At 64.9% G+C, this 53,452-nt stretch carries 48 protein-coding genes and 2 tRNA genes (1 of these 50 cut by a window edge); 23 read left to right on the top strand and 27 right to left on the bottom strand.

What is annotated here, in order from left to right; all coding sequences use genetic code 11:
• Nucleotides 1-256: 256 nt before the first annotated feature.
• Nucleotides 257-1,456: a tyrosine--tRNA ligase gene (tyrS, locus tag LU493_RS04930; RefSeq protein WP_275286674.1), complete on the bottom strand. Its 1,200-nt coding sequence runs from the start codon at nucleotides 1,454-1,456 to the stop codon at nucleotides 257-259.
• 111 nt (nucleotides 1,457-1,567) lie between these two features.
• Here tyrS and LU493_RS04925 point away from each other — a divergent pair, with 111 nt between their 5' ends.
• Nucleotides 1,568-2,698, top strand: coding sequence for an anhydro-N-acetylmuramic acid kinase (locus tag LU493_RS04925; protein WP_275286673.1), 1,131 nt, complete (start codon nucleotides 1,568-1,570; stop codon nucleotides 2,696-2,698).
• A gap of 8 nt (nucleotides 2,699-2,706) precedes the next feature.
• Here LU493_RS04925 and LU493_RS04920 read toward each other — a convergent pair whose 3' ends face one another.
• A complete protein-coding gene (locus tag LU493_RS04920; protein ID WP_275286672.1) occupies nucleotides 2,707-3,744 on the bottom strand; it encodes a type IV pilus twitching motility protein PilT in 1,038 nt (345 codons plus the stop codon).
• A gap of 54 nt (nucleotides 3,745-3,798) precedes the next feature.
• Here LU493_RS04920 and LU493_RS04915 point away from each other — a divergent pair, with 54 nt between their 5' ends.
• Genes LU493_RS04915 through LU493_RS04890 form a run of 6 tightly spaced genes read left to right on the top strand, consistent with a single transcriptional unit; the run spans nucleotide 3,799 to nucleotide 9,154 of the window.
• Nucleotides 3,799-4,503, top strand: a complete 705-nt coding sequence (locus LU493_RS04915; protein WP_275286671.1) for a YggS family pyridoxal phosphate-dependent enzyme — start codon at nucleotides 3,799-3,801, stop codon at nucleotides 4,501-4,503.
• 60 nt (nucleotides 4,504-4,563) lie between these two features.
• On the top strand, nucleotides 4,564-5,388 hold the full coding sequence (proC, locus tag LU493_RS04910; protein ID WP_275286670.1) for a pyrroline-5-carboxylate reductase: 825 nt from the start codon (nucleotides 4,564-4,566) through the stop codon (nucleotides 5,386-5,388).
• Between the two features lie 27 nt (nucleotides 5,389-5,415).
• A complete protein-coding gene (locus LU493_RS04905) occupies nucleotides 5,416-6,009 on the top strand; it encodes a YggT family protein (RefSeq protein ID WP_275286669.1) in 594 nt (197 codons plus the stop codon).
• Nucleotides 6,010-6,052: 43 nt separating this feature from the next.
• Nucleotides 6,053-7,210: a homoserine O-succinyltransferase MetX gene (metX, locus tag LU493_RS04900; RefSeq protein ID WP_275286668.1), complete on the top strand. Its 1,158-nt coding sequence runs from the start codon at nucleotides 6,053-6,055 to the stop codon at nucleotides 7,208-7,210.
• A 2-nt stretch (nucleotides 7,211-7,212) separates the two neighbouring features.
• Nucleotides 7,213-7,824, top strand: coding sequence for a methionine biosynthesis protein MetW (gene metW, locus LU493_RS04895; protein ID WP_275286681.1), 612 nt, complete (start codon nucleotides 7,213-7,215; stop codon nucleotides 7,822-7,824).
• A complete protein-coding gene (locus LU493_RS04890) occupies nucleotides 7,811-9,154 on the top strand; it encodes a hypothetical protein (RefSeq protein WP_275286667.1) in 1,344 nt (447 codons plus the stop codon). Before metW ends, LU493_RS04890 begins: the two co-directional genes overlap by 14 nt.
• Before the next feature lie 10 nt (nucleotides 9,155-9,164).
• On the opposite strand, the gene sfsA is transcribed toward LU493_RS04890, so the two are convergent.
• Both sfsA and LU493_RS04880 read right to left on the bottom strand, forming a co-directional pair.
• Nucleotides 9,165-9,896 carry a DNA/RNA nuclease SfsA gene (gene sfsA / locus LU493_RS04885; RefSeq protein WP_275286666.1) on the bottom strand — a complete coding sequence of 244 codons (732 nt, stop codon included), beginning with the start codon at nucleotides 9,894-9,896 and terminating at the stop codon, nucleotides 9,165-9,167.
• On the bottom strand, nucleotides 9,896-11,068 hold the full coding sequence (locus tag LU493_RS04880) for a pyridoxal phosphate-dependent aminotransferase (RefSeq protein ID WP_275286665.1): 1,173 nt from the start codon (nucleotides 11,066-11,068) through the stop codon (nucleotides 9,896-9,898). The genes sfsA and LU493_RS04880 overlap by 1 nt, the downstream gene beginning before the upstream one ends.
• A 265-nt stretch (nucleotides 11,069-11,333) precedes the next feature.
• Between LU493_RS04880 and dksA the strand changes: the two genes are divergently transcribed.
• From dksA to LU493_RS04825, 11 genes are all read left to right on the top strand, one after another.
• Nucleotides 11,334-11,771, top strand: a complete 438-nt coding sequence (gene dksA, locus LU493_RS04875) for an RNA polymerase-binding protein DksA (RefSeq protein ID WP_064700528.1) — start codon at nucleotides 11,334-11,336, stop codon at nucleotides 11,769-11,771.
• Between the two features lie 124 nt (nucleotides 11,772-11,895).
• Entirely contained in the window at nucleotides 11,896-12,792 is an 897-nt protein-coding gene (gene gluQRS / locus LU493_RS04870) for a tRNA glutamyl-Q(34) synthetase GluQRS (RefSeq protein ID WP_275286664.1), read from the top strand.
• Between the two features lie 152 nt (nucleotides 12,793-12,944).
• On the top strand, nucleotides 12,945-13,124 hold the full coding sequence (locus LU493_RS04865; protein WP_275286663.1) for a hypothetical protein: 180 nt from the start codon (nucleotides 12,945-12,947) through the stop codon (nucleotides 13,122-13,124).
• Between the two features lie 9 nt (nucleotides 13,125-13,133).
• Entirely contained in the window at nucleotides 13,134-16,094 is a 2,961-nt protein-coding gene (locus LU493_RS04860) for an ATP-binding protein (RefSeq protein ID WP_275286662.1), read from the top strand.
• Nucleotides 16,072-17,457, top strand: coding sequence for a sigma-54-dependent transcriptional regulator (locus tag LU493_RS04855; protein WP_275286661.1), 1,386 nt, complete (start codon nucleotides 16,072-16,074; stop codon nucleotides 17,455-17,457). The genes LU493_RS04860 and LU493_RS04855 overlap by 23 nt, the downstream gene beginning before the upstream one ends.
• Before the next feature lie 877 nt (nucleotides 17,458-18,334).
• Nucleotides 18,335-19,738, top strand: a complete 1,404-nt coding sequence (pcnB, locus tag LU493_RS04850; RefSeq protein ID WP_275286660.1) for a polynucleotide adenylyltransferase PcnB — start codon at nucleotides 18,335-18,337, stop codon at nucleotides 19,736-19,738.
• Nucleotides 19,735-20,238: a 2-amino-4-hydroxy-6-hydroxymethyldihydropteridine diphosphokinase gene (gene folK, locus LU493_RS04845; protein ID WP_275286659.1), complete on the top strand. Its 504-nt coding sequence runs from the start codon at nucleotides 19,735-19,737 to the stop codon at nucleotides 20,236-20,238. Before pcnB ends, folK begins: the two co-directional genes overlap by 4 nt.
• A gap of 114 nt (nucleotides 20,239-20,352) precedes the next feature.
• Nucleotides 20,353-21,144, top strand: coding sequence for a 3-methyl-2-oxobutanoate hydroxymethyltransferase (gene panB / locus LU493_RS04840; protein ID WP_275286658.1), 792 nt, complete (start codon nucleotides 20,353-20,355; stop codon nucleotides 21,142-21,144).
• A complete protein-coding gene (gene panC / locus LU493_RS04835) occupies nucleotides 21,144-21,992 on the top strand; it encodes a pantoate--beta-alanine ligase (protein ID WP_275286657.1) in 849 nt (282 codons plus the stop codon). The genes panB and panC overlap by 1 nt, the downstream gene beginning before the upstream one ends.
• Before the next feature lie 29 nt (nucleotides 21,993-22,021).
• A complete protein-coding gene (gene panD, locus LU493_RS04830) occupies nucleotides 22,022-22,402 on the top strand; it encodes an aspartate 1-decarboxylase (protein WP_275286656.1) in 381 nt (126 codons plus the stop codon).
• Nucleotides 22,403-22,544: 142 nt separating this feature from the next.
• Nucleotides 22,545-23,720, top strand: coding sequence for an acetyl-CoA C-acetyltransferase (locus LU493_RS04825; RefSeq protein ID WP_275286655.1), 1,176 nt, complete (start codon nucleotides 22,545-22,547; stop codon nucleotides 23,718-23,720).
• A 59-nt stretch (nucleotides 23,721-23,779) separates the two neighbouring features.
• Here LU493_RS04825 and LU493_RS04820 read toward each other — a convergent pair whose 3' ends face one another.
• From LU493_RS04820 to rlmE, 16 genes are all read right to left on the bottom strand, one after another.
• Nucleotides 23,780-24,973 carry an MFS transporter gene (locus LU493_RS04820; protein ID WP_275286654.1) on the bottom strand — a complete coding sequence of 398 codons (1,194 nt, stop codon included), beginning with the start codon at nucleotides 24,971-24,973 and terminating at the stop codon, nucleotides 23,780-23,782.
• Nucleotides 24,974-25,060: 87 nt separating this feature from the next.
• Nucleotides 25,061-27,193 carry a polyribonucleotide nucleotidyltransferase gene (gene pnp, locus LU493_RS04815; RefSeq protein ID WP_275286653.1) on the bottom strand — a complete coding sequence of 711 codons (2,133 nt, stop codon included), beginning with the start codon at nucleotides 27,191-27,193 and terminating at the stop codon, nucleotides 25,061-25,063.
• A gap of 243 nt (nucleotides 27,194-27,436) precedes the next feature.
• The gene (gene rpsO / locus LU493_RS04810; RefSeq protein ID WP_275286652.1) at nucleotides 27,437-27,706 is read right to left on the bottom strand and encodes a 30S ribosomal protein S15; all 270 of its coding nucleotides are present in this window, start codon (nucleotides 27,704-27,706) and stop codon (nucleotides 27,437-27,439) included.
• A 90-nt stretch (nucleotides 27,707-27,796) separates the two neighbouring features.
• The gene (gene truB, locus LU493_RS04805) at nucleotides 27,797-28,723 is read right to left on the bottom strand and encodes a tRNA pseudouridine(55) synthase TruB (RefSeq protein ID WP_275286651.1); all 927 of its coding nucleotides are present in this window, start codon (nucleotides 28,721-28,723) and stop codon (nucleotides 27,797-27,799) included.
• Nucleotides 28,723-29,109 (bottom strand): 30S ribosome-binding factor RbfA, encoded by a 387-nt coding sequence (gene rbfA / locus LU493_RS04800; protein ID WP_275286650.1) that lies wholly within the window; start codon nucleotides 29,107-29,109, stop codon nucleotides 28,723-28,725. The genes truB and rbfA overlap by 1 nt, the downstream gene beginning before the upstream one ends.
• A gap of 18 nt (nucleotides 29,110-29,127) precedes the next feature.
• Nucleotides 29,128-31,662 carry a translation initiation factor IF-2 gene (gene infB / locus LU493_RS04795; protein WP_275286649.1) on the bottom strand — a complete coding sequence of 845 codons (2,535 nt, stop codon included), beginning with the start codon at nucleotides 31,660-31,662 and terminating at the stop codon, nucleotides 29,128-29,130.
• Between the two features lie 28 nt (nucleotides 31,663-31,690).
• Nucleotides 31,691-33,184 carry a transcription termination factor NusA gene (gene nusA / locus LU493_RS04790; protein WP_275286648.1) on the bottom strand — a complete coding sequence of 498 codons (1,494 nt, stop codon included), beginning with the start codon at nucleotides 33,182-33,184 and terminating at the stop codon, nucleotides 31,691-31,693.
• A 40-nt stretch (nucleotides 33,185-33,224) separates the two neighbouring features.
• Complete coding sequence (gene rimP, locus LU493_RS04785; protein WP_275286647.1) at nucleotides 33,225-33,686, bottom strand: ribosome maturation factor RimP; 462 nt, start codon at nucleotides 33,684-33,686, stop codon at nucleotides 33,225-33,227.
• A gap of 221 nt (nucleotides 33,687-33,907) precedes the next feature.
• Nucleotides 33,908-33,984: transfer RNA gene (locus tag LU493_RS04780), tRNA-Met, on the bottom strand.
• Nucleotides 33,985-34,107: 123 nt separating this feature from the next.
• Nucleotides 34,108-34,194: transfer RNA gene (locus LU493_RS04775), tRNA-Leu, on the bottom strand.
• Nucleotides 34,195-34,224: 30 nt separating this feature from the next.
• Nucleotides 34,225-34,590 carry a preprotein translocase subunit SecG gene (secG, locus tag LU493_RS04770; RefSeq protein ID WP_275286646.1) on the bottom strand — a complete coding sequence of 122 codons (366 nt, stop codon included), beginning with the start codon at nucleotides 34,588-34,590 and terminating at the stop codon, nucleotides 34,225-34,227.
• Nucleotides 34,591-34,594: 4 nt separating this feature from the next.
• Nucleotides 34,595-35,344: a triose-phosphate isomerase gene (gene tpiA / locus LU493_RS04765; RefSeq protein WP_275286645.1), complete on the bottom strand. Its 750-nt coding sequence runs from the start codon at nucleotides 35,342-35,344 to the stop codon at nucleotides 34,595-34,597.
• A gap of 48 nt (nucleotides 35,345-35,392) precedes the next feature.
• Entirely contained in the window at nucleotides 35,393-36,742 is a 1,350-nt protein-coding gene (gene glmM, locus LU493_RS04760; RefSeq protein ID WP_275286644.1) for a phosphoglucosamine mutase, read from the bottom strand.
• Nucleotides 36,735-37,529: a dihydropteroate synthase gene (folP, locus tag LU493_RS04755; protein ID WP_428994522.1), complete on the bottom strand. Its 795-nt coding sequence runs from the start codon at nucleotides 37,527-37,529 to the stop codon at nucleotides 36,735-36,737. The genes glmM and folP overlap by 8 nt, the downstream gene beginning before the upstream one ends.
• 166 nt (nucleotides 37,530-37,695) lie before the next feature.
• A complete protein-coding gene (ftsH, locus tag LU493_RS04750; protein ID WP_275286643.1) occupies nucleotides 37,696-39,672 on the bottom strand; it encodes an ATP-dependent zinc metalloprotease FtsH in 1,977 nt (658 codons plus the stop codon).
• A gap of 218 nt (nucleotides 39,673-39,890) precedes the next feature.
• On the bottom strand, nucleotides 39,891-40,553 hold the full coding sequence (gene rlmE, locus LU493_RS04745) for a 23S rRNA (uridine(2552)-2'-O)-methyltransferase RlmE (RefSeq protein WP_275286642.1): 663 nt from the start codon (nucleotides 40,551-40,553) through the stop codon (nucleotides 39,891-39,893).
• Nucleotides 40,554-40,733: 180 nt separating this feature from the next.
• On the opposite strand from rlmE, the gene yhbY reads away from it, so the two are divergent.
• Complete coding sequence (yhbY, locus tag LU493_RS04740; protein ID WP_275286641.1) at nucleotides 40,734-41,060, top strand: ribosome assembly RNA-binding protein YhbY; 327 nt, start codon at nucleotides 40,734-40,736, stop codon at nucleotides 41,058-41,060.
• A 117-nt stretch (nucleotides 41,061-41,177) separates the two neighbouring features.
• Here yhbY and greA read toward each other — a convergent pair whose 3' ends face one another.
• From greA to dapB, 4 genes are all read right to left on the bottom strand, one after another.
• Complete coding sequence (greA, locus tag LU493_RS04735) at nucleotides 41,178-41,654, bottom strand: transcription elongation factor GreA (RefSeq protein WP_275286640.1); 477 nt, start codon at nucleotides 41,652-41,654, stop codon at nucleotides 41,178-41,180.
• Complete coding sequence (gene carB / locus LU493_RS04730; protein WP_275286639.1) at nucleotides 41,651-44,881, bottom strand: carbamoyl-phosphate synthase large subunit; 3,231 nt, start codon at nucleotides 44,879-44,881, stop codon at nucleotides 41,651-41,653. Before carB ends, greA begins: the two co-directional genes overlap by 4 nt.
• 48 nt (nucleotides 44,882-44,929) lie before the next feature.
• Nucleotides 44,930-46,075, bottom strand: coding sequence for a glutamine-hydrolyzing carbamoyl-phosphate synthase small subunit (carA, locus tag LU493_RS04725; RefSeq protein WP_275286638.1), 1,146 nt, complete (start codon nucleotides 46,073-46,075; stop codon nucleotides 44,930-44,932).
• A gap of 322 nt (nucleotides 46,076-46,397) precedes the next feature.
• Nucleotides 46,398-47,204, bottom strand: coding sequence for a 4-hydroxy-tetrahydrodipicolinate reductase (gene dapB / locus LU493_RS04720; RefSeq protein WP_275286637.1), 807 nt, complete (start codon nucleotides 47,202-47,204; stop codon nucleotides 46,398-46,400).
• Between the two features lie 128 nt (nucleotides 47,205-47,332).
• On the opposite strand from dapB, the gene LU493_RS04715 reads away from it, so the two are divergent.
• Entirely contained in the window at nucleotides 47,333-48,328 is a 996-nt protein-coding gene (locus LU493_RS04715) for an esterase-like activity of phytase family protein (RefSeq protein WP_275286636.1), read from the top strand.
• Here the strand turns inward: LU493_RS04715 and LU493_RS04710 are convergent.
• On the bottom strand, nucleotides 48,305-49,237 hold the full coding sequence (locus LU493_RS04710) for a DMT family transporter (protein ID WP_275286635.1): 933 nt from the start codon (nucleotides 49,235-49,237) through the stop codon (nucleotides 48,305-48,307). The two genes, LU493_RS04715 and LU493_RS04710, sit on opposite strands and share 24 nt — an antisense overlap.
• A 3-nt stretch (nucleotides 49,238-49,240) precedes the next feature.
• On the bottom strand, nucleotides 49,241-49,522 hold the full coding sequence (locus tag LU493_RS04705; protein WP_275286634.1) for a DUF2218 domain-containing protein: 282 nt from the start codon (nucleotides 49,520-49,522) through the stop codon (nucleotides 49,241-49,243).
• Between the two features lie 248 nt (nucleotides 49,523-49,770).
• On the opposite strand from LU493_RS04705, the gene LU493_RS04700 reads away from it, so the two are divergent.
• Genes LU493_RS04700 through LU493_RS04690 form a run of 3 tightly spaced genes read left to right on the top strand, consistent with a single transcriptional unit; the run spans nucleotide 49,771 to nucleotide 52,728 of the window.
• Entirely contained in the window at nucleotides 49,771-50,898 is a 1,128-nt protein-coding gene (locus LU493_RS04700; RefSeq protein ID WP_275286633.1) for an ABC transporter substrate-binding protein, read from the top strand.
• A gap of 13 nt (nucleotides 50,899-50,911) precedes the next feature.
• Nucleotides 50,912-51,985 carry a FecCD family ABC transporter permease gene (locus LU493_RS04695; RefSeq protein ID WP_275286632.1) on the top strand — a complete coding sequence of 358 codons (1,074 nt, stop codon included), beginning with the start codon at nucleotides 50,912-50,914 and terminating at the stop codon, nucleotides 51,983-51,985.
• Complete coding sequence (locus LU493_RS04690) at nucleotides 51,979-52,728, top strand: ABC transporter ATP-binding protein (protein ID WP_275286631.1); 750 nt, start codon at nucleotides 51,979-51,981, stop codon at nucleotides 52,726-52,728. Before LU493_RS04695 ends, LU493_RS04690 begins: the two co-directional genes overlap by 7 nt.
• Here LU493_RS04690 and LU493_RS04685 read toward each other — a convergent pair.
• Nucleotides 52,706-53,452, bottom strand: partial view of a DMT family transporter gene (locus LU493_RS04685; protein ID WP_275286630.1) — the 3' portion only. The gene runs 153 nt beyond the window's last position; only the last 747 of its 900 coding nucleotides appear in the window; the start codon falls outside the window, past its right edge — the gene reads right to left on this strand; its stop codon occupies nucleotides 52,706-52,708. The genes LU493_RS04690 and LU493_RS04685 overlap by 23 nt on opposite strands.

The raw sequence follows: 53,452 nt of genomic DNA, 5'->3' as shown, positions 1-53,452 counted from the left end.
CAAAACAGGGGCTTCTACCACCCTTCACCGCTTGCGACGTTGACCCGTCGCCGGCAGCGGATGCGTACTTTACGGATCACGAGCCGGCTGTGCAAGCCCTTTGTGAAGAAAAGATCTCAAGGCGATGACAATTCATCCACATCCCCTGGCGACACATGGCGACTGTGTATAACGCGACCAGCGGCGACCGACGAAAACGCCCGCTCGCGGCGGGCGTTCATACCATCTGGCTCGGTGGCGTCGAACTGACGCGTAGTCAGGTAATCGTCACTCGCGCGTAGCGCTTCTTGCCCGCCTGGATCACGTAGCTGCGCCCGGCGGCCAATACATGATCCCGCGCCACCGCGTCTCCATCCACTTTGACACGTCCATTGCCCAGCATGTCCTTGGCCTGGGCACTGTTCTGCACCAGGCCGGCGCGATTGAGCACCGCGGCGATGGGCACCTCCGCACTGCCTTCGAAGTCGACATCCACTTCGGGCAGGTCCTCGGGCAATTCGCCATCGGCCAGTTGGTTACCGGCACTGCGGTGTGCATTGGCCGCGGCCTCCTCGCCGTGATAGCGGCCGATCAGCTCACGCGCCAGCGCCATCTTGACATCCCGGGGGTTCGCGCCCTGGTCGACGGATCGCTTGAGCGCATCGATTTCCTCGTTGCTCTTCAGGGACAGCAGATCGAAATAACGCCACATCAAGCTGTCGGGCATGGAGACCAGCTTGTTGAACATGGCACCCGGCGCTTCGTCGACCCCGACATAGTTGCCCAGCGACTTGGACATCTTCTGGACGCCATCCAGGCCCTCGAGCAACGGCATGGTAATGACGACCTGCGACTCCTGTTCGAAGTGCTTCTGTACCTCCCTGCCCATCAGCAGGTTGAATTTCTGGTCGGTACCGCCAAGCTCGATATCGGCTTCCAGCGCCACTGAGTCATAGCCTTGCACGAGCGGATAGAGAAACTCATGGATGGAAATCGACTGGCCGGCGCGATAACGCTTCTCGAAATCGTCTCGTTCGAGCATGCGCGCCACGGTACTCTGCGCCGCCAGCTCGATCATGTCGGCAGCGCTCATGCCGGAGAACCATTCGGCATTGAAACGCACTTCGGTCTTGGCAGGGTCGAGCACCTTGAAGACCTGCTCCTTGTAGGTCTCGGCGTTGGCCCGAACCTCTTCCTCGGTGAGCGGCTTGCGGGTGACGTTCTTGCCGGTGGGATCACCGATACGGCCGGTGAAATCACCGATCAGGAAAATGACGTCATGACCGAGATCCTGAAACTGGCGCATCTTGGTCAGCAACACACTATGCCCCAGATGCAGGTCCGGCGCGGTGGGGTCGAACCCCGCCTTGATACGCAGTGTACGGCCGGAGAGCAGCTTCTTCTCCAGCTCCTCCTCCAGCAGGATCTCGTGGGTACCGCGCTTGAGCAACGCTAGCGCGTCAGCTACATCGGTCATGCTCTCCTCTCCACTCGGCAAGGCGGTCCACTCGGGACCTTGATCGGCGACTGTATTTCGCCAATGCTATCATGCTCCGCAACGACGGTTGAGCCTAACCCGGGAGTCCTCATGAGCTTATTCATCGGCCTGATGTCCGGCACCAGCCTCGATGGCATCGACGCCGTCCTGGTCGACATCACCCCCGATACACCACCGCGGCTCCTGGCGACCCATGGCGAGCCGTTGCCCCCTCACCACCGTGATCTCCTGTGGCGACTCTGCCACACCGAACGCGTCGGCTTTGCCGAGCTGGCCCGTGCCGAGGCCGATTTCTCTCGACTGCAAGCCAGGGCAATCGATGCCTTGCTCGAGCAACAGGACATCCCGGCTTCGCGCATCACCGCCATCGGCAGCCACGGGCAGACCGTGGAGCACGCACCGGCGGGGCACGATGGCGGTCCCGCCTATACTCTGCAACTGGACAACCCCAGCCTGCTCGCCGAATTGACCGGCTGTCGCGTGGTCGCCGACTTCCGACGTCGCGATCTGGCCGCGGGCGGCCAGGCCGCTCCTCTGGCACCAGCCTTTCATCAGGCCGTCTTTCGGGCTCCCGGCGAATGGCGCGTCATCCTCAATCTCGGTGGCTTCGCCAATCTCACCCTACTGCCGCCCGAGGGGGACCCCCGATCGCCACTGGGCTTCGACACCGGCCCCGCCAATGCACTGCTGGATGCCTGGCACACTCGGCATCGTGGCGGGCATTTCGACGAGAACGGCGCCTGGGCGGCCTCGGGACACGTGGACGACGTCCTCCTCGAGCGTCTCCTGGAAGAGCCCTTCTTTCATCAACCGCCACCGCGCAGCACGGGACGAGAACTGTTCAACCTCGACTGGCTGGAGGCACGGCTGTCGGGATACGAGCGCCCACAGGACGTACAGGCGACGCTGGCAGAACTCACGGCCACCAGCATCGCACTGGGCATCGAGATGGCCCGCCAACGCCTCGACGCCCCGCCGATCGATCGACTGATTCCCTGCGGGGGCGGCGCCCACAACCCCGATCTGCTGGCGAGGCTGGCCAGACGATTACCCGACACGCCCCTGGAAGATAGCGCCAGCCTCGGTTGGCCCGCCGATTGGCTGGAGGCGGGGGCCTTCGCCTGGCTGGCCTGGCGCCGAATCGAACAGTTGCCAGGCAACCTGCCCTCGGTCACCGGCGCCGCTGGACCACGCATCCTGGGGGGGGTCTACGCGCCTTGACGCTGCCTCTACAGGCCCGGCAAGGGGGACCGTGCACAGGACTGCGCCTCGTCACGTTCCACCACACCATCGGCAACCAGCCGGGCCAACGCCGCATCCAGTGTCTGCATGCCCTGAGCGGCGCCGGTCTGCAACACCGAGTAGAGTTGTGCCACCTTGTCCTCGCGAATCAGGTTGCGGACCGCCGGCGTGGCGACCATGAGCTCATGAGCCGCCACACGCCCGCCGCCTCGGCGCTTCAACAACACTTGCGATACCACCGCTTGCAGGGACTCCGACAGCATCGACCGCACCATGTCCTGTTCCGCGCCGGGGAAGGCATCGATGATGCGATCGATGGTCTTGGTCGCGGAGAGCGTATGCAGGGTCCCCAGCACCAGATGACCGGTCTCGGCGGCGGTCAGCGCCAATCGCATGGTATCCAGGTCACGCATCTCGCCGACCAGGATGACATCGGGATCCTCGCGCAGGGCACCGCGCAGGGCGGCGGCGAAACTACGGGTATCCCGCGAGACCTCACGCTGGCTGACCAGGCACCGTTTGCCGTGATGCACGAACTCCACCGGATCCTCGATGGTCAGGATGTGCTCATGTCGCGCCTCGTTGATGGCATCGACGATCGCCGCCAGGGTCGTGCTCTTGCCCGACCCGGTGGGTCCCGTCACCAGAACCAGGCCTCGACGCAACTCGGCCAGATGCCCCAGGGACTCCGCCATGCCGAGCTCGGCCAGCCCCCTCACATCGACGGGAATGGTGCGAAATACCGCTCCGATGCCACGATCGTGCTGGAAGACATTGCCGCGGAAACGTGCCACCCCCGGGAGCTCCAGGGCAACATCGGCCTCCAGCTCGGCCTCGAACGCGGCCCAGCGTTGCTCGCCGAGCAATGCCCGAAGATCCCGGCGCAACGCCTGGTCATCGGCGACCGGCACTCCGAGTGTTTCCAGTTCACCGTCGACGCGTATCATCGGCACCATGCCCGCCGAAAGATGCAGATCGGAAGCACCCCGCTTTGCCGAGGATGCCAGCAGTTCGGTAATATCCATGCGATTCCCTCGCTCCCTGCATAGGGGTTCCTGTTGCATGACGGACCACACGACATGACGGATCCGGCGCTCTCCGAGTCCTTGACCGACGCTCGCGAACGCCTCGCGGCGGCACTGCGAACCGCGAGTCGTCCCGACGACGACGCGCGCCTGCTGGCGGTCAGCAAGACAAAACCCGCGGCCATGATCCGCGAGGCCTGGCAGCTCGGGCAGCGCGAGTTCGGCGAAAACTATGTCCAGGAAGCCCTGGACAAGCAGGCCGAGCTGGCGGACCTGAGCGATATCGTCTGGCATTTCATCGGCCCCTTGCAGTCCAACAAGAGCCGCACCGTCGCCGAACACTTCGCCTGGATACATAGCGTAGACCGGGAAAGGCTCGCACGACGCCTCGATGCGCAACGTCCAGCATCGCTGCCCCCCTTGAACGTCTGTCTGCAGGTCAACATCAGCGACGAGACCAGCAAGTCAGGCGTCACGCTCGCCGAGCTGCCGGCCCTGGCCGATGCCGTGCACGCCTTGCCGAATCTTCGGCTGCGTGGCCTGATGGCGATTCCGGCACCCGGCGTCGACCCGAGGGAGCAACGTCGTCCCTTCGCCCGACTGCGCGAGGCCCTCGAGTCACTGCGAACACGACACCCCGAGGCGCCGCTGGATACGCTCTCGATGGGCATGAGCGACGACATGGAGGCAGCCGTGATGGAAGGCGCCACCCTGGTGCGACTGGGCACCGCCATCTTCGGCGCACGCCAGCGCCCCTGAAGTTTCACGCCCGCCGGCGCGCCGTCGGGCCACTATCGTCACCGACACAGGACAGACCGCATGGCAAGCCAAGTCACCTTCATCGGCGCCGGCAACATGGCCGGCGCGATCATCGGCGGGATGATCGACAGCGGTTACGCCCGCGACGCCATTACCGCCACCTCACCCGATGACAGCGTGCTCGCGCCGCTGCGCGAACGCCTGGGCATCCACACCGAGACCGACAACGCCAGCGCCGTGGCCCGGGCCGACGTGGTGGTCCTGGCGGTCAAGCCACAGATCATGCAGAACGTCTGTACCGACATGCGCGATGCCATTCAGGCGCGCAAACCGCTGATCCTCTCGGTGGCAGCCGGCCTGCCTGCCGACACCCTGGAGCACTGGCTCGGTGGGGAGCTGCCGGTGGTACGCTGCATGCCCAACACCCCGTCACTGGTCGGTGCCGGCGCCGCCGGTCTCTATGCCAACGCCCGGGTAACGGACGATCAGCGGCGCATCGCCGGTGAGCTGCTCGAGGCCGTGGGGTTGGCCGAATGGGTCGATGACGAGGCACTGCTCGACGCCGTGACGGCCGTCTCCGGTAGCGCCCCGGCCTACTTTTTCCTGATGTTCGAAGCCATGGAACAGGCCGGCGCCGACCTCGGCCTGCCCGCCGAGACGGCACGCCGACTCGCCATGCAGACCGCCTACGGCGCCGCCCGCATGGCCATGGACAGCGACAAGACACCAGGCGAGCTCAAGCGCAACGTGATGTCGCCCGGCGGCACCACCGAGCGTGCCATCGAACATATGGAGAGCGCGGGCCTGCGCGACATCATGCAAGGCGCGATGCGTGCCTGCGCCGAACGCGCGGGCGAAATGGCCGACGAACTCGGCAAGCGCTGAAACCACCACGGACACGGAGGAGCCCTGATGGGCAGTCAACTGGGAAGCGCCGGCCTGCTGCTGGTCAACACCCTCGTCAATATCTACCTGTTCCTGCTGATGCTGCGCTTTCTGCTGCAGGCATCACGGGCCGACTACTACAACCCCATCAGCCAGTCGGTGGTCAAGATCACCCAGCCGGCGGTGCGTCCCTTCCAGAGCTTTCTGGGGCCGGTAATGGGACGCTTCGACCTGGCCACCCTCGCCAGCGGCCTGGTCCTCAAGCTCATCGCCATCATCGCCATCCTGCAGATCGCGGGCTATGGCATGGCGCCACTGGACAGCCTGGCCATCGGCGCGGTCGCCGCGCTGGCCAACGCCATCCTCAAGATCTACTTCTTCGCGCTGATCGCGATGATCATCCTCAGTTGGGTGGCTCCCCGGGCCAGTCATCCCGGGGCACTCTTGATCATGCAACTGGTGGAACCGATCATGGCACCGGTGCGCCGCGTCATCCCGCCGCTGGGCATGCTCGACCTGTCACCCATCGTGGTGTTCATCGCCATCAATCTGATCGATGGTATCGTGGTCGGCTCGCTGATCCGTGCCGCCGGCGTCGTCGGTGTACTGGTCGGCCTCTAGGACTTCATACATAACACCATAACCACGGGACACGACACGCCTGATGACCGAGATGCCTCGCGAGTCGGTCGGCCTGGTGACGCCAATCACGGCACACTTCGACGACCCCCTGGAGCTGGCCTGCGGCAAGACGCTGCCGGCCTATGACCTGGTCTACGAGACCTACGGCACACTGAACGCCGAACGCAGCAATGCCGTGCTGATCTGTCACGCTCTGTCCGGCCATCATCACGCCGCCGGTTTCCATTCAGCGGAGGATCGCAAGCCCGGCTGGTGGGATGCTCACATCGGGCCGGGCAAGTCCATCGATACCGAGCGTTTCTTCGTGGTGTCGTTGAACAATCTCGGCGGCTGCCACGGCAGCACCGGGCCGACCAGCCTCAACCCGGAAACCGGAGCCCCCTGGGGCCCCGACTTCCCGATGATGACGGTGCTCGACTGGGTGCACAGCCAGGCACGGCTGGCCGATCGTCTCGGCATCCAGCGCTTCGCCGCCATCATCGGCGGTAGCCTTGGCGGCATGCAGGTGCTTCAGTGGGCCCTCTCCTACCCCGACCGCATCGCCCATGCCGGGGTGATCGCGGCGACCCCCAAGCTGTCGGCACAGAACATCGCCTTCAACGAGGTCGCCCGCCAGGCCATCCGCTCGGATCCCGACTTCTTCGACGGCCGCTATGCCGACCATGACACCCTGCCCCGACGGGGCCTCAAGCTGGCCCGCATGGTCGGCCACATCACCTACCTGTCGGAAGACGCCATGGGCAGCAAGTTCGGCCGTGATCTGCGCAGCACGGACCTCAACTTCGGCTATGGCGTGGAATTCCAGGTGGAGTCCTACCTCCGCCACCAGGGCGATACGTTCTCGTCATCCTTCGATGCCCATACCTATCTGCTGATGACCAAGGCCCTGGACTACTTCGACCCCGCCGCCAATCATGAGGGTGATCTGGCCGCGGCCCTGGCACCGGCAAGCTGCCCCTTCCTGGTGGTCAGCTTCTCCAGCGACTGGCGCTTCCCTCCATCGCGTTCCAAGGAGCTGGTCAATGCTCTGATCCGGGCCGACAAGTCGGTCAGCTATGCCAATATCGACTCGCCACACGGCCACGACGCCTTCCTGTTGCCCGAACCCCGCTACCAGGCGGTGTTCGCCGCCTTCATGGACCGTGTCGCCCACGACCAGGGTCTGGAGGAACGCCCATGATGATGCGCACCGATCTGAAGCTGATCTATGACTGGGTCCCGCAAGGCGCCCGCCTGCTCGACCTGGGGTGTGGCGACGGCGCGTTGCTGGCCGCCCTGGCACACGACAAGGACGTCACCGGCTACGGCCTGGAGATCGACCCCGACGGCATCACCCGCTGTCTGGCTCGCGGCGTCAATGTCATCGAGCAGAACCTCGATGAAGGACTGGCCAATTTCGAGGACGATGCCTGTGACCTGGTGGTGATGACCCAGGCCCTGCAGGCCCTGCGCCGCCCCGACCGGATGCTCGACGAGATGCTGCGCGTCGCCGAGGAATGCATCATCACCTTCCCCAACTTTGCCTACTGGCGTCACCGGGTGCACCTCGGGTTGCGCGGCTACATGCCCGTCTCGAAATCCCTGCCCCACGCCTGGTACGACACACCCAACATTCACCTGTCGACCTTCAACGACTTCGAACACCTGTGTCGCCAGAAGGACCTGGTAATCGTCGACCGGGCGGTGGGTGCCGGCGATTACCGCGACCACTGGGCCTCGCGGCTGTGGCCCAACCTGCTCGGCGAGATCGCCATCTTCCGCGTTACCCGCCGGAGCTCCCGTGCCGCCCCCTGAGGTGTCTCACACTTCGGACATCGCCTGTTCGCGCCTTGGCGATGCTCTGAACGCCTGCGCACAGGGTTCCCCCGTCGGTCTCGAGCTGCTGGCCCGCCATAGCGTCCCTCAACTGCTGGCGGTGGCCGAGCAGTTCCTCGAGATGCCCGACGACATCGAGGCCGTGGTACAGGATACGCTCGAGCTCGCCTGGCATGATGTGTGGCGCTACCGGCCCGCCGATGAGGGGCCCGAACATTGGCTGATGCGTATCTTCGCCAGCCGCCTCAACAGCCAGCTGGAAGCCCCCGGGCTGGCCTCGTCCAGCCCCGACAGGCCGTCGCTCGGCACCGGGACAGATCCCGTCGTCGTGTTGCCACCCCCGATATCCCTGCCCGAGGCCTTGTCTCCGAACCGCCTCTGCGCCATGGCCGAACGCCTGCCGCCGGCAAGCACCAGCGCCGGGCTGAAGGCACGCCTGACCGATACCCTGGCGCTGCTCCGTAGCGCCAGGGACATGCCTTCCACGCCCAGTGGCGAGCCCGCGGATCCCCGACTGTTCTCGCCGGCCATCGCCTCCCGCATGCGCCTGTCGCGCCTGAGTCGACGCACGATGCAGGAACTGAACCGTTATGTCGCTCGACCGCTGGAACACGGTGCCTTCGCGTTGTGGCGGCATCAGGCTCCCGGAGGCGCCTGGGTCGAGAAGCAGGGCCTGCCTCGCCATGTGATCGAGGATCGCTATGCCAGCAGGCTGGACGTCAAGGTGTCGCCGCGAGAGCTGTTGCACCAGCTCGACTACCAGGGCGCCTTCCCCGACCGCAAGCGCCGCCACCGGGTCGGTAATCGTCTGCTCTGGGGTGGAAACTGGGATTCATCCCTGCAGCCCTTTCTCGCCAGTCGTCGCATGCACTTCATCGCCGATATCTGGCACCACCGTCGTCGACCGGAGCAGAGTCACAGCTACCATCGACTCGCCGAGCAGCTGGCACGAGGCAAGCCCATTGTCTCCCATTCCGATGGCATCATGCTCGACCGTCCGGAACGCATCCTGGCGTATCTACGGCGCTACCGGCTGTACATGGAGTCCATCGCCTGTTTCGGCTTCGATGATCGACTGAGCAAGGATCCTCTGGGGGTGGCAGTGGACCGGCACGGGCACCTGGTCAAGACCAACAAGGGCCTGCATCGTCTGGCCATGAGTCAGGTGATCGGCGTGTCGAGCATCCGGGTGCGGGTACGCGCCATTCACCGTCGATGGTGGCACCGAACCGCCGGCGAGGCGTGTGGCCAGGAGGCCCTGGACAGGGTGTTGTCGGCCCTGCCTCATTGTCGCCCACGGGTCGATTGATCACGCCTCGTCAGGCCAGTCTCACCGGCAGCGCCTTGCCCAGGCTGATGGTCAGCGGAGCCCCGTCACCGTCCCGAACGATCCGGATGCCACGTGCCATGACCTCCACGCCTTGCCCCACCACCCGCACCAGGGTCTCGGCATAGGCCGGATCCAGGTGGCCCGCCGGCGCCACATCGGCAATGGCCTCGTGGGCCACGAGGAAAAGCAGGACGGCTCGCTGCCCCTCCGCGGCCAGGGTCGCCAGCGTGTCCAGGTGCTTGCGCCCACGCTCGCTGACCGCATCGGGGAAGTAGCCATGGCCATCGTCTTCGCGCAGCGTCACCTGCTTGACCTCGACGAAGGTATCGCCCCCCTCTTCGCCCGGGCGACGAAAATCCAGCCGAGCCCCTTCGACACGCGCCTCCCGACGCCATTCGCCGGCACCGGCCAGTTCGTCGACCGCCTCCGCCCGCAACGCTTCCTCGACGATGCGATTGGCGCGTCCCGTATGTACCGAGGCCAGCGCCATGCGGCCATCCGGCTGAGGCAGTTCGATCAGTTCCCAGGTCCAGGCCAGCTTGCGCTCGGGGTTGTCGCTCGGCGCCAGCCAGACCCGACAACCGGGCACGTTGACCGCTCGCATCGAGCCGGTATTGGGGCAGTGGGCGACCACCTCACGCCCATCGTCGAGACGCACATCGGCCAGGAAGCGCTTGTAACGACGCAGCAGGGTACCGGGCACCAGCTCGGGATAACGCATCAGCGCTGTCCCCGCCGGCGTGTCAGGAAGCGCCCGAGCCGTCCGACCGCCTCCTCCAGCCGGCCGACACCGGTGGTGAAGGCGATGCGCACATGATGTTCGCCGCCATGCAGGGCAAAATCGGTCCCCGGCGTGATGGCGACGTCCTCCTCCTCGAGCAATTGCCGACAGAAGGCCTCGCTGTCGTCGCTGTAGCGGGAGATGTCCAACCACAGGTAGAAGGCCCCCTGGGGCGGCAGGGACGGCGCCAGCCCCAGGGCGGCCAGGCCATCGAGCAGGGCGTCGCGACGGCGCTGCAACTCGGCGCGACGTCGTTCGAGGATCTCCAGGCACTCGGGACGGAAGGCCGCCAGGGCAGCGTGTTGCGCCGGCGTGGACGCGGCCAGGAACACATTCTGCGCCAGTCGGCAGAGTGGCTCGACCGCGGCCTCGGGCGCGACCAGCCAGCCCAGGCGCCAGCCGGTCATGCCGAAGTACTTGGAGAAACTGTTGACGACGAAGGCCTCCGGCGCCACCGCCGCCGCCGACAGAGGCGCGAGATCATAGGTCAGCCCCTGATAGATCTCGTCGACCAGCAGGTACCCGTCGCGCTCGGCCACCGCCCCCGCCACGCTGGCCAGCCGATCGGCATCGAGCATGTGGCCGGTCGGGTTCGATGGCGTGGCCAGCATGGCCAGCCGGGTGCTGTCTCGCCAATGCTTCGCCACCAGTCCGGCATCCAGTTGCCAACCGCTCTCCCCGCCGACCGGTACGGCATCGATCTCGGCACCGGCCAGCGCCATGAAGTGGCGATTGCAGGGATAGGTGGGATCGGCCATCAGGACACGGTCGCCAGACGCCACCAGCAACTGGCTGGCCAGCAGCAACGCGCCGGAGGCGCCGGGCGTGACCAGGATACGCTCGGGCGCCACCGAGGCGCCGAAGCGCTCGGCATAGTGTGCCGCGATGGCCTCGCGCAATGCCGGCAGGCCTGCGGCCGGCGTGTAGCGGGTGTGGCCTTCGCTCAGGGCCATCCGTCCCGCCTCCACGACCGGCGCCGGCGTCGGAAAATCCGGCTCGCCGATCTCCAGGTGGATGACATCGTGTCCGGCCGCTTCGCGCGCCTGGGCGGTTTCCAGCAGGTTCATCACGCGGAAGGGGGCGACGCCCTCCAGACGCGGACTCCAGGACATGACTGTCTCCTCTGCACGTGAACTCATGAGTGCCGCCGGCGGGCATCTTTCTCGCTCGCCATGGTCAAACAGGGTCAACATCGGCATGTTACGACGTTTGGCATGCCGACGCAGTTTCCCGGATCGGTCTTCTGGACCGGTCTCCATGAAACATGGGTCTTGCAAAGTCGCCATTTTTTCGCTAAACAAGCATCCCTTTGGCGTGAGATACCTTAGCATCGCGGCGGGTATTGATCAGCAGTCACTAAAGTAGCGAGGCAGTCCCATGCCAGTAGCCGAACAGAAGATGGAAGCGCCCAAGAAATTCACCCCGTACGAGCCTGCGGCGGGTGAAGAGTACATGAACGAGAAGCAGCTCGAGCACTTCCGGCAGATCCTGCTGGGCTGGAAACAGGAGTTGATGGAGGAGGTGGACCGCACGGTTCGCCACCTGCAGGAAGAAGCCAACAACTACGCCGACCCGGCCGATCGTGCCACCCAGGAAGAGGGCTTCAGCCTGGAGCTGCGCACCCGGGACCGTGAGCGCAAGCTGCTGAAGAAGATCAACGAGACCATTGAGAAGATCGACGAGGACGACTACGGCTTCTGCGAGGCCTGTGGCGTCGAGATCGGCATTCGCCGCCTCGAGGCGCGTCCCACCGCAACGCTGTGCGTCGACTGCAAGACCCTCGCCGAACTCAAGGAAAAACAGCTCGGCGGTTGAAACGGCGCTGTCATCGGTTTTCCGCGCCGGGCCCGGGTGGCCCGGCGTCCCTTCACCCGGAAGGGGCTGACGACATGCCGCGGGCATGCAAGCCACACTTCCCTGATCCGCCCCGGAGCCGTCCATGCGCGTCTACCGTGGCCGCTTCGCTCCCACGCCCTCTGGCCCCTTGCACTTCGGTTCGCTGATCGCGGCGCTGGCCAGCTACCTCGATGCCCGTCGACAACAGGGCCACTGGCTATTGCGCATCGAGGACATCGATCCTCCCCGTTGCCCGGCCGGGGCGGCAGATACCATTCTGCGCCAGCTCGAGGCCTTCGGGCTGCACTGGGACGGTCCGGTCCACTGGCAACATGAGCGAGGCGATGCCTACCGCGAGGCGCTCTCCAGGCTCGAGGCGCAGGGGCTGGCCTACCCCTGCAGTTGCTCACGCAAGCAATGGCGGGATCATCCCGTCTATCCTGGCTGGTGCCGGACGGCCCCCCGCGAGCCGGACAAGCCGCTGGCCTGGCGACTGCGCTGCGACCTCGGCCCGACCCCGATCATCTGGCAGGACCGGCTGTTCGGCTTGCAACGCTTCGACCCCAGCGCCCTCGGCGATGTGGTCCTCAAGCGCAAGGACGGCCTCTGGGCCTATCAGTTGGCCGTGGTGGCGGACGACGGGGACCAGGGCATCACCGACGTGGTACGCGGCTTCGACCTGCTGGACAACACCCCCTGGCAACGCCAGTTGCAGCATGCCCTGGCACTCCCGGAGCCTCGTTATCTGCACCTGCCATTGATCCTCGGTGACAATGGGCAGAAGCTGTCGAAGCAGAACCTGGCGCCGGCCCTTCCGGAACAGGAGGACGCCGTGCGTCCCCTGCTGCATCGTGCCCTGGTCGCCCTGGACCAGGCGCCGCCTTCGGCCCTGGCCACCGAACCGGTGACCGCGCAACTCGACTGGGCCGTCGCGCACTGGTCGCCTCGTTCCCTGCAGGCCACGGCGGAACGGCGTGAACCCAGGCACAATGCTCTTTAGGGAGCGCTGATTTATGTCGCGAGCGATGATAGGTTGGCGACCGCCGGAACGGAAATACCGGAGTTTACACGTGAGTAAATGAGGATATTGAGTACCGCCGGCAGCCAAGATATCGAGCACAGCAATAAATCAGCGTTTCCTTAGGGAGTGACATGTACGTCTACCGCATCATGCTATTCCTGGTCTTCGGCGGTTACCTGTTCTCGCCGCTGTTGATGAGCGGCTGGGCCAATCCCGGTGCTGCCTGGTATCGCCCCTTTCTCATCTGGGGCGGGCTGATCGCCCTGACCCTGTGGCTGGAACAGAAACGCAAGCTCGATGAAAGACGCTAGGATACGGCAATGAGTCTGAACCTCCCTGGCCTGCTCGCGCTCGGCGTCGGCTATCTGTCATTGCTGTTCCTCTGCGCACTGGCCGTCGATCGCGGCTGGCTGCCGAGCCGCCTGGTACGTCATCCGGCGGTCTACACCCTGGCGCTTGGCGTCTACGCCAGTGCCTGGGCGGTCTACGGCAGCCTCGAGTTCGCCAGCCGTTATGGGTTCGGCTATCTGTCCTACTACCTGGGGGTTGCCGGTGCCTTCCTGCTGGCCCCGGTGTTGCTGGTGCCGATCCAGCGCATGACCCGTACCCATCAGCTTTCTTCGCTGGCCGACCTGTTCGCCTTTCGCTTCCGTTCACGCTGGGTCGGCACCCTGCTGACCCTGGTCAGCCTGCTGGCCGTGTTGCCCTTGCTGGCCTTGCAGATACAGACCATGGGCCATGCCATCCACCATCTCAGCGGTGTCGGCTCGCCCTCCCTGCTCGCCCTGGGTTTCAGTCTGCTGATCGCCTTGTTCGCCATGCTGTTCGGTGCCCGCCATTCGCACCTCAGCGCCCGACACGACAGTCTGCTGGCGGCGATCGCCCTGGAGTCACTGGTCAAGCTGGCCGCCATGCTGGCCCTCGGTGCCGTTGCCCTCTTCGGTGTCTTCGAGGGCCCCGCCGACCTTCAGACCTGGCTCGATGGTGCCGGCCACGTCGACCAGACCCGCATCGCCCAGCTCGATCCGGCCCAATGGCGTACGCTGTTGCTGCTGTTCTTCTCCGCGGCCTTCCTGATGCCGCACATGTTTCACATCACCTTCGCCGAGACCCTCGACCGACGCACCCTGCTCCAGTCCAGCTGGGCACTGCCGCTGTTCCTGCTGTTGATGGCCCTTCCGGTGCCGCTGATCCTGTGGGCCACACAGCGCCTGGGGGTCGACGAAGTAGGCGCCGGCGCCGCCTACCTGGCCTTCGGCCTGTCCTCATCATGGTGGGTCGGCGGCCTGGCCTTCATCGCCGGCCTGGCCGCGGCGAGCGGCACCATGATCATCATCTCGCTGGCCTTGTCGGGGATGATCCTCAACCACCTGGTGCTGGTGGCACATCCGCCCATTGCCCAGCCCGATCTCTATCGCTGGTTGCGCTGGCTGCGCCGCGGGCTGATCGCCGCGGTGATCGTCGGCGGCTGGCTGTTCTATCGCCTGGTCGGCGTGCGCCACGACCTCTCGACCCTGGGACTGGCCTCCTTCGTCGGCATGGCCCAGTGCCTGCCGGGCATGCTGGCCCTGCTGTACTGGCCCGGCGCCAATCGCAAGGGCATGGTAGCCGGGCTCGCAGTGGGCATGACGATCTGGCTGGCCGGCCTGTGGGTTCCCCTGCTCACCGACTATCCGGCGATGGTGCTCCTGCCGCCGGGGCTGGAGGTCCTGGCCGGCGAACCCGCCTGGTACAGCGTCACCCTGATCTCGCTGGCGGCGAACATCCTGACCTTCATCCTCGTTTCCCTGGCCACCCGAACCTCAGCGGGAGAACGCGCGGCGGCCGAGGCATGCTCCGTGGATGCCGTGGTGCGCCCAATGCGGCTCCCCCTGGTCGCCACCAATGGCGCCGAATTCAAGCGCCACCTGACGCGCGTGCTGGGCGAGGACGTGGCCAATCGCGAGGTGGAGCGCGCCTTGACCGCTCTCGGCCTGTCGCCTCTGGACGGACGCCCCTATGCCCTGCGCCGCCTGCGCGACCGCATCCAGGCCAATCTCTCCGGTCTGATGGGACCCTCGGTCGCCCAGGACATCGTCGATCGCTGCCTGCCCTATCGACATAACGGCCCCAGCGCCACCGAGGACATCCACTTCGTCGAAAGCCGACTGGAAGCCTATCGCTCGCGACTCACCGGCCTGGCGCGAGAGCTCGACGGCCTGCGACGCTACCACCGGCGCACCCTGACCCGACTGCCCATCGGCCTGTGCGCCTTCGGCGAGGATGGCGAGTTGCTGATGTGGAACGATGCGCTCGCCGAGCTTTCCGGCATCGAGGGAGACTCGGTGATCGGTGCGCACCGCGACACCCTTCCCGCGCCCTGGAACGACCTGCTCGGCCAGATTCTCGCCGCGCCGCAGGGCCGCCTCTACAAGCAGCCGGCCAGCCTGTCACGGGGCGAACGTTACCTGACCCTGCACCGCGCCGGCCTGCAGGGCGAACAAGGAGAAGACGGTGGCAATGTCATCCTCGTGGAGGATCACAGCGAGATGAAGTGGCTGGAAGACGAGCTGGTCCACGCAGCCCGTCTCGCCTCCATCGGTCAGTTGGCGGCCGGCGTCGCCCACGAGATCGGCAACCCCATCACCGGCATCTCCTCGCTGGCCCAGAATCTGCGTTACGACACCGACGACCCCGCCCTGCTGGAGACCGCCGACCAGATCCAGGTCTTGACCGACCGCGTCTCGAAGATCGTCGGCTCACTGGTCGGTTTCGCCCATGGAGGCCGGCATGTCGCCGGTGCGGACTTCGCGCCCACCTCCATGGCCAGTGTCACCGACGAGGCCCTGCACTTGATCCGGCTCGCCCGCTCGGGGGAGGATGTCCGATATGAGAACCGCTGCCCGACCGACCAGGCCGTCATCGGGGACGCACAACGCCTGCAGCAGGTGATGATCAATCTGCTGGGCAATGCCCGGGATGCCAGCGAACCGGAAGATCGCGTCATCGTCGATGCCACACCGGAAGGCCAGTGCCTGCACCTGACCATCACCGACGAAGGCCACGGCATCGACCCGGGGATGCGCGATCACCTGTTCGAGCCCTTCACCACGACCAAACCGGCGGGTGAGGGCACGGGGCTGGGGCTGCCGCTGGTCTACAGCATCGTCGCCGAGCATGATGGCCAGATCGAGATCGAGTCCCCTCCTGCCGGACAGGCCAGCGGTACGCGCATCCACCTGTGGCTGCCCCTCCATCCAGAGAATGGCGAAAGCACCCATGAGCCGGATCCTGATCGTTGAAGACGAAGCTATCATTCGCAGCGCCCTGAGGCGCCTGCTGGAACGTCACGACCATGGCGTCAGTGAAGCCGGCTCCGTGGCCGAGGCCCGCGAGCTCGACCCACAACGCTTCGACCTGGTGATCAGTGACCTGCGCCTGCCCGGTGACCCCGGTACCGACCTCATCGGCCTCGCCGCTCCGGTGCCAGTACTGATCATGACCAGCTACGCCAGCATGCGCTCGGCCGTGGAAGCCCTCAAGCTCGGCGCGGTGGACTACGTCGCCAAGCCGTTCGACCATGACGAGCTGCTCGAAACCGTCTCCCGCGTTCTGCACCAGCAAGCCACTCGGCAGGCCGCACCGCCCGATGTCACCGACCAGGGTGGCCAGCAGCAGACGATGATCGGTGGCTGCCCGGCCATGCAGGTCGTCTATTCGCGCATCCGCAAGACCGCGCCCGCCGATGTCACCGTGCTGATCCAGGGGGAATCCGGTACCGGCAAGGAACTGGTGGCCCGCGCGCTACATCAACAGAGCAAGCGCGCCGCCGCGCCCCTGATCTGCGTCAATTGCGCGGCCATTCCCGAGACACTGATCGAGTCCGAACTGTTCGGTCACGAGAAAGGCGCCTTCACTGGCGCCAATGCCGCTCGCACCGGCCTGGTGGAGGCCGCCGACCATGGCACCCTGTTTCTCGACGAGATCGGCGAGCTGCCACCCGACGCCCAGGCCCGCCTGCTGCGCGTCCTGCAGGAAGGTGAGATTCGCAAGATCGGCTCGGTGGAGACGCGACACGTCAACGTTCGCCTGATCGCCGCCACGCACCGGGACCTGCATGCGCTGTCGAAGACCGGTGAATTTCGCCTCGACCTGTATTATCGCCTCAATGTGATGCAGATCGACCTCCCGCCGTTGCGAGATCGTGAAGATGACATCCTGGAAATCGCCGATTCGCTGCTCACCAAGGCGTGCCGTCGTCACGACCGCGAAGGCCTGCGACTCTCCCGGGCCGCCCGACGCGTCATCCGCGACTTTCCCTGGCCCGGCAACGTCCGTGAGCTGGAAAATGCCCTGGAGCGTGGTGTCATCCTCGCCGAAAGCCATCTCATCCATCCCGACGATCTGGGTCTCACCCCCCCACCACGCCCGGCCCCTGCGCCCACTGCCAAGGTGGCGACCCTCGAGGATTCACTGGAAGGCGACGAGGACCCCGAGGACCTTTCCCTGGAAGACTATTTCCAGCACTTCGTGCTGGAACACCAGGATCAGATGAGCGAAACCGAGCTGGCCCAGAAACTTGGCATCAGCCGCAAGTGCCTGTGGGAACGCCGTCAGCGCCTGGGCATTCCCCGCAAGAAAGGCCCCCGGCGCAACGTCGGCTGATCCGTCACCCTGCACCCTCGACTAAAGTGCAAGCCCCGCACCTCCTGAGCCAAGACCTTGCTCATGTGGCCCCGGGCCGACATCACGCACCATTTGTTACCTTCTCACACAGCCTGCGCGCCATCTCGGGGCAGTCCGGGTAACACCGCCCCTGCACTTTCCCGGTGACAAAATGATGAAAAATAACAACTAACTGAAAAAAAAGGATTTTTTAATCAATGGCACAGGCCGTGCAACACTTATGGGCAAGAAAAACAAATCCGGATGTCACCGACGGCCCCAACAACAACAACGGCCAGGCACGGTGACGGGACCCGAACCAACAACAACAAGCCCTTCGGGTCGAGACACTTGGGCGCCATGCCGACAACAAGAACAGCAACGGCAATGGACGCGAGTCCTTCGAGGTCAATAACAACAAGAACTCGAAGCCCGGAAGATCAGGACGCGACGCACCGACAACCGGCCGACAACAAGAACAAGGGCCGTCAGGGTGCACTCCCGGTAACAACAACAAGCCACCGGGGGAAGGTATGCCAGGCATGCCGTCGTGCTTGGATTATTGTTTTGAATACGAGGCGGTCGCCGCCAGGAACGTCAATAAAGACAACAACATGCTTGCCTGAGACTCCTTGGTGACTGTGGTGCGTATTCAAGGCGATGCGCCATCACGAAGAAGAACCAGCAGCAGGGATGCTGCACCTTGCTTGATCCAGGGGAGGCCTGCCGGCCTCCCCTTTCTGTATGCGTTCAGACTGCCGCCATGGCGTGCCCACGAGACGCTTGGGTCCGACGCACGACAGGCTCACGCTTTGCAAGGTGTCGGGTGTCCGCTACACTCAACGCTTTTCGTACTCCCGCGAGTCGACAACACCGCATGATCAAAGGTTTTACCCGCTTTCTGCAGAGTCCTGGCGAGCATCTCAAGTCGCTGTTCGGCCCTCAGGATGCGCCGGCCGGAGGCCCTGTGCTGCGCATCATTCCCCGCGATGAACATCCTGTATCGCGTCAGCTGTTCAGTGACGCGGCTCTCAAGGTGCTGTACCGCCTGCACAATGCCGGGTTCGAGGCCTTCCTGGTCGGCGGCTGCATCCGCGACGCCCTCCTGGGCCGCATGCCCAAGGATTTCGACGTGGCCACCAATGCCACGCCGGAAGAGGTGCGCGGCCTGTTCCGCAACTCACGCATCATCGGGCGCCGCTTCCGTATCGTCCATGTCCGCTTCGGTCGCGAGGTCATCGAGGTCACCACCTTCCGGGGCAAACCCGGTGATGACCACGGTGACCATATCGCCCAGCAATCCGACGACGGCATGCTGCTGCGCGACAATGTCTGGGGCGACATCGAGGAAGACGCCCTGCGCCGCGACTTCACGATCAATGCGCTGTATTACAATATCGCCGATTTCTCGATTCATGATTTCGCGGACGGGGTGCGCGATATCGATGCCCGCACCCTGCGCTTGATCGGCGATCCGGCCACTCGCTACCGGGAAGACCCAGTGCGCATGCTGCGCGCCGTGCGCTTCGCCGCCAAACTCGACTTCAGTCTGGCCAGCGCCACCGAAGCGCCGATCGAGGAACTCGCCCCGCTGCTCCTGCAGGTACCGCCGGCCCGGCTGTTCGATGAGGTGCTCAAGCTGTTCATGGGCGGCCACGGTGTCGAGACCTTCCACCTGCTGCGGGAATACGGGCTGTTCGCCATGCTGTTCCCCGAGGCCGACGAAGCCTTCGCCGAGCTGCCCTGGGCCGAGGGCTTGATCGAGCAGGCCCTGGCCAGCACCGACAAGCGCGTTCAGGAAGAACGCCCGGTGACGCCGGCCTTTCTGTTCGCCGCCCTGTTGTGGGGCCCGGTCCAGTTACGCCAACGCGACTATGAGCGGGACGAGGACATGCCACCGATCCCCGCGCTCCAGGCGGCATCACAGCGCGTGGTATCGCGCCAGCTGCAGCACATCTCCATCCCCAAGCGCTTCAGCCTGCCGATGCGCGATATCTGGGACCTGCAGCAACGCTTGCCATCGCGTCGGGGCAAGCGCGCCTTCCAGACCCGCGACCATCCCCGCTTCCGTGCCGCCTACGACTTCCTGTTGCTGCGCGAGGCCGCCGGCGAGATCCCCCCGGGACTCGGCGACTGGTGGACCGCCTTTCAGCAGGCCGATGAACACGAGCAACGCCGCCTGCTCGGCAAGGTCGACGCCGACCCGGCCGGGACCCCGGCCCCGCGCAAGCGTCGTCGACGCCGCAGGCGCAAGCCGCGCAACCCCACCGACGACACATGAGCCTTGCCTGGATCGGCCTCGGCAGCAATCTGGATGCGCCGCGAGCCCATGTCGAACGCGCCCTGGACGAGCTGGACCAGTTGCCCCTGACCCGTCGACGACGCGCCTCGCATCTTTATGCCACCCGGCCTGTCGGCCCGGCGGACCAGCCTGACTTCATCAACGCAGTGGCCCAGTTGGAGACACGCCTGTCGCCACTGGCCCTGCTCGATCAACTGCAGGCCCTCGAACAGCGCCATGGTCGGGTTCGCGAACGACGCTGGGGGCCACGTACCCTGGACCTGGACCTTCTGCTCTTCGATGACCAGTGTCTTGTCACGCCTCGCTTGACGCTTCCGCACCCGGAGATGGCACAGCGAGCCTTCGTGCTGGTGCCATTGGCCGAGACTGCCCCGACCCTGGTCCTTCCGGACGGTCATGATGTCGCCTCCCTGGCGGCAAGCCTGTCGGAAGAGGCGCCACCGGCGAGGGTATCACCTAGAATGTTACCCCAGATCTGACAACACCCGGGCTATGTTACCTATCGACACTTCAGCTGGATTAAGGTAACAATCATGGGTTACACAATGGCTCCGGTCCCCGCCGGCTGGCCGACAACATAACGAGAGCACGCCATGAAAACCGTCACCCTGAGCACGCTGCAGGCCCACAAGCGCGCCGGTGAAGCCTTCAGCTGCCTGACCGCCTACGATACCACCTTCGCCCATGCCGCCAGTGAGGCCGGCATCGAGGTTCTCCTGGTCGGAGACTCTCTGGGTATGGTGCTGCAGGGGCATTCCAGCACCCTGCCGGTGACCCTCGACGACATCTGCTACCACACCCGCTGCGTGGCCCGTGGCAAGGGGGCCAGCCTGCTGATGGTCGACCTGCCCTTCATGAGCAACGCCACCACCGAGCGCCTGCTCCAGGATGCCGGCGAGTTGATGCGCGCCGGTGCCGAGATGATCAAGGTGGAAGGCGAGGCCTGGATGGCCGAAGGCGTGCGGGAACTGACGCGCCGTGGCGTGCCGGTCTGCGCCCACCTGGGACTCACGCCGCAGACCGTCCATCAGCTGGGCGGTTACAAGGTTCAGGGCCGTGATGCCGACCAGGCCACGCGCATCCTCGAGGACGCCCGCGCCCTGGTCGACGCCGGCGCTTCGGTGATCCTGCTGGAGTGCGTTCCCGCCAGCCTGGGACGTGCCGTCACCGACGCACTCGATGTCCCGGTCATCGGCATCGGCGCCGGCCCCGACACCGACGGCCAGATCCTGGTCATGCACGATATCCTGGGGGTGACCCCGGGGCGCAGCCCCCGCTTCGTGAAGGACTTCATGGCCGAGGCCGATGACATCCCGGATGCCTTCCGCCATTACCATGAGGCGGTCAAGACGCGTCGCTTCCCGGCCGAGGAGCACAGTTTCTGATGCAATGCCTACAGGAGATCCACGCACTGCGCGACGCCCTGACCAGTCACCGCCGGGCAGGGCAGACCATCGGCCTGGTGCCGACCATGGGCAATCTGCACGAAGGACACCTCGCGCTGGTCGCCGAGGCCCGTCGACGTGCCGATGTCGTGGTGGCCACCATTTTCGTCAATCCGACGCAGTTCGGCCCCGACGAGGATCTGGACGCCTATCCTCGGACCCTGGAAGCGGACCGGCAAAAGCTTGTCGAAGCCGGCTGTGACCTGCTGTTCGCCCCCGATGAGTCCACGCTCTATCCACGCGGAGGACATGCACAGACCCGTGTCAGCGTGCCGGACGTCTCGGAAGGCTTGTGCGGGGGCTCACGGCCGGGCCACTTCGACGGCGTGGCGACCGTCGTGACCATGCTCTTCAACCTGGTCCAGCCCGACCTGGCCTGCTTCGGCGAGAAGGACTACCAGCAGCTGGCGGTCATCCGGCGCCTGGTGGCCGACCTCCATCTTCCGGTCGAGGTGATCGGCGTGCCCATCGTGCGCGACCGGGACGGCCTGGCGCTGTCATCGCGCAACGGCTACCTGAATACCGAACAGCGCCACACGGCCGCCGCCCTTCAGCGAACCCTGCGCGAGCTGCGTGATGCCCTGGAAGGCGGCGCGGCGCTCGATACCACCCTCGCCACAGGACTGGCCCGCCTGCGCGAAGCTGGCTTCGAGCCCGACTACCTGGAACTGCGCGCCACCGACCTGGGCCCGGTCGACGCATCGACGCGCGACGCCGTGCTGCTCGCCGCGGCACGACTCGGCCCGACACGCCTGATCGACAACCTGAGCCTGACCCTGCCGCATTGAAGCGGGGCACCGACAAGAGGAGTTCATCCATGCTGACCCATATGCTCAAGGCCAAGCTGCACATGGCCCGCGTCACCCATGCCGTGCTCAACTACGAAGGCTCCTGTGCCATCGATGGCGAATTGCTCGACATGTCCGGCATCCGCGAAAACGAGCAGATCCAGATCTACAACGTCGAGAACGGACAGCGTTTCACCACCTACGCCATCCGCGCCGAGGAAGGCTCCGGGACGATCTCGGTGAACGGTGCCGCCGCACACCTGGCGAGCGAGGGCCAACGGGTCATCATCTGCAGCTACGCCATGTACACCGATGCCGAACTCGCGTCCCATCAACCGGCCCTGGTCTATCTGCAGGAAGGCAACGCCATCAGCCACACCAGCAATGCCATTCCCGTCCAGCTGGCCTGAGCGAAGACGCCGTCGGGTGGGGCTTCCGTCAGGCCCCTCATACGGAAGTTCAGTGCCTTTCGACCACCCGAGGATTGCCGCAGCGCACAATGGTCGCCTATCCTGAAAGCCAGCACGTCCGCAAATTTCAGGAGTCATGACCATGTCAGAAGTGGTGATCGTCGCCGCACGTCGCACCGCCGTCGGCGCCTTCGGCGGTTCTCTCGCCGGTATTCCCGCCAGCGATCTGGGAGCCCACGTCATCAAGGACATCCTCGCCGGCACCGGCGTGGCCGCCGACCAGGTGGATGAAGTCCTGCTCGGTCAGGTACTGACGGCCGGCACCGGCCAGAATCCGGCCCGCCAGGCCTCCATCAAGGCCGGGCTGCCCGAAGCCGTGCCGGCCATGACCATCAACAAGGTCTGCGGCTCCGGCCTCAAGGCGCTCCACCTGGCCACCCAGGCGATCCGCTGCGGCGATGCCGAGCTGATCCTGGCCGGCGGCCAGGAGAACATGTCGCTCTCTCCCCACGTACTCCCCAACTCGCGCAACGGCCAGCGCATGGGCGACTGGAAGGCCATCGACTCGATGGTCCACGACGGCCTGTGGGATGCCTTCAACGACTACCACATGGGCATCACCGCCGAGAACCTGGCCGAGAAGTACGGCATCACTCGCGAGGCGATGGACGAATTCGCCGCCGGCTCACAGCAGAAGGCCGCCGCCGCCATTCGCGAAGGACGTTTCCAGAGCCAGATCGCGCCCCTGGATATCCCTCAGCGCAAGGGCGACCCGGTACGTTTCGATACCGACGAGAATCCTCGTGAGGTGACCGCCGAGAAGCTCGGCACCATGCGCCCGGCCTTCAAGAAGGAGGGGGCCGTCACCGCCGGCAACGCCTCCGCGCTCAATGACGGTGCCGCCGTGGTGATGATGTGCAGCGCGGAAAAGGCCGAGGCGCTCGGTCTCACGCCCCTGGCGCGCATCAAGGCTTATGCCAATGCCGGCGTCGATCCCGCCATCATGGGCATCGGTCCCGCCCCGGCCACACGCCGCTGCATGGAGCGCGCCGGCTGGAGCCTCGACGAGCTTGACCTGATCGAAGCCAACGAGGCCTTCGCCGCCCAGGCGCTGTCGGTGAACAAGGAGCTCGGCTGGGACACCGACAAGGTCAACGTCAACGGCGGCGCCATCGCGCTCGGCCATCCCATCGGCGCCTCCGGCTGCCGCATCCTGGTCACCCTCGTGCACGAGATGATCGCCCGCGACGCCCACAAGGGCCTGGCGACCCTGTGCATCGGTGGCGGACAGGGCGTGGCACTGGCCATCGAACGCTGAACGACGAGCCGCCACCGTCAGACCAGACCGGGTGATGCCCCCGCGCTCGGGGGCATTGTCTATCTCGTCTTCTCGCCTACCACACTGGCCGGCGTGCGCAGCACCAGCAGCGTGGCCGCCAGGAAGAACCCGCCGGCCATCCAGGTCACACCCGGCAGGCTGATGCCGTCGACGACGCGTCCGCCGACCATGGCGCCCAGGCCGATCGACAGGTTGAACACGAAGGCCATCAACGCGGTGGCGGCCTCGGTATTCGGGGCCGTGCGCAGGATCCAGGTCTGGATGCTGACCGAGACGCTGCCGAACACCGCCCCCCAGCCCATCAGGAGTGCCACGCCCCCCACCGGCTGCCCACCGAGCCACGAGAAACTGCCGACGACCAGCAGCAGCAGGCCCGGTATCGCCAGCACCGCGCGATAGGGGTGGTAACCGGCGAAGGCGCCGGCGGCCACGTTCCCGACGATCCCTGCCGCGCCATAGAGCAAGAGCAGGCTGCCGATATCCGTCCGCGCAATGCCGCTGATCTGCTGCAGGATAGGACTGATGAAGGTGTAGGCGGAGAAGTGGCCGACGACCACCAGCCCCGTGGCGATCACCGCCACCCGCACGCCACGATGGCCCAGTTGCTGGCCGAGCATCCGCAGCCGTACCGGTTCGGTGGGCGGAAGCCGGGGCAGCCAGACCCACAATGCCAGGGCGGTGACCAGACTCAAGGCCCCCAGGGCGCCGAAGGCGACCCGCCAATGACTGTATTCCCCCAGCAGGGTCCCCGCCGGCACGCCCAGCACCGAGGCGGCAGCCACCCCGCCGAAGATCACGGTCATCGCCCTGGGCACCTTGTCGGCCGCCACCAGGCGAGGCGCGATGCCGCCGGCGATGGCCCAGAAGCCTCCGATGCTCATGCCCACCAGCACCCGGGCACCCAACAGCACCACGAAGCTATCGGCCAATACCGACAGGACGCTACCCGCGACCATCAACAGCATCAGGCCGGTCAACATGACGCGGCGATCCAGGCGTCCCACGGCAACCGGCAACAACGGTGCCGAGAAGGCCGCGACCACACCGGGCACCGTGACCATCAAACCGGCCAGGCCCGGCGTCACCCCCAGGGAGGCGGCGACCTGCGACAACAGGCCGATCGGCAGTTGCTCGGCGGTCACCAGCAGGAAGATGCCGGTCATCACCGCCACCACCCCCCACCAGTGCGAGCCGGCCGCTTCCTGGACGCCCACCGTCCGCCCGTCTTCCATGATATATCTCCCTCGATGGCCAGAACGAAACCGCCCTCGCAGCTTGCGCTACAAGGGCGGCGTTGCTTCCCGCGTCAGGCGTCGGGCTTAGAGCTCGGTGTCGGCCGCCTCGGCCTCGAAGGCCGCCTTCTCTTCGGGCGTGATCTCCTTGATGGTGAGCTTCACCCGGTTGCGGTTATCGATGTCGAGCACCTTGACGATCGGCTCGTCGCCTTCATTCAGGAAATCGCGCACATCGTTGACCCGTTCGGGCACGATCTGCGAGATGTGCACCAGGCCATCGGTGCCCGGAATGATGTTGACGAAGGCGCCGAAATCGGCGATGCGGACCACCTTGCCGCGATACAGCTTGCCGATCTCGGGAACGGCAGTGATCGCCAGTACGGTGTCGATGGCCGCCTTGGCTGCCGATTTTTCCTCGGCATAGATGCGCACGGTGCCGTCGTCATCCAGATCGATGGAAGCGCCGGTATCCTCGCAGATCTTGCGGATCATGGCGCCACCCTTGCCGATGACGTCACGGATCTTTTCCGGATCGATCTTGATGGTAGCCATGGACGGCGCGTTCTCGGAGACTTCGTCACGGCTCTGGCCGATCACGCTGTTCATCTGCTCGAGGATGTGCTGGCGCGCCTCATGGGCCTGCTGCAGCGCCTGCTCCATGATCTCCTCGTTGATCCCCTCGATCTTGATGTCCATCTGCAGGGCCGTCACGCCATCCGCGCTGCCGGCCACCTTGAAGTCCATGTCACCGAGGTGGTCTTCATCGCCGAGAATATCGGTCAGGACCGCGAAGCCATCGTCGTCCTTGACCAGGCCCATGGCGATACCGGCCACCGGTGCCTTCATCGGCACGCCGGCATCCATCAGGGCCAGGGAAGAACCGCATACCGAGGCCATCGAGCTGGAGCCGTTGGATTCGGTGATCTCGGATACCACCCGGATGGTATAGGGGAATTCGTCCTGAGAGGGGAGCATGGACTCCACGCCCCGGCGCGCCAGGCGGCCATGGCCGATCTCGCGGCGCTTGGGGCCCCCCATGAAACCGGCCTCGCCGACACAGTAGGGGGGGAAGTTGTAATGCAAGAGGAAGCGATCCTTGCGCTCACCCTCCAGCGACTCGATCAACTGAGCATCGCGCAGGGTGCCGAGCGTCGCCACCACCACGGCCTGGGTCTCGCCACGGGTAAAGACGGCCGAGCCATGCGCCTTGGGCAGGCCACCGACCTCGATATCCAGCGGACGCACGGTCTTCAGGTCTCGGCCGTCGATACGCGGCTCGCCCTTGACCACACGGCGGCGTACCACGCGCTTCTCGAGACCGGCGAAAGCCCCCTTGACCTCATCGGCGTCGAACTTGCCATCCTCTTCACCGGCCAGTTGCTCTACCGCCTCGTCCTTCAAGGCAGACAGTGCCTCCTGACGCTGCATCTTGTCGGTGATGCGATACGCCTCGCCCACCTTGGCCTCGAAGCCGCTCGCCATGGCGTCCTTGAGGGCAACGTTCTCGGCGGGCGCCTGCCATTCCCAACGCGGCTTACCGGCTTCGGCGACCAGCTCATTGACGGCATTGATCGCTGTCTGCATTTCCTGGTGGCCATAGAGCACGGCCCCCAGCATCTCGTCCTCGAGCAGTTCGTTGGCCTCGGACTCGACCATCAACACGGCCTTCTCGGTACCGGCCACCACCATGTTGAGTTCGGAGCTGCCCAGTTCCTCGACCGTCGGGTTGAGGAAGTAGCCATGCTCCTCGGTGAAACCGACTCGAGCGGCGCCGATGGGGCCGTTGAAGGGCACACCGGAAATCGCCAGCGCCGCGGACGTACCGATCATGGCCGCGATATCGGGATCATGGTTGCGGTCGGTGGAAAGCACCGTGCAGACGACCTGAACCTCGTTCATGAACCCCTTGGGGAACAGCGGGCGAATCGGACGATCGATGAGGCGCGAAGTGAGCGTCTCTTTCTCGGTGGGACGCCCCTCGCGCTTGAAGAAGCCGCCGGGAATCTTGCCGACCGCGTAGGTCTTCTCCTGATAATGGACAGAGAGCGGGAAGAAAGGCTGGGAGGGGTTGGCATCCTTCTTCGCCACCACGGTGCATAGCACCACGGTGTCGTCCATGGTGACCATCACGGCACCGGAGGCCTGGCGGGCGATGCGCCCGGTTTCCAGGGTGACGGTGCTGCGACCGTATTCAAATGTTTTCTTGACCGGATTCACGGCGACTTCCTTCAACTTTTCGATTCATGTTCGGGTCGTTTTGACTCGGCGACCATTTTAGGGGTTGACGGTCGCGAGGGCTACCGATTATGTGGCCCGCCAACCATGGGGGTAACTCAAGCGCCCTGGCACGTGCCCCCCGCGCCGAATGGCTCCCTCACATACGAAACGGGCGGCCCCGAAGGACCGCCCGTTTCAAATGGCCTGAAGAAAAGGAGAAATTCGCCTCGCGAACCTCTTCTCTTAACGGCGCAGGCCGAGACGCTGGATAATCGACTGATAACGTTCGAAATCCTTGCGCTTCAGATAGTCGAGCAGCTTACGACGCTGGTTGACCATGCGGATCAGGCCACGACGGGAGTGGTGATCCTGCTTGTTGGTCTTGAAGTGATCCTGCAGGCCGTCGATGTTGGCGGTCAGCAGGGCCACCTGTACCTCAGGGGAACCGGTGTCGTTTTCACCACGACCGTATTCGTCGACGATCGCGGCTTTCTGTTCAGCGGTCAGTGCCATCTGTCTCTCCAGTAAGCAATATGCCTGAATGATGAATGTCGGGGACCACGCATATTTGCAGTCCCCACGCCCAGCCCCGATGGGGCTGGCTCATGCCGAGCCCGCCACGGCGGAACTCAGCAGGCGCCGAGGGGCGATATCCCCGGCCGCCGTGACCACGCCGAGCCCCAGGAAGGCATCGGCGTGATAGAGCCTGGTCAAACTGTCGGCGGGCAAATCACCCGCCTCGCCCGTCGCGGCCTGGCCGAAGCGCAGGCAACGGGCACCGGCAGCGCTCATGTCGCTGCGCGGCAAGTGCGCGACTAGCACATCGACCGGCAACAACGCCGCGTCCTGTGCCTCGTCCGCGATCAATCGCTCGAGCGCCTCGACGCTCAACATGCGGTCGCCCTCGAAGGGACCCGTCTTGAGCCGCCGCAGGCCACTGATATGGCCGCCGCACCCCAGGGCCTGGCCGATATCCTCGGCCAGGGTCCTGATATAGGTCCCCTTGCTGACCCGCACCTCCATCTCGAAGGCATCACCTTCGCAGGCGAGGAGGCGCGCATCATACACCGTCACGCGGCGTGCTGCACGCTCCACCGTCTTGCCCTCACGAGCCAGCTCGTAAAGCTTGCGCCCCTGATGCTTGAGTGCCGAATGCATCGGCGGCACCTGATCGATCTCACCGATGAAGCGCGTCAGTGTCTCACGCAACCCGGCCTCGTCGAGAGCCGGCACTGCGCATCGCTCGACCACGTCGCCTTCGGCGTCACCGGTATCGGTCACCACACCGAGCTCGACCCGGGTACGGTACACCTTGTCGGCTTCCAGCAGGTGCGCGGAAAATTTCGTGGCTTCACCGAAACAGACCGGCAGCAGGCCAGTGGCCATCGGATCGAGCGTGCCGGTGTGACCCGCCTTCTGGGCCTGGAACAGGCGTCTCGCCCGTTGCAGGGCATGATTGCTCGACACGCCCCGAGGCTTGTCGAGCAACAGCACGCCATCCACCGGACGACCACGGCGACGCCGTGCCATCAGCGCTCATCCTCGTCGTCATGACGAGAGCGGTCGTTGGCCACTGCCTCGTCGATCAGGGAGGACAGGCGCTGGCCACGTTCCAGGCTGGCATCGTAGTGGAAACGAAGCTCCGGCACGTGCCTCAGCTTGATGCGCCGGGCAATCTGTCCGCGCAGGAAGCCCGCGGCCCGCTTGAGAATCGTCAGATTCTCCGCGACCCGCGCTTCGTCGTTTTCCCCCAGCAGGGTCACGTGAACATCGGCATACCCCAGGTCGCGACTGACCTCGACGCCGCTGACGGTGACCATGCCCAGGCGCGGATCCTTGATCTCGCGCTGGATGAGGACCGCCAGCTCCTTCTGGAGCTGGTCGGCCACTCGGTCGGTACGCTTGAACTCACGCATGGTCGGCTCCTCGAGCGTTTAGAGCGTCCGCTCGACCTTGACCTGATCGAAGACCTCGATCTTGTCGCCGACCTGGACGTCGTTGTAGTTCTTCACGCCGATACCGCACTCCATGCCGTTGCGGACTTCGTTGACGTCGTCCTTGTAACGGCGCAGGGATTCGAGCTCGCCTTCGTAGATCACCACGTTCTCGCGCAGCACACGGATCTTCTTGTGGCGATGGACGTTGCCCTCGACCACCATGCAGCCGGCCACGGCACCGATCTTGGGCGCACGGAAGACGTCGCGGACCTCGGCCACACCGACGATTTCCTCTTTCCACTCGGGCTCGAGCATGCCGCTCATGGCCTGCTTGACCTCGTCGATCAGCTGGTAGATGACGCTGTAGTAGCGCAATTCCAGCCCTTCACGCTCGATGATCTCGCGGGCAGCCGCATCGGCACGCACGTTGAAGCCGATCACGATGGCCTCGGAAGCCAGTGCCAGGTTGGCGTCGGTACCGGTGATACCCCCCACGCCGGAAGACACCACGGAGACCTGCACCTCATCGGTGGACAGCTCCTCGAGTGCGCCCTTGATGGCCTCCAGAGAGCCCTGCACATCGGCCTTGAGCACGATATTGAGCTTGGCGGCGACTTCCTGGCCCATCTGGCTGAACATGTTCTCCAGCTTGGCCTTCTGCTGACGGGCCAGGCGCACTTCACGGTACTTGCCTTGACGGAAGTTGGCGACTTCACGCGCCTTCTTGTCGTCGTCGAGCACCATGAAGTCGTCACCGGCCTCCGGCGTACCATCCAGGCCCTGGATTTCCACCGGCATGGCCGGGCCGGCCTCGTCGACCTGCTTGCCGAGCTCGTTGGTCAGGGCCCGCACGCGGCCATAGTGCAGGCCGGCGAGCACGATATCGCCCTTCTTCAGGGTGCCGTTCTGGACCAGCACGGTAGCGACCGGGCCGCGACCCTTGTCGAGTCGAGACTCGACCACCACGCCCTTGCCGGGCGCTTCCGGTACAGCCTTGAGCTCGAGCACCTCGGACACCAGCTGGATCGACTCCAGCAATGCCTCGATACCTTCGCCGGTATGGGCAGAAACGTGCACGAACTGGGTGTCGCCACCCCATTCCTCGGAGATCACGCCATGCTGCGACAGCTCACTCTTGACGCGGTCCGGATCGGCGTTCGACTTGTCGATCTTGTTGACCGCGACGATAAGCGGGACTTCCGCCGCCTTGGAGTGCTCGACCGCCTCGATGGTCTGAGGCATGACGCCGTCGTCTGCGGCCACCACCAGCACCACCACGTCGGTGGCCTTGGCACCACGTGCTCGCATGGCGGTGAACGCCGCGTGGCCTGGCGTGTCGAGGAAGGTCGCGCCACCGTGGTCGTCCTCGACATGATAGGCACCGATGTGCTGGGTGATACCGCCAGCCTCACCGGTCGCTACCTTGGCGCGGCGAATATAGTCGAGCAGCGAGGTCTTGCCGTGGTCGACGTGGCCCATGACCGTAATGACAGGCGAGCGCGAGATCTCGTCACCCTCATAGGAAATGCCCTCGAGGACCTCGGTCTCCAGCGCATCGTCCTTGACCAGCTTGGGCTTGTGACCCATTTCCTCGACCACGATGGCCGCGGTGTCCTGGTCGATGGTCTGGTTGATGGTCACCGCCGCGCCCATGGTGAACATGGCCTTGATGACCTCGTTGGCCTTGATCGACATCTTGTCGGCCAGGTCGGCCACGCTGATGGACTCGGGGATCGAGACCTCGCGAACGATCGGCTGGGTCGGCTTCTGGAAGCCATGCTTGCCGCCACCCTGACTGCCGCCACGGCGGCTGCCACGACGTTCGGCGCGCTTGGCCTTGCGACCACCCCGACGACGCTCTTCACGATCGCTGCGGTCATCGTCACGATCACCACGGCCCTTCTTGCCGGGCTTGCCACTGGCTTTCTTGACCGCCGCGCGACGCCCCTCGGTGCGTCCTTCCTTCGGCGGCGCCGGGGCTTCCTCGGGCGCGGGTCCGGCGGTGTCGAGTTCCGGCACCGGAATCTCGGGCTCCGGCTCGGCCGGAGCCACCTGTTCGGCTTGCGCCTTCTCGGCTTCGGCCTTCTCGGCAGCCTGACGTGCGGATTCCTCGGCGGCGCGACGCTTGGCCTCCTCGGCCTCCTGCGCTTCACGCTTGGCCTCGGCCTCGGCCATGTCCCCGACCAATTGACGGGGCCCCGTGTCCTCGACCTTGGGTTCCTCGGCCGGCTCCTCTTCACGCTTGACGTAGGTACGCTTCTTGCGAACCTGCACCTCGATGCTCTTGCCTCGCTCGCCGGTATTGATACGGCTGCGGGTCTTACGGGTCAGGGTGATGCGGTTCTTCCCCCCTGAGCCACTATTGCCGCCGTGGCTCTTGGTGAGGTAATCGAGCAGCTTACGCTTGTCCTCTTCAGACACGGCGTCGCCCTCGGACTTGTGCTCGAGTCCGGCTTCTTTCATCTGCTCCAGCAGACGGGGCACATCGCGCCCCACCTTCGCTGCAAAATCCTTAACGGTCATTTCTGACATTACGACCCTCCTCAGCCCGTGACCCGTGTTACTGTTCGCTCTCGAACCATGGCGCGCGGGCGGTCATGATCAGTGACGCGGCGCGCTCGTCGTCCAGTTCCTCGATGTCGGTCAGATCATCGACGGACTGTTCGGCGAGATCCTCCATGGTGACGATGCCCCGACTGGCCAGGATGAAGGCCAGGTGGCGCTCCATGCCGTCCATCGCCAGCAGGTCGTCGGCCGGCTGGGCGCCATCGAGCTCTTCCTCGGAGGCGATGGCCAGGTTCAACAACTCGTCCTTGGCGCGAGCGCGCAGCTCCTCGATGAGTTCTTCTTCGAACTCCTCGATCTCCAGCATTTCTTCCACCGGGACGTAGGCGACTTCTTCGAGGGACGTGAAGCCCTCGTCGACCAACAGACGCGCCACGTCGTCGTCGACGTCCAGATGCTGAATGAAGTGTTCGACCAGGCTATCGATCTCCTGATCGCGCTTGTTTTCAGCCTCGGCCTCGGTCATGACGTTGAGACGCCAGCCGGTGAGCTCGGAAGCCAAACGCACGTTCTGACCGCTGCGGCCGATGGCCTGGGCCAGATTGTCCTCGCCGACGGCCACGTCCATGGCGTGAGCGTCTTCATCGACAAGGATAGAGGCGACATCCGCCGGCGCCATGGCGTTGATCACCAACTGGGCCGGGTTATCGTCCCACAGCACGATATCCACCCGTTCGTTCTGCAGCTCGGTGGATACCGCCTGGACCCGAGAGCCGCGCATGCCGACGCAAGCGCCCACCGGGTCGATACGACGGTCATTGGTCTTGACCGCAATCTTGGCGCGCGACCCGGGGTCCCGGGCAGCACCCTTGATTTCGATGAGCTGCTCGGCGATCTCGGGAACCTCGATCTTGAACAGCTCGATGATCAGTTCCGGACAGGTCCGGGACAGGATCAACTGGGCGCCGCGCGCCTCGGGATCGACCTTGGTCAGCAAGGCACGTACCCGCTCGTTCATGCGGTAGCGCTCGCCGGGAATCATCTCGCTGCGCGGCAAGAACGCCTCAGCGTTGTCGCCCAGGTCAATGATCAGGCCATCACGTGTCGTCTTCTTGACGATACCGGCCACCAACTCGCCCTCGCGCTCGGCGTAGAGGCTCACGACCTCGGCGCGCTCGGCTTCGCGCACTTTCTGCACGATGACCTGCTTGGCGGTCTGGGCCGCGATCCGGCCGAAGGCGGCATTCTCGATCCGCTCCTCGACCACGTCACCCAGGCCCAGCGGCGGATCACGACGCTCGGCGAAAGAGAGCTTGATCTGGGCATCCGGTCCATCGAAGTCGTCGTCGTCGACCACCTCCCAACGCCGGAAGGTTTCATAGTCACCGGTGCCGCGACTGATACGAACGCGCACACTGGCTTCTTCATCCTCGAAGCGCTTGCGAGACGCGCTGGCCAGCGCGGCCTCGACGGCCTCGAAAATCACCTCGCGGGGGACCCCCTTTTCATTGGAGATCGCATCGACGACCGCCAGAATCTCTTTACTCATGACTTAGCCTCGCCAGAAAACCCGTCCTTTTGCACCGACATCACGAACCGAACCGAGGCACGATACGCGCCTGATCGATGCTCTCGATGGGAAAGCAATATTCCTCGCCGTCGAGCTGCAGCAGCACCTCGTCGCCTTCGATACCGGCCAGCAACCCCTGGAACTTGCGTCGTCCGTCGAACGGTGCACGCAGCTTCACAGCCACCGTGTGGCCGGCATAACGCTCGAACTGTTCGAGGGTGAACAACGGCCGATCCATCCCGGGCGACGACACCTCGAGTCGATACTCCCCGGCGATGGGGTCCTCGACATCCAGCACCGCGCTGACCTGGCGGCTGACATCGGCGCAATCATCCACGCCCACACCCTCGGAATGGTCGATGAAGATCACCAACCGGGAGTGCTTGCCCTGAGACAGATAGTCGATTCCCCAGAGTTCGAAGCCCATGGCCGTCACCACTGGCTCGATCAGCGCCTTCAGCGCAGTATCCTTGGTTGCCATGGAAGAAAGCTCCTACAGCCGTTGCATCAGGCACCTGGCCAGGAGTGAACAGGAAAGTCAGGTGGCTGATTGGCGTTGCCTCGGGACAACCGGCCGGTCTCGACCGACAGGCTGGCCGCTAACAAAAAGCCCCTTCGCAGGAAGGGGCTTTTACAAGAAACCTGTATACCACTTCGGCTCTCCGGCATGCCCCTAACATCGCTGCATGCCTGCCAGGAAGATGGTAGCGGGGACCGGATTTGAACCGATGACCTTCGGGTTATGAGCCCGACGAGCTACCAGACTGCTCCACCCCGCATCAATCTAGGTCGGTGATTGTATGCTTGAACCCTGTTGACGTCAAGCCACAATGGCACCGCTTCGCCAATCCTGCTACTGAGGCCGACACCTTGGCGAGGTCTCTCACCGTGTCGGTTTCAGATGGTGCCGAAGGCGGGACTTGAACCCGCACGACCGTAAGGTCACTACCCCCTCAAGATAGCGTGTCTACCAATTCCACCACTTCGGCATCAGGGGACGGCTGGCAAAAACGAGGGCATCAACTGCCGCCCTCCTCCAGCACTGGCGCTGCATTATCCTCGCCATTGCTTCCTTCGTCAAGGGCTGGCTCGGCATTCTGCTGCTGTTCGATCATTTCGGCATCGGGGATGCCCGTTTCTTGCGGCGCCTCGCCTGCCTGGGAAGCGAAGTACGCCAGGGTCAAGGACGTGGCGAAAAAGGCCGCCGCCAGCACGGCGGTCGCGCGAGACAGGAAGCTGCCGCTGCCGCGGGAACCGAACACGGTCTGGGAGGCGCCGCCGCCGAAGGAAGCGCCGGCATCGGCCCCCTTGCCCTGCTGCAGCAGGATCAGGGCGACCAGGGCGATGGCGATCGCCACATGGATCATGAGAATGGCAACTTGCATGGATTCAACCTGCTGACTGACAAATGGCTAGGAAATCATCGATCTTGAGGGAGGCACCGCCCACCAGGCCGCCGTCGATATCCGGCTGGGCCAACAGTTCGGCGGCGTTATCGGCCTTCATGCTGCCGCCATACAACAACGACACCTTTTCAGCGAGCGCGTCATCATAACGGGCAAGACGGCGGCGGATCGCGGCGTGGATAGCCTGCGCCTGCTCGGGACTGGCGGTACGGCCGGTGCCGATGGCCCAGACCGGCTCGTAGGCGATGACCAGCCGGCTACGTTGCTCGGCCTGCAGTTCATCCAGGACCGCCTCCAGCTGCCCGATCACCACGGCTTCACCACGATCGTCATCACGCTCTTCCAGGGTTTCCCCCAGGCACAGCACCGGCGTGAGCCCGGCCTCCAGTGCGCGACGCACGCGCGCCAGCACTGCCGAGTCGTCCTCGCCGAACAGGGTGCGGCGCTCGGAGTGACCGACCAGCACCAGGCTCGCCCCGACGTCACGCAGCATCTCGCCGCTCACCTCGCCGGTGAAGGCGCCGGAAGGCTGGTCACTGAGCGTCTGCCCGCCCAGTACCACCCGAGAGCCTACCAGGGCACGGGCGGCAGGCTCCAGGTAGGGGGAGGGCACCATCAGCGCGACCTCGAGACGCGACGGCAGGTCGGCATCGGCGAGCGCCTGGCCGAAGGATTCGACCAGGTTCAGCGAACCGTTCATCTTCCAATTGCCGGCGATCAGCGGCGTAGGCATGAGACATCCTCTTTCAAGGTGGGCCGAAATGGTATAGGAGCGTCATTGTCAAGACAACATGCTCTCGACATCATCGGCCAGGCGACGCGCCAGATGCTGAACATTCAGATGAGGACGACCCTCGACCATGACACGGATCAGCGGCTCGGTTCCCGAAGGCCGAAGCAACACGCGCCCCTGATCGTCGAGCTCGGTCTCCAGGGCCGCCACCGCGTCCCGCAAGGCCGCATCTTCCATCAACGTCCGGGCATCGGTGCCCGGCGTCAGACGCACATTGATCAACGCCTGGGGCGCTTTTTCCAGGCCTGCCAGCAGCTCGCTCAGCGCCCGCCCCTCGCGTGCCATCACCGACAGCACCTGCAGGGCCGACACGATACCGTCACCGGTGGTCTGTACATGACCACAGACGATATGTCCCGAGGATTCCCCCCCCAGTTGCCAGCCATTGGCAGCCAGGCGTTCCATGACGTAACGATCGCCGACCTTGGCGCGCTCGAAAGGAATGTCCATCGTCTCGAGCGCTGCAGCCAGGCCGAAGTTGCTCATCAGGGTGCCGACGACTCCCCCTCCGAGCTCGCCTCGCGCATGGCGGTCCCGGGCAATCATGTAGAGGATGTCGTCGCCATCGACCTCGCGCCCCTCGGCATCCACCAGCAGGACACGATCACCATCGCCATCGAACGCCACCCCCAGATCCGCTCCCTCGCGGATGACCGCGGCGCGCAGCGCCGCCGGTTGAGTGGAGCCGACCTCGTGATTGATATTGAGTCCGTCGGGATTGGCACCGATCAGACTGACATCGGCGCCCAGCTCACGAAACACGCTGGGCGCGATGTGATAAGTGGCACCATGGGCGCAGTCGACGACCATCCGCAGCCCGTGCAGATCGACCCGGTCCGGAATGGTCGACTTGCAGAACTCGATATAACGGCCGGCGGCATCATCGACCCGTCGCGCCTTGCCCAGCTCATGCGGTGCCACCGTGGTCAACGGCTCGTCGAGCATCGCCTCGATACGCGCTTCGACGGCATCGGGCAGCTTGACGCCCTCCGCCGAGAAGAACTTGATGCCATTGTCGGCGAAGGCATTATGGGACGCCGAAATGACGATGCCGGCATCGGCCCGGAACGTCCGCGTCAAATAGGCGATGCCCGGCGTCGGCATCGGGCCGAGCAGGATGACATCGACGCCGGCGGCGGACAGCCCGGCCTCCAGCGCCGACTCGAACATGTACCCGGAAATCCGCGTGTCCTTGCCGATCAGCACCCGCGCCTGCCCGGATTCGCGCGTCAACACCCGACCGGTGGCCCAACCCAGCTTCAGCATGAAGTCGGCGGTGATGGGCGCCTCTCCGACGGTGCCGCGAATGCCATCGGTACCGAAATAACGTCTAGTCATTGTCACAACCTTCCTTGAGTACGGCCCAGGCCATGTTCACCGCGTCCACGTGGGGCCCCACATCATGCACGCGAAGGATGCGCGCGCCTCGCTCCACGGCCAGCGCGGACAGCGCCAACCCACCGGAGAGGCGCTCTTCCACCGGCCGCTCGAGCACCTTGCCGATCATGCTCTTGCGTGACATGCCTACCAGAATGGGCAACGCCAGCGAGGTCAGGCGTTCCATGTTCTTGAGTAGCCGTAGATTGTGCTCGACGGTCTTGGCAAAGCCAAATCCGGGATCGATCAACAGACGCTCGCGACGCAACCCTGCCGCTTCGCAGGCCGCCACCCGCGACTCGAGAAACTCGGCCACGGCTTCCTCCACGGGTCGATCATAGTGTGGCGAATCCTGCATGTCGCCGGGCTCGCCGAGCATATGCATCAGACACACCGGCAACCCCGAGGTGGCAGCGGCCCGCATCGCACCATCGCGACGCAAGTTGCGCACATCATTGAGCATACCGGCCCCCGCAGCGGCGGCTTCGTGCATCACCTCCGGCGTGCTGGTATCCACCGACACCAGTGCATCGAGCTCGCGGACCAGGGCTTCCACTACCGGGATCACCCGGTCCAGCTCCTGCTGGGTCGAGACCTCGGCCGCACCGGGGCGGGTCGACTCCCCGCCCACATCGATGATCGCGGCACCTTCGGCGATCATCCGCTCGGCGCGGGCCAGGGCATCGTCCAGGGCGACATGGCGCCCACCATCAGAGAAGGAATCGGGCGTGACGTTGAGAATCCCCATCACATGGGGGAAGGAAAGATCGAGCCGGTGGCGGCCGCACTGCAGGGGTTTCGAGGCTGTGGTCTGCATCATCGTCCTGGGAACATCGGGTACCGGGCCAGAGCCCTCTACGACGAAGGCGCCCCGTGGGGCGCCTGGAACTCAACGGGGGCGGGCGCCACGGGGATCAGGTCCCGGCGGGGCCGCCCAGGGGGTCGGAGGGGCGACGCCTTGGCGTTTCCTCATCCCCCCCATCGCCATCATCGGAGGCTTCGGAAGACTTGGACTCATCGCCGGAGCCGGTCACCGGCGAACCGCCGCCGGAACCGTCATCCTCCCAATCTTCCGGAGGCCGTGGGTCGCGCCCTTCCATGATGTCCCGGAGCTGATTGGCGTCAATGGTCTCGAACTTGACCAGTGCCTCGGCCATGGCGTCCAGCTTGTCACGGTTATCCTCGAGAATCTGCTTCGCCTGGTTATAGCAATCGTCGATGATCCGACGCACTTCCTTGTCGAGCCGAGTCGTGGTCTCGCCGGACTTCAGCATGCCGCCCTGGCTACCGCCGCCGAGGAACTGGTGCGACTCGTCCTCGTCGTACATGATCGGCCCCATCTCCTCGGACAGGCCCCACTTGGCCACCATGTTGTGCGCCAGCTCCGTGGCACGCTTGATGTCATTGGAGGCACCGGTCGTCACACCGTTCGGCCCGAGCGTCATCTCCTCGGCGATACGGCCGCCGAACAGCGAGCAGATCTGGCTGATGATCTGCTGACGCGACAGGCTGTAGCGATCTTCCTCGGGCAGGAACATGGTCACGCCCAGCGCTCGGCCACGAGGAATGATGGTGACCTTGTAGACCGGGTCATGCTCCGGCATCACCAGACCGATGATGGCGTGTCCCGACTCGTGATAGGCGGTGTTGAGCTTGTCCTTCTCGGTCATGACCATGGAGCGCCGCTCGGAGCCCATCATGATCTTGTCCTTGGCCATTTCCAGCTCGTCCATGCTCACCAGGCGCTTGTTGCCGCGCGCCGCGAACAGCGCCGCCTCGTTGACCAAGTTGGCCAGATCGGCACCGGAGAAGCCGGGGGTACCACGCGCGATGTAGGTCGGCTTGACGTCGTCGGCCAGCGGCACCTTGCGCAGGTGCACGTTGAGGATATGCTCGCGCCCGCGGATATCGGGCAACGGCACGGTGACCTGACGGTCGAAACGTCCCGGACGCAGCAGCGCCGGGTCCAGCACGTCCGGACGGTTGGTCGCGGCGATGACGATGATGCCTTCATTGGGCTCGAAGCCATCCATCTCCACCAGCAGCTGGTTCAGGGTCTGCTCGCGCTCGTCGTTGCCACCCCCCATGCCGGCACCGCGGGAGCGGCCCACGGCGTCGATCTCGTCGATGAAGATAATGCACGGTGCCTGCTTCTTGGCCTGCTCGAACATGTCGCGCACACGAGATGCGCCGACACCGACGAACATCTCCACGAAGTCGGAACCTGAAATCGAGAAGAAGGGCACACTGGCCTCGCCGGCGATCGACTTGGCGAGCAGCGTCTTGCCGGTCCCGGGGGGGCCGACCATCAGCACGCCCCGGGGAATGGTACCCCCCAGGCGCTGGAACTTGGTCGGGTCACGCAGGAAGTCGACAAGCTCCTCGACCTCTTCCTTGGCCTCGTCGCACCCGGCGACATCGGCGAAGGTGGTCTTGATCTGATCCTGGGAAAGCAGCTTGGCCTTGGACTTGCCGAAACTCATCGGCCCGCCCTTGCCACTTCCACCGCCCTGCATCTGGCGCATGAAGAAGATGAAGATGCCCAGAATCAACAGAATCGGGAAGCTGGCGATCAGCAACCGCGTCCACAGGCTCTGCTGCTCCGGCTCCTTGCCGACCACGGTCACGTCATGGGCCAGCAGATCATCCATCAGCTTGGGATCTTCCGCCGCCGGCCGAATGGTCTGGAACTGGGAGCCATCGGTGCGCTGACCGGTGATCGTATAACCATCGATGGTCACGCTATCGACGCGCTCGTTCTGCACCTGCTCGACGAACTGTGAATAGTTCATCGTCTGCGGTGCGTTATCGACACTGAAATTGTTGAACACCGTCAGCAACACCGCCGCGATGACCAACCACAGAATCAGGTTCTTCGCCATATCGTTCAAGGGACTACCCTCAATTGCAAGAATCCGTCGGCCGAATGCGCCTGGTGCTTCGACACTACATCAGGAGCACATGTTCAGCCAGGACGCGGACCTCGGTCCACTCCGTTACTGCCCACTGTGGCATACTTGCGCCGCCGTGTCCGGCCATCGCACCGTTAGCCCCAGTCTATGGAACAGATCGTCACACCCCGCAGCCCAGCCGCGCCTTGCAGGCCGGCTCAGCCGCGAAAACCTTCTGCCAGCAGATACACCTCACGGGAACGCGCCCGCGAGGCCTCCGGCTTGCGTGTCACTACCCGCTTGAAGCTGCCGCGCAGCTCCTTCAGGTAAGCATCGAACCCTTCGCCCTGAAACACCTTGGCCAGGAACACACCACCGGGCGACAGGGTCTGGCGCGCCAGATCCAGGGCCAGCTCCACCAGGTACATGGCCTGTGGCTGGTCGATGGCCGCCATACCACTCATATTGGGGGCCATGTCCGACATCACAAGGTCCACCGGGCGATTTTCGAGCCGCCCCAGGATCTCCTCGAGCACGCTTTCCTCGGTAAAATCCCCTTGCACGAAATCGACCCCGGCCAGGGCGTCCATTTCGAGAATATCGGAAGCGATCACCAGGCCCTCGTCGCCGACCTTCTCCGCGGCGACCTGGCTCCACCCGCCGGGCGCCGCCCCGAGGTCGATCACCGTCATGCCGGCGCGCAGCAGCTTGTCCTTCTCATCGAGGGCCAGCAGTTTATAGCTGGCCCGGCTGCGATAACCGTCCTGCCAGCTCTGCTGGACATAACGATCATCGAAGTGCTCCTTGAGCCAACCGGCACGGCGCTTTCGGGAGCCGTTTCGACCGGCGCCCTTGGCGCGGGAATCATGGGAAGATGCCACGGCATCACCTGTAGAATGAACTGGATGTCGGGCGGTCGAGCGAATTCCGGAATGACCTGGGACGAGGTGCTGACCTGCGGGCCCGGCGACTCGGGAGAATAACGAGGCGCGGCGGTTTCGCCGCGACGCGATACGCCGTACCATACGCGCAGCGCGCCAACCGGGAAGAATCAAGATACCATGAGCTTGTCACAGGCACAAAAGAAAGCATTTCGCAGCATCGGCCATCACCTCGACCCCGTGGTCACGGTGTCGGAAAACGGGATATCCGAAGGCGTGGTCGCCGAACTGGACCGTGCCCTCAGCGACCATGAGCTGATCAAGGTCAAACTGGCCCTGCCCGAGCGCGACGACCGCACCGCCATGATCGATGAACTGCTCGACGCCAGCGGCGCCGAACTGATCCAGAAGATCGGCAAGGTCGCCCTGCTCTATCGCCACAACCCCAGGGTCAACCCGAAGCTCTCCAACATCAAACGCTTCGAGAACCACCACGGCCGGCGCTGAGCTTCGCGCGAGCTGGAAGCTGGAAGCCCAGCAGGATCAACAGCTTCAGAAATCGAAACACCCCCGCAGCGGCGCTGCGGGGGTGTTTTTCTTCCAGCTTAAGGCTTCGAGCTGGGGTCAGAGGTGCTCCACGCCGCCGATCTCGTACTCGACATCGCCGCCCGGGGTACGCACCAGCACCACCTCGCCTTCTTCCTTGCCGATCAGGGCGCGGGCGATGGGCGAGGTGACGGAGATCCGGCCCGACTTGATGTCGGCCTCGTCCTCGCCGACGATGCGATAGGTCACTTCCTCGTCGTTATCCAGATTGATCAGCTCCACCGTCACCCCGAAGATCACCTTGCCGGTCTTGGGAAGCTTGGTGACATCGATGACCTGTGCGTTGGAGAGCTTGCCTTCGATCTCCTGAATCCGACCTTCGATGAAGCCTTGCTGCTCGCGAGCGGCATGGTACTCGGCGTTCTCCTTGAGGTCGCCGTGCTCGCGCGCCTCGGCGATGGCGGCGATGACATTGGGCCGCGCCTCGCTCTTGAGGTGTTCGAGCTCATCGCGAAGACGCTGCTCACCGACGACGGTCATCGGGACCTTGTTCATTGACTGACTCCTGCATGCAATTCCTGTAACCGCCGCACCGTAATGGCATCACCATATTCGAGCGCCAGGCAAACGGCATTGGCTCCCGCCAGGGTGGTGGCATAGGGAACCTTACGAGCGAGGGCGGTGCGGCGGATCACCGAGGAATCATTGATGGCCTGGCGGCCCTCGGTGGTGTTGACGATATAGGCGACCTCGTCGTTCTTGAGAAGATCGACAATATGAGGACGGCCTTCATAAACCTTGTTGACGACCTCAACGGGCAGGTCGGCTTGCTGCAGGGCCGATGCCGTGCCACGCGTCGCGCACAGTGTGAACCCTAATCCTAACAAAGATCGGGCCACATCGATAACACCCTGCTTGTCGGGATCGCGCACCGACAGGAACGCCTTGCGCTCGCCGGTGAGCGCCGGAATCGCCTCGCCGGCGCCCAGCTGTGCCTTGTAGAAGGCCTCGGCGAAGGTATCGCCACTGCCCATGACCTCGCCGGTGGACTTCATTTCCGGCGACAGGATCGGATCGACGCCAGGGAACTTGGCGAACGGGAACACCGCCTCCTTGACGCTGTAGAAGTGCGGCACGATTTCCCGGTCGAAGCCCTGGTCGGCCAGGGAAACACCGGCCATGCAGCGCGCCGCGACCTGCGCCAGCGAGGTGCCGACACACTTGGAGACGAAGGGCACGGTCCGCGAGGCGCGTGGATTGACCTCGATGACGTAGATCTCGCCGTCCTGCCAGGCCAGCTGCACGTTCATCAGCCCCTTGACCCCGAGCTCAACCGCCATGCGCTTGACCTGGTCGCGCATCTCGTCCTGAACGTCCGCCGGCAGCGAATACGGCGGCAAGGCACAGGCGGAATCGCCGGAGTGCACCCCGGCCTGCTCGATGTGCTGCATGATGCCGCCGATCACCACCTGCTGGCCATCGGAGACCGCATCGATGTCGATTTCGATGGCGGCATTGAGGAAGTGGTCGAGCAACACCGGCGAGTCGTTGGAGACCTTGACCGCATGGGTCATGTAGTTCTCCAGCTCGGAAGCGTCATAGACAATCTCCATGGCGCGGCCACCGAGCACATAGCTCGGACGCACGACCAGCGGATAGCCGATGGCCTCGGCCTTGGCGAAGGCCTCCTCGAAGCTCCGGGCGGTGGCATTGGGCGGTTGCTTGAGCCCCAGCTTGTCGATCATCTGCTGGAAGCGCTCGCGATCCTCGGCGCGATCGATGGCATCCGGAGTGGTGCCGATGATCGGCACACCGGCGGCCTCGAGCTCACGGGCCAACTTGAGCGGCGTCTGGCCACCGAACTGCACGATCACCCCAGCCGGCTTCTCCTTGTCGGCGATCTCCAGCACATCCTCGAGGGTCACCGGATCGAAGTAGAGCCGGTCCGAGGTATCATAGTCGGTGGAGACGGTCTCCGGATTGCAGTTGACCATGATGGTTTCATAGCCATCGTCACGCATGGCCAGCGCGGCATGCACGCAGCAGTAGTCGAACTCGATGCCCTGTCCGATGCGGTTGGGACCACCCCCCAGCACCATGATCTTGGGCCGGTCGGAGTCGTCCGCCTCGCACTCTTCCTCATAGGAGGAGTACATGTAGGCCGTATCGGTGGCGAACTCCGCCGCACAGGTGTCCACGCGCTTGTAGACGGGCCGGATATCGAACGCCTGGCGCGCCTTGCGGAAGTCCTTCTCGGCCACGCCCAGCAGTTTCGCCAGACGCGCATCGGAGAAGCCCTTGCGCTTCAACGTGAAGAGTTCGCGTGATGTCAGCTCGGAGAGCGAGCGCTTGGCGAGCGCCTGTTCGGTCATGACCAGGTCCTCGAGCTGGACCAGGAACCAGCGATCGATGTTGGTCAGCGCGAACACGTCCTCGACGCTCATGCCGGCGCGCAGGGCATCGGCGACGTAGAAGATGCGCTCGGCGCCGGCCGCCTGCAGCTCGCCCTTGATGTGGGCCATGGTATCGCCCGTGAAGCGAGTGACCTTCGGATCGAGGCCGTCGTTGCCGGTTTCCAACCCCCGCAGGGCCTTCTGCAGTGACTCCTGGAAGGTGCGCCCGATGGCCATCACCTCGCCGACCGACTTCATCTGGGTCGTCAGGCGGTCATTGGCCTGGGGGAATTTCTCGAAGGTGAAACGCGGAATCTTGGTGACCACGTAATCGATGGATGGCTCGAACGAGGCCGGGGTGCGTCCGCCGGTGATGTCATTCTGCAGCTCGTCCAGGGTATAGCCGACGGCCAGCTTGGCGGCGATCTTGGCGATCGGGAAGCCGGTGGCCTTGGAGGCCAGCGCCGAAGAGCGGCTCACCCGCGGGTTCATCTCGATGACCACCACGCGACCGGTCTTCGGGTCGACGCCGAACTGGACGTTGGAGCCGCCAGTCTCGACGCCGATCTCGCGCAACACCGCCAGGGAGGCGTCGCGCATGTTCTGGTATTCCTTGTCGGTCAGCGTCTGGGCGGGGGCCACGGTGATGGAATCCCCGGTGTGCACGCCCATGGGATCGAAGTTCTCGATGGCGCAGACGATGATGCAGTTGTCGTTCTTGTCGCGAACGACCTCCATCTCGTATTCCTTCCAGCCCAGCAGCGACTCGTCGATCAGCAGCTCGTGGTTGTTGGAGAGCTCGAAGCCGCGGGTGCAGATCTCTTCGAACTCTTCCTTGTTGTAGGCCACGCCACCGCCGGAGCCGCCCATGGTGTAGGAGGGACGAATGATGACCGGGAAGCCCAGCTCCCCCTGGATCTGCCAGGCCTCGTCCATGGTGTGAGCCACCTTGGCCTTGGGGCACTCCAGGTCGATGCGCTTCATCGCCTGGTCGAAGAGGTCCCGATCCTCGGCCATGTTGATGGCATCGGCGTTGGCGCCGATCATCTCCACGCCGTGCTTGGCGAGCACGCCGTGCTTGTCCAGGTCCAGGGCGCAGTTGAGCGCGGTCTGGCCGCCCATGGTCGGCAGCACGGCATCGGGCTGTTCGGCCTCGATGATCTTCTCCACCGCCTGCCAGGTGATCGGCTCGATATAGGTGGCGTCGGCCATTACCGGATCGGTCATGATGGTGGCCGGGTTGGAGTTGACCAGAATGACGCGAAAGCCTTCCTCGCGCAGGGCCTTGCAGGCCTGGGCGCCGGAATAATCGAATTCGCAGGCCTGGCCGATGACGATGGGGCCGGCGCCGATGATCAGGATGCTCTGGATGTCGGTACGTTTTGGCATGGTGCTTCCCGCAAAAAAGGTGACGGACGAGGGGCAACGATCGGACGGTTAGCGCTTGGCCTTCATCATGGAGATAAAGCGGTCGAACAGCGGCGCGACGTCGCGCGGCCCCGGGCTCGCCTCCGGGTGGCCCTGGAAGCTGAAGGCCGGACAGTCGGTGCGCTCGATGCCCTGCAGGGTGCCGTCGAACAGCGAACGATGGGTCGCGCGCAGGGTCTCGGGCAGGGTCGCCTCATCCGCGGCGAAGCCGTGGTTCTGGCTAGTGATCATCACGTGACCGGTATCGAGGTCCTGCACCGGGTGGTTGGCGCCATGGTGACCATGGCCCATCTTCACCGTCCGCGCACCGCTGGCCAGCGCCAGCAGCTGATGGCCAAGGCAGATGCCGAAGATCGGGATATCGGTCTCCAGGAACGCCTGGATGGCGCTGATGGCATAATCGCAGGGCTCGGGGTCGCCCGGACCATTGGAAAGGAAGATGCCATCCGGGTTCATGGCCAGCACGTCCTCGGCCGAGGTCTCGGCCGGTACCACGCTAAGCCGGCAGCCCCGGGACGCCAGCATGCGCAGGATATTGCGCTTCGCCCCATAATCGTAGGCAACGACGTGATAGGGGCGCTCCTCCTGGGTGACGTCAGCGTACCCCTTGCCCAGTGCCCATTCTCCCTCGTGCCACTCATAGGGTTCGGCACAGGACACGACCTTGGCCAGGTCCATGTCCTTGATCCCGGGAAAGGCCCTGGCCGCTTCCAGGGCCCGCGCTTCGGCACCCTCTCCCTCGGCGTCCGAGCCAGCCAGGATCGCGCCATTCTGGGAACCCTTGTCGCGCAGGATACGCGTCAGCCGACGAGTATCGATATCGGCGATGCCCAGCACGTTCTGGCTCGCCAGGTAGTCGGAGAGGGTCTGCTCGGAGCGGAAACTGCTGGCCAGCAGCGGCAGGTCGCGAATCACCAACCCGGCGGCGGCGATGGCGCCGGATTCGACATCCTCGGCATTGATGCCGGTATTGCCGATGTGCGGATAGGTCAGGGTGACGATCTGACGGGTATAGGAGGGGTCGGTGAGGATTTCCTGGTAGCCCGTCATGGCCGTATTGAACACCACCTCACCGCTGGTTTGCCCATCGGCACCGATGGCGGTGCCATGAAACACACTGCCGTCTTCCAGGGCCAGTATCGCGGGTTTGTTCAATGCAACGTCCTCCCATATTGTCAAAGACGGCGTAAGAGACAGCTCGTCAAGGAATACTTCTCGCATGGCGCTGACAGCCCGGTCGCCCCCCGGAGCCATCCACGAGACAGGCTCTCGCCCGGCCGCGCCCTTTCAAGGCCCCGTCCCTTCAATCGGCCCGCAAAAAAGCGGGACGAAACCCGACAGTGAAGACCGGTTTCATCCCGCTTGTTGTCATTCGCTCGGAATGCTGGGCCGACGCAACAAGCGTTTGCGCGGCGAGAGCCGGCGCCCGGCCAAAATTTGGTGGATTTTAAAGCATCCGAGGCCGCTCGGCCACCCTTCAATCCAGCCCGATGACATCCTGCATGTCGTAGCGACCCGCCGGCTTGCCGGCTACCCAGCGTGCCGCCCGCACGGCACCCTTGGCGAACGTCATGCGACTGGAGGCTTTGTGGGTGATCTCGATGCGCTCGCCCTCGGTGGCAAACATCACGGTATGTTCGCCGACGATGTCGCCGGCCCGCACCGTGGCAAAACCGATTTCCTTGTCACTGCGCGGCCCGCACTGACCGACCCGCTCGAACACGGCGTACTCCTTGAGGGGGCGCTCCAGGGCATCGGCCACCACCTCGCCCAGTTTCAAGGCCGTGCCGGAGGGGGCATCAACCTTGTGGCGATGGTGAGCTTCGATGACCTCGATGTCGTAACCCTCGTCGCCCAACGCTCGGGCGGCAGTCTCAAGCAGCTTGAACGTCAGATTGACCCCCACGCTCATGTTCGGCGCAACGACCATGGGCAGCCGGTCACGGTAACCGTCCAGCTCGGCCAGTTCTTCGTCGGACAGACCGGTGGTACCGATCACCATCCGCTTGCCGTGCTCGGCGCAGACCGCCAGGTTATCCAGCGTCACCCGGGGCGCGGTGAAATCGATCAGCACATCGAAGTCATCGGCGATCGCCGCCAGCGAAGCGGTAGCCTGCACGCCCAGCTTGCCGCTGCCGGCCAGCTCACCGACATCGGCCCCGACCAGCGAACTGCCCGGCGAGACGGTGCCCCCGGCGAGCGTGGCCTCGGCATCCTGCTGCACGGCGTTGACCAGGGTGCGGCCCATGCGGCCGGCGACACCGGCGATGGCGATACGGGTCATGCGAACTCCTCGCGAGGCTCGATAAAAGGGAAGATACGCAGTATAACAATGCCGCGCCGGGCCGTCTGCGGCGCCTCTCTGCCATACGACCGACACGCGACTGTGGCAGACTGGCCTGTCGAAACGTCATGACGGCCGAGTCGACCATGCCCCGGAATCCGAGACCGTGTCGGCGCGTCGGCGCCCTGCCGATCGCCCTCCTGCTTACGACGATACTCACGCCCCTGCCGGGCTGCGCCGAGCGCGCCCGCGTCGTGCCCCTGGCCGGAGACGATGTCACGCCACCGGCACGCGTCGAACGCTGCGGCACGCTTTCCCTGCCCGGCCGCTGGCCGGACGGCTCTCCGGTCAACGGGCTCTCCGACCTGGCCTGGGAGCGCGACGCCGGCCTATTGCACATGGTATCGGATCGGGGCTGGCTGCACCGGGCTCGCCCGCGCTTCGAGGCAGGACACCTGAGCGGCCTCTCGCCCATCGACAGCCATCGATTACGCGACACCGATGGCGCCCCGCTCGACGGTTCGGCGGCCGATGCCGAGTCCCTGTCACTGCGGCACGACACCAATGGCAAGCTCGGCGATACCGAGCTGTGGGTCAGCTTCGAGCGCGACCATCGCCTGCAGCGTTTCGGACCCGACGGCAGCCCCCTGGCGGCGCCCATTCGCCCCGCTCAAGCGACAGACGCGTCGACCAACAAGGGCATGGAAGCCATGACGCGGCACCCCGAGCACGGCCTCATTCTCGGCCTGGAATCGCCCCCTCGAGGCTTCGCCCCAAAGGAGACGCGTCTCTTCACGCTCGACGGCCAGGAGTGGCGCTACCCTCTGGCCGCCCCGACAGGCAGCGCCCTGACCGAGTTCACCACCGACGGTGACGACCTGCTGGCCCTCGAGCGCGCCTTCGCGCCACCGGCACCGCTGGTGATCAGCCTGCGCCGCATCCGGCTCGGCAAACCACCCGAACTCGATGTCGAGACACTGGTCAGCTTCTCCAGCGGCGATGGCTGGTGGCTGGACAACATGGAGGGCCTGACCCGACTCGACGACGGTCGCCTGCTGCTGCTCAGCGATGACAATGCCAGCCCGCTGCAACGCAGCCTGCTAGTCTGCCTCCGTCCGCGCTGACGTACAGGTGCCCCGCTGGCCGCCCCCCGTGTCATGACGCAACAACAACGCGATGGCCATCAGCACCATGAGACTGCCGGGCAACCAGACCCAATCCAGGCTTTGCGGTGCGCGCAGGAAGAGCACGAGCATGGAGACGAACGGCACCAGATAGCCGTAAGCGGTGATTGCGCCGGGCGTCAGCACCAGGGTCGCACGCTGCATCAACCAGAAGGTCAGGGCACTGGAGAACACGCCCAGATAGACGAGCAGCAACGCATCGGACCAGGCCATCGCCGAAAACCGCGACACCGGTTCCACCAGCACGCCCAGGGCGCCGACCAGACCGCCGCCCAGACCCAGGCTCCAGAAGGTACGTACCGCTGGCGAGGCCGGCAACCGCCCCACGTTCAACCCCCATCGGGAGAGCACCGGATAGAGCGCCGAGCAGAGACAACCGGCGAAGAACACGGCCTCGCCCGCGCCGAAGCGCATCTGGCCGCCCCGCACCAGCGCCTCGGCCCAGACCAGTGCCAGGGCACCGACGGCCCCTAGCGCGAGAATCGCCGGCAGCCGCCAGGCCAGCCGCTCCACGCGCAATCCTAGCCCCAGCCCATAGGCAAGCAGCGGTACGGTGACATGGAGCGTCGCCATGGAAAGCGCCGTCGCATGATGAGCCGCCCAGAACATGGCGCCGAAGAACCCCGCCAGGCACAAGCCCATCAGGACGTATACCGGCAAGGCCCGCCGCGTCGGGGAAAAGCCCTCGGCTCGGTGTGCCAGCGGCCAAAGGCCCAGGCAGGCAATGGCGAAACGCAGGGCGGTGAGCAGCATCGGGGGCAACTCGTTCATCAGCCCCACGGCAGGAAACGACAGGCCCACCAATGCCGCCCAGAGCAGCATGCCCAGATGGGCGGTCCGGGCCGTCACGGCTCAGTTTTCCCAGATGATATCCAGGGACTCCTTGCCGGACATGCGTTCGAGATGACGCGCCACTACCCCTTCCAGGTGATCCAGCCCTTCCTCGTCCAGGGACTCGACCGCCACCTTGAGCTTGCCCTGTTCGGCTTGCAGCAGGCAGCTCCCGTTGTCGAAGGTGATCCGACCCTCGCCATCCTCCTGTTTCACCTCCAGCTTGTGCGCCCAGTGCTTGCAAAGCCGGTTGATCAGTTTTTCGCCGGACTCGGTGACAATCTCGGCACGTGAAATCGGCATGATGCGCTCCATCTTCCTCGGTCATGAGTGTTCAGCCTATGACGGCGCTCCACCCGAGCGCCAGCCCCAACCTCACGAACTTCCCGTTCGGCCGGGCGGAACGGCCTTTCTCCATCTCGACAACACGAAACGATTACGACACACTCCCCACCGTTGCAAATAGGAACGATATGCAATGACGAGTACCAATACCGCCGTACTCGTCGACGCCTCGAAACTATCGACCCATCAGCGAGTGACGAAGCCTCATGCACACTGCCCTGCTCAAGACCCTTGGCGGCATCTCCCTCATCCTGGGCAGTGCCGTCGCCCATGCCGACGAGATCACCGTCACCGACATTGCCGGCCGCGAAGTCACCGTCGAGGCGCCCGTGGATCGCGTGATTCTCGGAGAAGGCCGCCAGATCTATCTGCTCGGCGCCTTGCAGCCCGAAGATCCGTTCGCGCATGTGGTGGGCTGGCGCGAGGACTTTTCCCAGGCCGATCCGGACAACTACGCCGCCTATGCCGAGCGCTTCCCCGAACTGAAGGAAATCCCCACCTTCGGCGGTTTCAAGGACGGTACCTTCGACGTCGAGCAGGCCGCCGCGCTGGAGCCGGACGTCGTGCTGATGAACCTCGAGGCCAGGGCCGCCACCGAGGACGCCGGCTATGACGACAAGCTGGCCGAGCTGGGGATTCCCATCGTCTACGTGGACTTTCGCGAGGCCCCGCTCGAGCACACCGTCCCGTCCATGCGGCTGATGGGCAAGCTGCTTGGCGAGGAGGAGGATGCCGAATCCTTCATCGACTTCACCGAGGCACAGATGGCACGCGTCACCGAGACGATCGAGGCCGCCGACCCCGAGCGTCCGCGCGTCTTCGTCGACCGTGCCGGCGGCTATTCGGAAGACTGCTGCATGAGCTTCGGCGACGGCAACTTCGGCGAATACGTCGAGATCGCCGGCGGCACCAATATCGCCAAGGACATCATCCCGGACACCTTCGGCTCGCTGAATCCCGAGCAGATCATCGCCGCCGACCCGCAGCAGGTGGTGGTGACCGGCGGCAACTGGGATGCCTACGTCCCCGGCGGCGACTGGGTCGGCGTAGGCCCCGGCGCCGACATGAGCGCCGCTCGCGCCAAGCTCGAGGCGCTGACCGAACGCACGGCCATGACCGGTATCGACGCCGTCGCGAACGACGACGTCCACGCCATCTGGCACCAGTTCTACAACAGCCCCTACTATTTCGTCGCCGTCCAGCAACTGGCCAAGTGGTTCCACCCGACGCTGTTCGATGACCTCGATCCCGCAGCGACGATGGAAACACTGCACCAGCGTTTCCTGCCGGTGAACTACGAGCCGGGTTACTGGACCTCGCTGAAGGAACGCTAGGATGCAGGCCGGCATGAACGTCTCGACCACCGACACGGCCTCACCCGCTCCCCGGGGGAGAGGGCTCTATCGCAGCCTGGTGCTGCGTCGCCAGTTGATCCTCATCGCCCTGACGGTGGCGCTGTGCCTGAGCCTGTGCGTCGACCTCGCCCTGGGACCGGCCCGCTTCAGCCTCGACGAGGTAATCGCCGCTCTCCTCACCCCGGATGCCGTCAGCCAGCAGGCTCGGGTGATCCTGTGGGAGATCCGCATGCCGGTGGCGCTGATGGCGCTGGTGGTCGGCGCCAGCCTGTCGGTGGCCGGCGCCCAGATGCAGACCATTCTCAGCAACCCCCTGGCCAGCCCCTTCACGCTGGGCATCTCCGCCGGCGCCAGCTTCGGCGCCGCCCTGGCGCTGGCCTTCGGCGTGGTGCTCGTGCCCGCCGCGATCGAGTACGTGATTCCGATCAACGCCTTCGTCATGGCCATGCTGACGGCCTTCGCGATTCATGCGCTGAGCCTCAAGCGCGGCGTGACCATCGAGACCATCGTGCTGCTGGGCATCGCCATGGTGTTCATCTTCAACTCGTTGATGGCACTGATCCAGTTCTTCGCCAGCCAGCAGGCCGTGGCCGCCGTGGTGTTCTGGACCATGGGCAGCCTGACCAAGGCGACCTGGCCCAAGCTGGGAATCGCCGCGGGAGTGCTGGTAGTGGTACTGCCGCTGCTCGCCCGCCATGGCTGGGCGCTCACCGCCATGCGTCTGGGCGACGCCAAGGCCGAAAGCCTCGGCGTGAAGCCCCGAGCACTGCGCCTGGAGGTACTGGTGCTGGTCTCGCTGCTGGCCGCCATCGCCGTGTCCTTCGTCGGTACCATCGGCTTCATCGGCCTGGTCGGGCCGCATATCGCCCGCCTGCTGCTGGGCGAGGATCAGCGCTTCTTCCTGCCCGGCGCGGCCCTGTGCGGCGCCCTGATCCTCTCCGTCGGCTCGGTGCTGTCGAAGGTCATCCTGCCCGGCACCATCATTCCCATCGGGATCATCACCTCGCTGGTGGGTATCCCGTTCTTCCTGTTCCTCGTCCTCAGCCACAAGAAGACCGCATGGTAACGCTCACGCTCGACCGCCTGACGGCCCGCTATGGACGTCACGAGATCCTGTCGGAAATCACCACGCCGCCTCTCGAGGGAGGCCGAATCGTGGCACTGCTCGGCCCCAATGCCGCGGGAAAATCCACACTCTTTCGGCGGATTCTCGGCCTGATCGATGGCGGAGGCAGCGTTCGCATCGACGGCGCCACCCGGGAGCGGCCGTTGGCCTACATGCCACAGGACACCGGCGCGAATGCGGTGCTGACGGTATACGAATCAGTGCTGCTGGCGCGCATGCAGGGGCGCGGCTTGAAGGTCCAGGCCGAGGACCTGGCCGAAGTCGACCGCGCCCTGGACGAACTGGACATCGTCGAGCTGGGGGAGCGCGATATCGGCGACCTGAGCGGCGGCCAGCGACAACTGGTAGGTGCGGCCCAGGCACTCGTGCAGGACCCCGAGATTCTGCTGCTCGACGAACCCACTTCGGCTCTCGATCTGCATCGCCAGATCCAGTTGCTGTCGATCCTGCGCCGGCTGACCCGCGAGCGGGGCATGCTGGTCATCGCGGCCCTGCATGACCTGGGGCAGGCGCTGCGCTTCACGGACGAGGCGATCATGCTGGAGAAGGGCCAACTGGTCGCCTGCGGGCCTACCGGGCAGGTCGTCGCCCCCGAGCTGTTGCGCCGGGTCTATCGCGTGGAGACCCGCATCGAGGCTTGCTCGCAGGGGAACCCCCAGCTCATCGTCGAAGGTGCCACCTGACCCGACGCCCCTCCATGGCGGCCAGCGCGGCACCGCCCAGCACCAGGGGCAACGCGACCAGAAAGCCCGGCGACAGGGGCAATCCGAAGATCAGCAGATCGGCCAGCACCGGCCAGATCAACGCGACATACTCGAAGGGCGCCAGGCGCGAGACCTCGGCAAAGCGCAGCGCCAGGGTCATGCAGATGTGGGCGGCCCCGCCGAACAGCCCCGCCAGGATCAGCAGCGCCAGCGTCTTCCCCGACACTTCGACCCAGCCCAGCGGCAAGGTGGCCAGGCCGGCCAGCGTCGTGACCAGCACGAAGTAGAAGGCAATGGAGGCCGGTGTCTCGGTACGCGAGATCCGCCGCACCGTGACCAGGGCGCCCGCCGTCAGCAAGGCAGCCAGGATCCCCAGAGCATAGCCCGGAAGGCGTCCCTTCTGCTCACCGTTGCCCAGCTCGGGTACCACCAGGGCCGCCACGCCCCCCAGCACCAGGGCCAGGGCTGCCGCCCTGTGGAGGCTGAAGCGTTCACCCAACAGCCACACGCCGGCCACCGCCATGGCCACCGGCGCCAGCTGCGCCAGCAGCGTGGCCTCGGCCACCGGCAGCCGAGCCACTGCGGCAAAGGAGGCGAACATCGCCGCCGCGCCCAGCCCCGAACGCAACAGGTGTCCCCCGGGACGTCGCGTCGCCAGGGCCTTCGGGAACTCCCGTCGCCAGGCCATGAATACCACGATGGG

Origin of the sequence: Halomonas elongata (assembly GCF_029081005.1) — a bacterium.
GTDB lineage: Bacteria > Pseudomonadota > Gammaproteobacteria > Pseudomonadales > Halomonadaceae > Halomonas > Halomonas elongata_B.
This window is presented reverse-complemented; position numbering and strand designations above follow the sequence as displayed.

Bases quoted from the DNA above. Each gene is read 5' to 3' on its own strand.
- tyrS (WP_275286674.1), bottom strand. From the start codon at position 1,456: ATGACCGATGTAGCTGACGCGCTAGCGTTGCTCAAGCGCGGTACCCAC.
- LU493_RS04925 (WP_275286673.1), top strand. From the start codon at position 1,568: ATGAGCTTATTCATCGGCCTGATGTCCGGCACCAGCCTCGATGGCATC.
- LU493_RS04920 (WP_275286672.1), bottom strand. From the start codon at position 3,744: ATGGATATTACCGAACTGCTGGCATCCTCGGCAAAGCGGGGTGCTTCC.
- LU493_RS04915 (WP_275286671.1), top strand. From the start codon at position 3,799: ATGACGGATCCGGCGCTCTCCGAGTCCTTGACCGACGCTCGCGAACGC.
- proC (WP_275286670.1), top strand. From the start codon at position 4,564: ATGGCAAGCCAAGTCACCTTCATCGGCGCCGGCAACATGGCCGGCGCG.
- LU493_RS04905 (WP_275286669.1), top strand. From the start codon at position 5,416: ATGGGCAGTCAACTGGGAAGCGCCGGCCTGCTGCTGGTCAACACCCTC.
- metX (WP_275286668.1), top strand. From the start codon at position 6,053: ATGACCGAGATGCCTCGCGAGTCGGTCGGCCTGGTGACGCCAATCACG.
- metW (WP_275286681.1), top strand. From the start codon at position 7,213: ATGCGCACCGATCTGAAGCTGATCTATGACTGGGTCCCGCAAGGCGCC.
- sfsA (WP_275286666.1), bottom strand. From the start codon at position 9,896: ATGCGTTATCCCGAGCTGGTGCCCGGTACCCTGCTGCGTCGTTACAAG.
- LU493_RS04880 (WP_275286665.1), bottom strand. From the start codon at position 11,068: ATGTCCTGGAGTCCGCGTCTGGAGGGCGTCGCCCCCTTCCGCGTGATG.
- dksA (WP_064700528.1), top strand. From the start codon at position 11,334: ATGCCAGTAGCCGAACAGAAGATGGAAGCGCCCAAGAAATTCACCCCG.
- gluQRS (WP_275286664.1), top strand. From the start codon at position 11,896: ATGCGCGTCTACCGTGGCCGCTTCGCTCCCACGCCCTCTGGCCCCTTG.
- LU493_RS04865 (WP_275286663.1), top strand. From the start codon at position 12,945: ATGTACGTCTACCGCATCATGCTATTCCTGGTCTTCGGCGGTTACCTG.
- LU493_RS04860 (WP_275286662.1), top strand. From the start codon at position 13,134: ATGAGTCTGAACCTCCCTGGCCTGCTCGCGCTCGGCGTCGGCTATCTG.
- LU493_RS04855 (WP_275286661.1), top strand. From the start codon at position 16,072: ATGAGCCGGATCCTGATCGTTGAAGACGAAGCTATCATTCGCAGCGCC.
- pcnB (WP_275286660.1), top strand. From the start codon at position 18,335: ATGATCAAAGGTTTTACCCGCTTTCTGCAGAGTCCTGGCGAGCATCTC.
- folK (WP_275286659.1), top strand. From the start codon at position 19,735: ATGAGCCTTGCCTGGATCGGCCTCGGCAGCAATCTGGATGCGCCGCGA.
- panB (WP_275286658.1), top strand. From the start codon at position 20,353: ATGAAAACCGTCACCCTGAGCACGCTGCAGGCCCACAAGCGCGCCGGT.
- panC (WP_275286657.1), top strand. From the start codon at position 21,144: ATGCAATGCCTACAGGAGATCCACGCACTGCGCGACGCCCTGACCAGT.
- panD (WP_275286656.1), top strand. From the start codon at position 22,022: ATGCTGACCCATATGCTCAAGGCCAAGCTGCACATGGCCCGCGTCACC.
- LU493_RS04825 (WP_275286655.1), top strand. From the start codon at position 22,545: ATGTCAGAAGTGGTGATCGTCGCCGCACGTCGCACCGCCGTCGGCGCC.
- LU493_RS04820 (WP_275286654.1), bottom strand. From the start codon at position 24,973: ATGGAAGACGGGCGGACGGTGGGCGTCCAGGAAGCGGCCGGCTCGCAC.
- rpsO (WP_275286652.1), bottom strand. From the start codon at position 27,706: ATGGCACTGACCGCTGAACAGAAAGCCGCGATCGTCGACGAATACGGT.
- truB (WP_275286651.1), bottom strand. From the start codon at position 28,723: ATGGCACGGCGTCGCCGTGGTCGTCCGGTGGATGGCGTGCTGTTGCTC.
- rbfA (WP_275286650.1), bottom strand. From the start codon at position 29,109: ATGCGTGAGTTCAAGCGTACCGACCGAGTGGCCGACCAGCTCCAGAAG.
- infB (WP_275286649.1), bottom strand. From the start codon at position 31,662: ATGTCAGAAATGACCGTTAAGGATTTTGCAGCGAAGGTGGGGCGCGAT.
- nusA (WP_275286648.1), bottom strand. From the start codon at position 33,184: ATGAGTAAAGAGATTCTGGCGGTCGTCGATGCGATCTCCAATGAAAAG.
- rimP (WP_275286647.1), bottom strand. From the start codon at position 33,686: ATGGCAACCAAGGATACTGCGCTGAAGGCGCTGATCGAGCCAGTGGTG.
- secG (WP_275286646.1), bottom strand. From the start codon at position 34,590: ATGCAAGTTGCCATTCTCATGATCCATGTGGCGATCGCCATCGCCCTG.
- tpiA (WP_275286645.1), bottom strand. From the start codon at position 35,344: ATGCCTACGCCGCTGATCGCCGGCAATTGGAAGATGAACGGTTCGCTG.
- glmM (WP_275286644.1), bottom strand. From the start codon at position 36,742: ATGACTAGACGTTATTTCGGTACCGATGGCATTCGCGGCACCGTCGGA.
- folP (WP_428994522.1), bottom strand. From the start codon at position 37,529: ATGGGGATTCTCAACGTCACGCCCGATTCCTTCTCTGATGGTGGGCGC.
- yhbY (WP_275286641.1), top strand. From the start codon at position 40,734: ATGAGCTTGTCACAGGCACAAAAGAAAGCATTTCGCAGCATCGGCCAT.
- greA (WP_275286640.1), bottom strand. From the start codon at position 41,654: ATGAACAAGGTCCCGATGACCGTCGTCGGTGAGCAGCGTCTTCGCGAT.
- carB (WP_275286639.1), bottom strand. From the start codon at position 44,881: ATGCCAAAACGTACCGACATCCAGAGCATCCTGATCATCGGCGCCGGC.
- dapB (WP_275286637.1), bottom strand. From the start codon at position 47,204: ATGACCCGTATCGCCATCGCCGGTGTCGCCGGCCGCATGGGCCGCACC.
- LU493_RS04715 (WP_275286636.1), top strand. From the start codon at position 47,333: ATGACGGCCGAGTCGACCATGCCCCGGAATCCGAGACCGTGTCGGCGC.
- LU493_RS04705 (WP_275286634.1), bottom strand. From the start codon at position 49,522: ATGCCGATTTCACGTGCCGAGATTGTCACCGAGTCCGGCGAAAAACTG.
- LU493_RS04700 (WP_275286633.1), top strand. From the start codon at position 49,771: ATGCACACTGCCCTGCTCAAGACCCTTGGCGGCATCTCCCTCATCCTG.
- LU493_RS04695 (WP_275286632.1), top strand. From the start codon at position 50,912: ATGAACGTCTCGACCACCGACACGGCCTCACCCGCTCCCCGGGGGAGA.
- LU493_RS04690 (WP_275286631.1), top strand. From the start codon at position 51,979: ATGGTAACGCTCACGCTCGACCGCCTGACGGCCCGCTATGGACGTCAC.